At 48.4% G+C, this 46,379-nt stretch carries 40 protein-coding genes and 1 tRNA gene (1 of these 41 only partly in view); 9 read left to right on the forward strand and 32 right to left on the reverse strand.

Annotated elements, in window-relative coordinates; genetic code table 11:
• The 3 genes in view from KQY15_RS07030 to KQY15_RS07040 are tightly spaced (at most 38 nt apart) and all read right to left on the reverse strand, a layout consistent with a single transcriptional unit that may run on beyond the window.
• Positions 1-64 carry the start of an amidohydrolase family protein gene (locus KQY15_RS07030; protein WP_217668470.1) on the reverse strand. The gene continues 1,259 nt to the left of window position 1, outside the view, so 64 of the gene's 1,323 nt are visible here — the first part of the coding sequence; its start codon is at positions 62-64; its stop codon lies off the left edge, out of view.
• Positions 65-79: 15 nt separating this feature from the next.
• Positions 80-3,217: an amidohydrolase family protein gene (locus KQY15_RS07035; RefSeq protein ID WP_254795486.1), complete on the reverse strand. Its 3,138-nt coding sequence runs from the start codon at positions 3,215-3,217 to the stop codon at positions 80-82.
• A gap of 38 nt (positions 3,218-3,255) precedes the next feature.
• Positions 3,256-6,195 carry a bifunctional diguanylate cyclase/phosphodiesterase gene (locus tag KQY15_RS07040; protein WP_254795488.1) on the reverse strand — a complete coding sequence of 980 codons (2,940 nt, stop codon included), beginning with the start codon at positions 6,193-6,195 and terminating at the stop codon, positions 3,256-3,258.
• A gap of 147 nt (positions 6,196-6,342) precedes the next feature.
• Here KQY15_RS07040 and KQY15_RS07045 point away from each other — a divergent pair, with 147 nt between their 5' ends.
• Positions 6,343-6,795: a c-type cytochrome gene (locus KQY15_RS07045; protein WP_217668472.1), complete on the forward strand. Its 453-nt coding sequence runs from the start codon at positions 6,343-6,345 to the stop codon at positions 6,793-6,795.
• Between the two features lie 32 nt (positions 6,796-6,827).
• Here the strand turns inward: KQY15_RS07045 and KQY15_RS07050 are convergent, their stop codons facing one another.
• A complete protein-coding gene (locus KQY15_RS07050; RefSeq protein ID WP_217668473.1) occupies positions 6,828-7,478 on the reverse strand; it encodes a cytochrome b/b6 domain-containing protein in 651 nt (216 codons plus the stop codon).
• A gap of 52 nt (positions 7,479-7,530) precedes the next feature.
• Between KQY15_RS07050 and KQY15_RS07055 the strand changes: the two genes are divergently transcribed.
• Together KQY15_RS07055 and KQY15_RS07060 are read left to right on the forward strand one after the other, a co-directional pair.
• Complete coding sequence (locus KQY15_RS07055; protein WP_217668474.1) at positions 7,531-9,879, forward strand: penicillin acylase family protein; 2,349 nt, start codon at positions 7,531-7,533, stop codon at positions 9,877-9,879.
• A gap of 208 nt (positions 9,880-10,087) precedes the next feature.
• Positions 10,088-11,242: a chorismate mutase gene (locus KQY15_RS07060; RefSeq protein ID WP_217668475.1), complete on the forward strand. Its 1,155-nt coding sequence runs from the start codon at positions 10,088-10,090 to the stop codon at positions 11,240-11,242.
• A gap of 12 nt (positions 11,243-11,254) precedes the next feature.
• Here KQY15_RS07060 and KQY15_RS07065 read toward each other — a convergent pair whose 3' ends face one another.
• The 4 genes from KQY15_RS07065 to KQY15_RS07080 form a co-directional block, all read right to left on the reverse strand.
• A complete protein-coding gene (locus tag KQY15_RS07065) occupies positions 11,255-11,587 on the reverse strand; it encodes a hypothetical protein (RefSeq protein ID WP_217668476.1) in 333 nt (110 codons plus the stop codon).
• A 13-nt stretch (positions 11,588-11,600) separates the two neighbouring features.
• Positions 11,601-11,993: an SMU1112c/YaeR family gloxylase I-like metalloprotein gene (gene gloA2, locus KQY15_RS07070; protein ID WP_217668477.1), complete on the reverse strand. Its 393-nt coding sequence runs from the start codon at positions 11,991-11,993 to the stop codon at positions 11,601-11,603.
• A gap of 32 nt (positions 11,994-12,025) precedes the next feature.
• Positions 12,026-12,997 carry a tetratricopeptide repeat protein gene (locus KQY15_RS07075; RefSeq protein WP_217668478.1) on the reverse strand — a complete coding sequence of 324 codons (972 nt, stop codon included), beginning with the start codon at positions 12,995-12,997 and terminating at the stop codon, positions 12,026-12,028.
• A gap of 73 nt (positions 12,998-13,070) precedes the next feature.
• Complete coding sequence (locus KQY15_RS07080; protein ID WP_217668479.1) at positions 13,071-14,468, reverse strand: MBL fold metallo-hydrolase RNA specificity domain-containing protein; 1,398 nt, start codon at positions 14,466-14,468, stop codon at positions 13,071-13,073.
• Between the two features lie 115 nt (positions 14,469-14,583).
• Here KQY15_RS07080 and KQY15_RS07085 point away from each other — a divergent pair, with 115 nt between their 5' ends.
• On the forward strand, positions 14,584-15,477 hold the full coding sequence (locus KQY15_RS07085; RefSeq protein WP_217668480.1) for an LOG family protein: 894 nt from the start codon (positions 14,584-14,586) through the stop codon (positions 15,475-15,477).
• 24 nt (positions 15,478-15,501) lie between these two features.
• Here the strand turns inward: KQY15_RS07085 and tyrA are convergent, their stop codons facing one another.
• The 8 genes from tyrA to ffh form a co-directional block, all read right to left on the reverse strand.
• Positions 15,502-16,638, reverse strand: a complete 1,137-nt coding sequence (gene tyrA / locus KQY15_RS07090) for a bifunctional chorismate mutase/prephenate dehydrogenase (protein ID WP_217668481.1) — start codon at positions 16,636-16,638, stop codon at positions 15,502-15,504.
• 33 nt (positions 16,639-16,671) lie between these two features.
• A complete protein-coding gene (locus tag KQY15_RS07095; protein ID WP_217668482.1) occupies positions 16,672-17,730 on the reverse strand; it encodes a 3-deoxy-7-phosphoheptulonate synthase in 1,059 nt (352 codons plus the stop codon).
• A 239-nt stretch (positions 17,731-17,969) separates the two neighbouring features.
• On the reverse strand, positions 17,970-18,611 hold the full coding sequence (locus KQY15_RS07100) for a DNA-J related domain-containing protein (RefSeq protein ID WP_217668484.1): 642 nt from the start codon (positions 18,609-18,611) through the stop codon (positions 17,970-17,972).
• 38 nt (positions 18,612-18,649) lie between these two features.
• A complete protein-coding gene (gene rplS, locus KQY15_RS07105) occupies positions 18,650-19,009 on the reverse strand; it encodes a 50S ribosomal protein L19 (RefSeq protein WP_214000649.1) in 360 nt (119 codons plus the stop codon).
• A 22-nt stretch (positions 19,010-19,031) separates the two neighbouring features.
• On the reverse strand, positions 19,032-19,808 hold the full coding sequence (gene trmD, locus KQY15_RS07110; protein WP_217668485.1) for a tRNA (guanosine(37)-N1)-methyltransferase TrmD: 777 nt from the start codon (positions 19,806-19,808) through the stop codon (positions 19,032-19,034).
• The gene (rimM, locus tag KQY15_RS07115) at positions 19,808-20,344 is read right to left on the reverse strand and encodes a ribosome maturation factor RimM (protein ID WP_217668486.1); all 537 of its coding nucleotides are present in this window, start codon (positions 20,342-20,344) and stop codon (positions 19,808-19,810) included. Before rimM ends, trmD begins: the two co-directional genes overlap by 1 nt.
• Before the next feature lie 27 nt (positions 20,345-20,371).
• On the reverse strand, positions 20,372-20,623 hold the full coding sequence (rpsP, locus tag KQY15_RS07120; RefSeq protein ID WP_026349270.1) for a 30S ribosomal protein S16: 252 nt from the start codon (positions 20,621-20,623) through the stop codon (positions 20,372-20,374).
• A gap of 136 nt (positions 20,624-20,759) precedes the next feature.
• Positions 20,760-22,127, reverse strand: a complete 1,368-nt coding sequence (gene ffh / locus KQY15_RS07125; protein WP_217668487.1) for a signal recognition particle protein — start codon at positions 22,125-22,127, stop codon at positions 20,760-20,762.
• 183 nt (positions 22,128-22,310) lie between these two features.
• Here ffh and KQY15_RS07130 point away from each other — a divergent pair, with 183 nt between their 5' ends.
• On the forward strand, positions 22,311-23,117 hold the full coding sequence (locus tag KQY15_RS07130) for a cytochrome C assembly family protein (protein ID WP_254795490.1): 807 nt from the start codon (positions 22,311-22,313) through the stop codon (positions 23,115-23,117).
• An 80-nt stretch (positions 23,118-23,197) separates the two neighbouring features.
• Entirely contained in the window at positions 23,198-24,487 is a 1,290-nt protein-coding gene (locus tag KQY15_RS07135; RefSeq protein WP_217668488.1) for an HlyC/CorC family transporter, read from the forward strand.
• A gap of 72 nt (positions 24,488-24,559) precedes the next feature.
• On the opposite strand, the gene KQY15_RS07140 is transcribed toward KQY15_RS07135, so the two are convergent.
• The 6 genes from KQY15_RS07140 to rluD all read right to left on the reverse strand — a co-directional run bounded on the left by KQY15_RS07140 (position 24,560) and on the right by rluD (position 32,611).
• Entirely contained in the window at positions 24,560-25,198 is a 639-nt protein-coding gene (locus tag KQY15_RS07140; protein WP_217668489.1) for a transglycosylase SLT domain-containing protein, read from the reverse strand.
• A 141-nt stretch (positions 25,199-25,339) separates the two neighbouring features.
• Positions 25,340-26,926 carry a glutamate--cysteine ligase gene (gene gshA, locus KQY15_RS07145; RefSeq protein WP_217668490.1) on the reverse strand — a complete coding sequence of 529 codons (1,587 nt, stop codon included), beginning with the start codon at positions 26,924-26,926 and terminating at the stop codon, positions 25,340-25,342.
• 245 nt (positions 26,927-27,171) lie between these two features.
• Positions 27,172-28,008, reverse strand: a complete 837-nt coding sequence (pssA, locus tag KQY15_RS07150) for a CDP-diacylglycerol--serine O-phosphatidyltransferase (RefSeq protein ID WP_217668491.1) — start codon at positions 28,006-28,008, stop codon at positions 27,172-27,174.
• 206 nt (positions 28,009-28,214) lie between these two features.
• Positions 28,215-30,788: an ATP-dependent chaperone ClpB gene (gene clpB / locus KQY15_RS07155; protein ID WP_217668492.1), complete on the reverse strand. Its 2,574-nt coding sequence runs from the start codon at positions 30,786-30,788 to the stop codon at positions 28,215-28,217.
• Between the two features lie 124 nt (positions 30,789-30,912).
• On the reverse strand, positions 30,913-31,635 hold the full coding sequence (pgeF, locus tag KQY15_RS07160; protein ID WP_217668493.1) for a peptidoglycan editing factor PgeF: 723 nt from the start codon (positions 31,633-31,635) through the stop codon (positions 30,913-30,915).
• Between the two features lies 1 nt (position 31,636).
• Positions 31,637-32,611 carry a 23S rRNA pseudouridine(1911/1915/1917) synthase RluD gene (rluD, locus tag KQY15_RS07165; RefSeq protein ID WP_217668494.1) on the reverse strand — a complete coding sequence of 325 codons (975 nt, stop codon included), beginning with the start codon at positions 32,609-32,611 and terminating at the stop codon, positions 31,637-31,639.
• A 122-nt stretch (positions 32,612-32,733) separates the two neighbouring features.
• On the opposite strand from rluD, the gene KQY15_RS07170 reads away from it, so the two are divergent.
• The gene (locus tag KQY15_RS07170; protein ID WP_217668495.1) at positions 32,734-33,480 is read left to right on the forward strand and encodes an outer membrane protein assembly factor BamD; all 747 of its coding nucleotides are present in this window, start codon (positions 32,734-32,736) and stop codon (positions 33,478-33,480) included.
• A 50-nt stretch (positions 33,481-33,530) separates the two neighbouring features.
• On the opposite strand, the gene radA is transcribed toward KQY15_RS07170, so the two are convergent.
• Positions 33,531-34,889: a DNA repair protein RadA gene (gene radA / locus KQY15_RS07175; protein ID WP_217668496.1), complete on the reverse strand. Its 1,359-nt coding sequence runs from the start codon at positions 34,887-34,889 to the stop codon at positions 33,531-33,533.
• A gap of 118 nt (positions 34,890-35,007) precedes the next feature.
• Between radA and KQY15_RS07180 the strand changes: the two genes are divergently transcribed.
• Entirely contained in the window at positions 35,008-37,518 is a 2,511-nt protein-coding gene (locus tag KQY15_RS07180) for a PilZ domain-containing protein (RefSeq protein WP_217668497.1), read from the forward strand.
• 20 nt (positions 37,519-37,538) lie between these two features.
• Here KQY15_RS07180 and KQY15_RS07185 read toward each other — a convergent pair whose 3' ends face one another.
• Positions 37,539-38,438: an alpha/beta fold hydrolase gene (locus KQY15_RS07185; protein WP_217668498.1), complete on the reverse strand. Its 900-nt coding sequence runs from the start codon at positions 38,436-38,438 to the stop codon at positions 37,539-37,541.
• Positions 38,435-39,493, reverse strand: a complete 1,059-nt coding sequence (gene serB / locus KQY15_RS07190) for a phosphoserine phosphatase SerB (protein WP_217668499.1) — start codon at positions 39,491-39,493, stop codon at positions 38,435-38,437. Before serB ends, KQY15_RS07185 begins: the two co-directional genes overlap by 4 nt.
• An 80-nt stretch (positions 39,494-39,573) precedes the next feature.
• Between serB and KQY15_RS07195 the strand changes: the two genes are divergently transcribed.
• Positions 39,574-40,161: an AhpA/YtjB family protein gene (locus tag KQY15_RS07195; RefSeq protein ID WP_217668500.1), complete on the forward strand. Its 588-nt coding sequence runs from the start codon at positions 39,574-39,576 to the stop codon at positions 40,159-40,161.
• Here the strand turns inward: KQY15_RS07195 and KQY15_RS07200 are convergent.
• From KQY15_RS07200 to KQY15_RS07230, 7 genes are all read right to left on the reverse strand, one after another.
• Entirely contained in the window at positions 40,147-40,950 is an 804-nt protein-coding gene (locus KQY15_RS07200; RefSeq protein ID WP_217668501.1) for a TatD family hydrolase, read from the reverse strand. The two genes, KQY15_RS07195 and KQY15_RS07200, sit on opposite strands and share 15 nt — an antisense overlap.
• On the reverse strand, positions 40,941-41,582 hold the full coding sequence (gene pdxH / locus KQY15_RS07205) for a pyridoxamine 5'-phosphate oxidase (RefSeq protein WP_217668502.1): 642 nt from the start codon (positions 41,580-41,582) through the stop codon (positions 40,941-40,943). The genes KQY15_RS07200 and pdxH overlap by 10 nt, the downstream gene beginning before the upstream one ends.
• Positions 41,582-43,321: an arginine--tRNA ligase gene (gene argS / locus KQY15_RS07210; protein WP_217668503.1), complete on the reverse strand. Its 1,740-nt coding sequence runs from the start codon at positions 43,319-43,321 to the stop codon at positions 41,582-41,584. Before argS ends, pdxH begins: the two co-directional genes overlap by 1 nt.
• A 12-nt stretch (positions 43,322-43,333) precedes the next feature.
• Positions 43,334-44,920: a peptide chain release factor 3 gene (prfC, locus tag KQY15_RS07215; RefSeq protein ID WP_217668504.1), complete on the reverse strand. Its 1,587-nt coding sequence runs from the start codon at positions 44,918-44,920 to the stop codon at positions 43,334-43,336.
• A 102-nt stretch (positions 44,921-45,022) separates the two neighbouring features.
• Positions 45,023-45,475, reverse strand: coding sequence for a ribosomal protein S18-alanine N-acetyltransferase (rimI, locus tag KQY15_RS07220; RefSeq protein ID WP_254795491.1), 453 nt, complete (start codon positions 45,473-45,475; stop codon positions 45,023-45,025).
• A complete protein-coding gene (locus KQY15_RS07225; protein WP_217668505.1) occupies positions 45,462-45,809 on the reverse strand; it encodes a hypothetical protein in 348 nt (115 codons plus the stop codon). Before KQY15_RS07225 ends, rimI begins: the two co-directional genes overlap by 14 nt.
• Positions 45,810-45,821: 12 nt before the next feature.
• Positions 45,822-45,898 (reverse strand) — tRNA-Trp (locus KQY15_RS07230).
• Positions 45,899-46,379 lie beyond the last annotated feature (481 nt).

The raw sequence follows: 46,379 nt of genomic DNA on the forward strand, positions 1-46,379 counted from the left end.
GTGCCGATGCCAGTATCGAGGTTACAGCTGTTGCCAGCATAACTATTTTGCTTAATTTGTTCATCGCTAATGCTACTCCCTAGTGCTGCAGATACTGATGGTTTTGACTATGAGCATGGCCGGTATGATCTTCATGCCCGCCAAACCGCAGTTGCAACCAGTCGGCGTTATCTTCACAGTGCCAGATCGGATCGTCCTGCTTATACGCATTCTCGACGCCGTTACGGGCAGAATCACCCGCCGTCAGCACTTTCTGGATTAGCTGCTGCTTCTCGGTGTCCTGGGCAGCACGCAATGTTAGATCTTCCTTACGATCAAAATATCGGGCCCCGGCAATCCAGGTTTGTTGCACCTGGGCATATACTGATAACGGATGGCCATCCCAAAGCACCAGATCAGCTTGCTTGCCTTCAGCCAGCGACCCGACTTTGTCGTCAATTTTTAACTGTTTCGCCGGATTAATTGTTACCATCTTCAGGGCTTCATGTTCATCCATACCGCAATACATCGTCGATTTGGCAGCTTCCTGATTTAACCGGCGCAGCAAGCCTGGATCATCAGAGTTAACACTGACCAGCAGTCCCTGTTCATGCATCAGGCAGGTATTGGTTGGAATGGCATCATTTACTTCCATCTTAAAGCCCCACCAATCAGCAAAGGTAGAGACACTGGCACCATGCTTCTGCATTTCAGTCGCCACTTTGTAACCTTCCAGAATATGGGTAAACGTCTGAATGTTGAAACCCATTTCCTCAGCCACTTCAATCAGCATTAAAATCTCAGAGGCGACATAAGAGTGGGTATGGATGTGCCGCTTACCGTCAATAATTTCAACCAGGGTATCTAACTGATAATCACGCCGCGGCGCCTGAACCTTGTCTTGCTGACGTTTGGACAGCTTGTTGTAGGCCTGCCAGCTGGCCTGATACTCTTTCGCTGCCTGGAAATTGTCACGGATAAAGGTATCCACACCAATGCGGCTTTGCGGATAGCGGCTGGTAAACTCACTGCCCCAGTTTGATTGCTTAACGTTTTCACCCAGGGCAAACTTTATGCTGCCAGGGGCACCGGCAAACTTCATACCTTCAGCAGACTCCCCCCAGCGCAGGCTGATTATCTGCGCCTTGCCGCCGATTGGGTTAGCACTACCGTGCAGCAACTGTACCGTTGTTACGCCACCGGCCAGACCGCGGTAGATATTGATATCATCCGGATTAACCACATCACCAATATGCACTTCAGCCGTGTTGGCATGGCTGCCTTCATTCACACCCTGTTCTGTTGCAATATGAGAGTGCTCGTCAATAATACCCGGGGTAACATGGATATCCGTACCATCTATAACCATATAACCGCGCGGCGTGGTTAATTGCTGACCAATCCGGTTTATTTTACCGTCCCGGACAATAATGTCGGTGTTTTGCAGTACACCTTGCTCAGTTGCCGTCCAGAGCGTGGCATTTTTAATATGCAGGTTTTGCTGCTGTGGCAGTTCAGCCCGGCCAAAGGCCCGGTTCGGGTAAGTTTGCTTTGACAACATCGGCGCAGGCATTTTCCCGGCTTCCGGCGCGGCAGTTGGTGCTGCAGTCCGTTCGATGCTTACGGCCAGTTCAGTGCCATCAGCTTGCTGCCAGCGCCCTGCCAGAGTACTTCCTTGCAACACACCGCTAAATTGAGCTACCTCAGTAGCGCCGGTCAGCTTCTGCAAGGGAGCACTGAACTGCAGATTACTACCTTGCACCAGCAAATGCTTCAACTCCACTTTCTTGTCAGTATCGTCAGCGAGTTTTAGTTCGCCTTTTAATTTCGGCGCGTGGCCAGTTAACGTCAACTCAAAACTGTTGCCGGCAACGTTTAACGGATAATTACCGGCAAACTGCGGTGCTGTAAGAGGCGCAAACTCTTTTAGCTGGCCCCGTAACCAGGCTGCAACGATTTCACCGTCTGCAAATAAATCGCCACGGCTGACGACGATATCAGCCTGATAACCTCCGGCAATCTTACCCAGCTGCTGTTCAAGGCCCAGCATGCTGGCCGGCACAGTTGTCAGGGCCGCCAGCGCCTGTTGCTGGCTCAGGCCATGCTTAACAGCACTGCGCAGGTTGGGAATAAAATCTTCTTTTTTCTTCAGGCCATGACTGGTCAGGGCGAAACGTACTCCGGCTTCTGCCAGCACTGCCGGATTAGATGGCGCCCGCTCCCAGTGGCGTAAGTCAGCCAGGTTCACATCAAGTTGCTGGTCTGGCAGCGTCACGTCTGGTGCGGCGGGGAAATTCAGTGGCAACACCAGGGTACGGCCACTGTCTTTCACTTCGGTCAGCCGGTTGTATTCATGGCCTGAACCTAAAATAGCAGCATTACTGATATTAAATTCTGCCAGTAATTTATCGGCTCTTAATAACGCCCGCTCATCGCTGGTTTCAAACAGCACGCCCTGTTTGGGGGCATCCGCCACACCAGACAGTGCGGCATTATACTCGACACCGCCACTGACGAAGCGGAAATCCTGTTTGCTTTGGGCGGCCTGATACCAGTAGGCATCAGCAAATGTCTGACGGATCAGAGCAATACTGCCCATCAGTGATGATGGGTAGCTTTGTTTGGAACTGCCTTTACTGAACGACATAAAATGCTGACTGTCAGCTTTGAGGATAAGATCGTTCGGCAGGCCCCCGGCCAGCGATGCAACAAAGCCGGTACCACGAAAAATACCGTCATGGCGCGCAGCCTGTACCACGGTAAAACCTTGCTTTAAAAACTCATCTGCCGCTTTAGCATCGGGCTTAAACTTGTCTGCCCAGCGCTGCTCAGCATGAATAGCAGCATTAGCTGCATTACCACCAACCCGCTCATTTTCATATACGGGTTTACCGCCAAAACTAAATGCTTCGGCCTTGCCTGCTTCCGGCACACCATACTGGGTGTAGGGATCGATAAAACCAGGGTATAAATGGTAGCCAGTCAAATCAATGCTCTGGTAGCCAGCGGGTACCTTAATGTTGCTGCTGACAGATTCTATTTTACCGTCGCGGATTAATACCATTGCAGATGGCAGGGTTTTTCCCGGCTCGGTCACGACAGTAGCGTTAATCAGCGCAAGCAGATTTGGCGTTTTATCACGGATCCCAAGTTGCGGTGAGGTCTGGTCGGCAATACTACCTGTGCAAAAAGCACCAAGCAGAGCCATGCTGAACATGGACAAGCGAGCTGGTGTCATAACTGTTTCCTGATTTTAATATATGATTTTATTATATTTTAGCTGTTAACCGTGTAATTCAGCTGGCTAAGCTCCTGCTCAGGTAATGGCATGCTGTAAAAGTAGCCCTGTACTTCAAAGCATCCATTGTTACGCAGGAATTCTACCTGTTGGGCGGTTTCTACCCCTTCTGCCACCACACGCAGATTCATTTTCTGGGCCATGGCGATAATAGCAGCAACAATATCCATGTCGTTGCGATCCTCCGGGATATCTTTAACGAAAGACCGGTCTATTTTAAGTTCATCAACCGGAAAACGTTTCAGATAACTTAACGATGAATAGCCTGTACCAAAGTCGTCGATAGATAAAGAGACACCGAGGCGCTTTAACTGATTTAACTGGTTAATAGCCGCATCGGTGTCACCCATCAGCATACTTTCAGTAATTTCGAATATCACCGCCCGGGGCTTCACCCCGGTTCGCTTTAATACGCGCTCAACAATCAGCGGCAAATCCTGATCATTAAACTGCCGCACAGACAGGTTGATTGACAAACTGACATCATACCCACGGCTCTGCTGGCGGGCCAGAAAGCGACAGGCCTCCCAGATAATCCATTCGCCTATCTGGACAATCAGCCCGGTGCTTTCTGCTACCGGAATAAATTTTACCGGCGGCACCAATGTATTGTCCGGCCGCAGCCAGCGGATCAGGGTTTCGTAACCGGTGATGGTTTCAGTGCGAATATCCATTTTTGGTTGGAAATACAGTAAAAACTGGTTTTGACGGATCGCTTCGCGTAATTGATTTTCAATTTGCAGCCGTTCATTGGCAGCATCATTTAAGTCCTGACTGAAAAAATGGAAGGTATTTTTGCCACGCGCTTTGGCTTCATACATTGCCAGGTCAGCATGTTTCAGCAGCAGCTCTTCTTCTGACGCATCTTCCGGTGCCACAGTTATGCCAATACTGGCACTTATTGCCACATCATGATTACCTAACTTAACCGGCTCATGAAATGCCTGCTGCAGATTGGCGGCAATCGTTGAAGCCTGATGACGATCTTTTATGCCACTTAAAATAACGGCAAATTCATCGCCTCCTAAGCGGGCAATAGTATCTTCCTCCCTTAAGCGTGCAGTCAGACGCCTGGCGACTTCTTTTAGCAACTCATCGCCTGCGTCATGACCAAGGGTGTCATTAATCCGCTTAAACTCATCCAGATCAAAATACAGCAGCGCAAAGTTGTAATAGCCCCGATGCGACATAGCAATAGCTTTACGCAGCTGGTCGCGGAAATAACTGCGGTTGGCCAGTCCGGTTAAAATATCATAATATGCCAGGTGCTCCATTTGCTTCTGGCTTTGTTTAATAAATGAAATATCCTGCATGGCACAAACATAATTAAGTAAAGTACCAATGTCATCACGGATCGGCGCAACGGCAAGCGATACCCAGAATTGTTTAGCTGGTAATTTCTGGTGTTGCAGTAAAATATCACCCCGCCAATGCTGACGCTCATGCAACGTCTGAGTGATTTCAATACTCAGCTGCTCCATTTCATCTGCCAGCAACATATTAAGTGGCTGATCTACCACACTGCGCTCATCACAACCCAGTAGTTCCGTAAGAAACGGATTAAGATATTCAATATTTAAATGTGGATCAGTCAACAAAATACCCGAGCTGGAAAATGATACGGCTTTGCTTAATTTGCGTGCTGCCCGCTCTGCCTGCTCTTTCTCCGCTATCCGGGCATTTAAGCCGGTAACCAGTTGCGAAATTTCTGCAGACATACCGGTAAACGCCCGGTTTAACATGCCTATCTCATCTTTTTGGTTGTCTAGCTTTACTTGCTGAATATCGCCACGGCTAAGCTTTACCACGGCAGCAGATAACCGGTTTAAGCGCTTTAGTACAAACTGATAGCTAACCAGGTGCAGCAGCGCCGCCAGTGCGATAGCAACCGCAATAAATATGATAACCAGATGGCCGCGGAACTGACTTAATGATGCCATTACCGCGTCTTTGTCCTGATAAACGGCGACCTGCCAGTTTTGGTGCTTCAGGGCAGTTGCTGCAAACAAATATTTTTCGTTGTCCGTTGTACCAGTTTGATCGGCTACTGAGGGTTGTAACGCTTTTGCTATGTGCGGCCGCAGCGCGATATCACGAATTGCTTCGCCGGTTAAAAGTGTATTTGCGGCAACGGTTTTATTAGAATCAGCAGCCGGCGCGGTTATGATGTTACCGGCCGCATCGAATAACAAAGTCTGAGTATGGCGGCTCCAGTAACCAATACTGCTGATATTCCGGGTTACTTCACTTAATGGGATATCAGCAACACTGACTCCGATAAACTGCTCTTTAATATAAACCGGCACGACCACACTCATTACCCATTCCTGCCAGAGAGGATGATAATAGGCTGGTGTCCAGCGGGGCAGTTTGGCCGGATTATTCTGGGGTGTCGCTTCGCGGAAATAAACGTCAGCGGTTAAATCATGTTGCGGTGCCACTTGTTTTACCAAGTCAGCCGGAGCAACCCGGATAAACTGCTGATCAGTAACAAAATAAAAAGCAGAAAACTTTTGCAGCATTAAAGGCGATAATTGCTGCCACAACAGCTGACTGTGACTGAACAAGACAGAACTGTTGCCGATAAGATTGGCCGCCGGGATAACTGCCGCCGAGAAATTGTCCTGTTGAACTACCCGGTTATCGGAGTCAGGACGCGGAATATTATTGCGAGCTCGGGGTTGCTCCGCCAGGTAGCGGCTAATGACCTGACTGGCCAGGATAGCCGTTTTTTCTTTTTCATCCAGCTGCGCGTCCAGCTGACGGGCATAGTTCTTTGCAGTGCGCTGCACTGCGGCCAGTTGCTGTTCAGCAAGTGCCTGTTCCTGCAGCCAAAGTACCGCATAGGCAAACACCAACCCTGCCATTGTTATGGCAATAAACGCAACGACTGAGAATTTAAGTCCCAGTGAATTCATCCCTGTTGGTTTCGTGTTTACATCCTTCAATGAAGCGACCTTGCTATTGTTATAGTAAATTCAGTCTGGTACAACAGACACTAGCTTAGTGCTATTGTAGTTACCTTATCATTATTGCACGCAAAACCAACAAAAGAGAATGAACAAATGAAAAAAGCCCTGTTTGCCGGCGTTGCCGCTCTTGTTATTTCCGCACCATTAACGGCGGCTACTGCCTTTACTGATGCCGCTGACGCTGTTAAGTATCGACAAGCGGCATTTCAGCTTATCAGGCACAACATGGCGGACATTAACGAAATGATAAAAGGTGAGGTCCCCTTTGATGCCAAGCGGGTACAAAAACGCGCTGATGCATTAGTGATGGTAACGACTTTACCGTGGGAAGCGTTTCAGGTTGCCGGCACTGAGCAGGGCGGTGGAGATGCTAAAGCCGATATCTGGCAAAACCTGGCCGACTTTCTTGAGCGTGGCGAGAAACTGGCGGCTGATGCCAGCACTTTACAGGCGGCTGCCCAAACAGGCGACCAGAATGAATTACGCAAGGCGTTTGGCAACTTTGCCCGCAATTGCAAAGCCTGCCACGACAACTATAAAGAATAAGTCCACCCGGCTATAATGCCAGAGCGCTGCCGTTAAAGCAGCGCCAATAGCACCCGCCCCTGCCAGTAGTACATTAACAGCAATAATGCCGCCAGCATTAAGAAGAACCGCCAGCTGGAGCGTAACTCTGGCTGAGCCACACTATTTAGCTCAGCGTTACCGGTAATCATGGTTTTAATTACATTGTCATAACGCCAGCTGTGCCAAAGCGCAAAACCAATATGTACCGTTACCAAAATCAAAATAATATCGATATTAACGGTATGAACAGCAGAGGCAAGGTCTACCCAGCTCCCTGGCAATAAAGCCACCAGCGGGCCGTCATTCATATAACTGTTGTCAAAGGTGGCAAGGCCACTGACTATTTGCAGCATCAGCAACGCCAGTAAGGTAAATATCATATATGAAGACGCCGGATTATGGCCTGCCACAGGTTTTGTATTACGCAGGTAGCCTATCGCAGCTTTGGGTGAGGCAGCAAACTGACTGAACCTGGCGCTCTGGCTACCCCAGATGCCCCAGCCTATCCGGGCAATCAGCAGCGCTGCCAGGCTGTATGCCATTAATTGATGCAGTACAATGTAGCCCTCAGTACCGCTAAACCACAGACCGGCGACCAACAGCACCATTACCCAATGAAAAAACCGGACAGCACCATCCCATACTTTAATTTTTTGCGTCATCTGGTTTGCTCCTGCTATGCTGACTTTTTTGATTTTATGATAGCGGATCAAGATGATGAAAGGAATGAAATGGCTGCTGCTGATAAGCGTGCTGGTGGTTGTTGGAGCAACAGCAGTGGGTTATTTCTGGCTTCGGCTGAGCTTGCCGCAATATCAGGGCGAATACCCGGCGGCCGTTGCCAACCCCGTTAATCTTGATCGTGATGCAAGGGGCTACCTGAGCATTACCGCCGCAGATCGTCCTGATGCAGCCTATGGTATGGGATTTGCTCATGCTCAGGAGCGCTTTTTCCAGATGGATCTGGCCCGGCGAAGTGCGGCCGGCACCCTGGCTGAACTTTTTGGCGAACGGGCCCTGGCTACCGACATTGAAAGGCGGCGCCACCGCTTTGCCGAGCGCGCCGCATCAGCTCTGACAACATTCTCAGCGGATGATCTGCAACTACTGAGTGCATACAGCAGGGGGGTGAACGATGGCCTGGCATCGCTTAGTACTGCGCCTTTTGAATATACCTTACTGGGCAGCGAACCTGATCTTTGGCAGGAAACCGACTCTATACTGGTTATCTACAATATGTATCTGGAACTACAGGGAAAAATGGGCAGGGATGAGTACGCCATGACCATTTTACGCGAATCGATACCAGGCGACTGGTTCAGCTTTTTGCAACAACATAGCAGCGACTGGCAGGCTGCTATTGATGATTCACAAGTCACACCGGTAAGTTTACCGGATAGCCCGTATCCGGAACAATTGCGCACTGCTGGCTCATGCAGTTCATGCCCCCCTAAAGACAGCGCAGATTTAGGTAGCAACAACATGGCCGTAATGGGCCGGCTTACCAGCCATGGCCGTGCCATAGTAGCTAATGATATGCATTTAACAATCAGAGCGCCCGGCACTTGGTATAAGGTGCAACTGAACTGGCGCAATGGTAACGACTGGCAACAGGTAACGGGACTTAGCCTGGCTGGCGCACCGGCTATTGTAGTGGGCAGCAATGGTCATATTGCCTGGGGTTTTACTAACAGCACCGCAGACTGGCATGACTTAATTAAGCTGCAGTTATCTGAGGATGGCAAAACCTATTTGACAGCAGAAGGCTGGCAACCCCTGCAGCACTATTATGAAACAATAAAAGTTAAAGGGTCGAAAGATTACTCTTTGCAATTACAGGAAACGCAGTGGGGGCCCGTTATTAATTATGGTGATAGTACTTTTGCGCTGCGCTGGGTAGCCTATGACAGCAATGCCGTTAACTTTAATTTGCTTAGATTAGAAACCCGGCAAAATACCAGACAGGCGCTGGCGCTTGGCGCAATTACCGGGATTCCCACCCAGAATTTATTGGTCGCTGATAAAGAAGGCAATATTGGCTGGACGCCGCTGGGGCCACTGCCCGGACGGCAGGTTAATGACTGGGATACCGCCCAGGACTGGAGCGATGGTAGCAATTTCTGGTCCGCAAATCTGAGTGCTGAGAACTATCCGCAGATTTATAATCCTCCGTCAGGTGTGCTGTGGACAGCCAATGCCCGCAGTGTCGGTGGCGAAGCTTACCGCTTACTGGGTAACGGTGGCTATGATTTGGGCGCCCGCGGCCAGCAAATACGTGACAGTTTATTAAATCAGGGCCAGCTTGATGAACAGGCACTGCATCAAATTCAGCTCGATAACCGGGCACTGTTTTTACAGCGTTGGCAGCAACTACTATTGGACATTCTGACACCTGACGTGACTGCCGAACACCAGCTGACAGAGTACCGCTTACTACTCAGTCAAAGTGGCCGTTATGCCCAAAGTGATGATATTGGCTATACCCTGGTACAGCAATTCCGTCAGCAAACAATTGAATTTATGTTTGAGCCTTTATCTGTGTTGCTGGAACAGCACGGTAGCCGCAGCGCTTATTTAAAATACTCACTGGAAACGCCGGCCTGGGCAATGTTGCAGGCCCGCCGGCCGGATACCCTGCCACCGGGATTCACTGACTGGTCACAGCTATTGTTGCAAGCAGTACTTGTCAGCAAACAGCAACTGGAACAGCAACACGGCAGCCTGCACGACAGCCGCTGGGGTAAACAAAATCAGGCAAAAATCCGCCATCCGCTGAGCAGTGCAATTCCCATCATTGGTGACTGGTTAAATATGCCGGCTTCTGAGTTTGCCGGGGATCGCCATATGCCGCGGGTTCAACTGCCTTCCTTTGGTCAGTCGCAGCGAATGGTGGTCGCTCCCGGGCAGGAGCAGGATGGTATACTAACCATCCCTGCTGGCCAGTCGGGCCACCCGTTGTCACCATTTTACCGGGCTGATCATCAGTACTGGTTAAACGAAGTGGCACTGCCCTTTTTACCCGGTCCGAAAAAATATCAGTTAAGGTTAGTACCCGCTGCTTGACTTTGGCCATCCAGACGGATTATGGTGCTGGTTATGAAAACATTAAAACGCGCTCTCGGTTTTTTTAGCTTTACCACCCCTTAGGGGAGGTAGCTGGCCGTGCGTGCACAACTGGCAAGAAACCTCCCTTCAACGGGAGGTTTTTTTTTGCCTGAAAATTTTAGCTATTGATTACTTTGCTGCCAGCAGCCCGATAAAAGGAAACATCATGGAACTTGACGATATTCGCCAGGCTATTAGTAGTACCGATCAGCAATTGTTGCAATTGCTGGCAAAACGCCGCGAACTGGCGCTTAAAGTGGCTGAAGCAAAACTAAGCCAGAACAAACCCATTCGTGATCAAAAACGTGAGCAGGAGTTACTGGTTTCACTGATCACCCAGGGCAAAGCACTGGGCATCGATGCTCAATATGTTACGCGTATCTACCACGTAATTATTGAAGACTCGGTGCTGCAGCAACAAGCTAAGGTACAGGGACAACTAAACGGCGAAAATGGCCCCAGCGTGAGGGTCGCGTTCCTCGGCGGCCAGGGTTCATACAGCTACTGGGCGACCCAGAAGTATTTCACCCGCCGGGCGGAGCGGATTATTGAACTTGGTTGCGACAGTTTTAACGAGATCGTGCAGTCGGTAGAAACCGGTCATGCTGATTACGCGCTGTTACCGATTGAAAATACCTCTTCAGGCTCAATTAACGAGGTGTTCGATTTATTACAACATACCCGGCTATCCATTGTCGGTGAGCTTACCCACCCTATCGCCCACTGTTTACTGGGCGTGGCAGGCGCTGAGCTTAGCAAGGTGCGGCAGGTTTGTGCTCACCCTCAGGTTATTGCCCAGTGCAGCCAGTATCTGCTGGGGTTATCAAATGTCAAAATTGATTATTGCGACAGTTCATCTGCGGCCTTTACCAAAGTAAAAGCATTGCAAGACCCCACGGTGATCGCTATTGGCGGTGAGGAAGGTGGTCAGCTTTACGGCCTGCAAGTACTCGCCCGTGATTTAGCCAATCAGAAAGATAATGTCAGCCGCTTTATTGTAGTCGCCCGAAAACCCGTTGCCGTGGCCAAAGCGATACCCGCGAAAACCACCTTTATCATGTATACCGGCCAGCAACCGGGTGCATTAGTTGAAGCCTTACTGGTACTTAAACAACACGGTATCAGCATGGCGAAGCTGGAGTCACGGCCCATTCCGGGTAACCCATGGGAAGAAATGTTCTACGTGGATGTTTTTGCTAATCTGGCAGACTACGCCATGACCCGCGCACTGGAGGAGCTGAATAATATCACCAAATTCGTCAAGGTATTGGGTTGTTACCCCAGCGAAGATATTGAACCCACTCAGGTCAGCGCCAGCTAGCCGTTCGGCATGTCAGGTAGTAAGGCTGTATGTCGCCAGCGCGATGGCGGCAACAGATACAATAGTGCTGCCGATAACCAATAACTTATAAGTTGTGATCTGACGTTCAGCCTCTGCCGATGCTTGTTCTGCCAGTTCAATCACTTTTTGCAGTTGTTCAGCAAGCGTGTGCAATGACTGGGCATTTTTGGTAACTGCCTGCTGCAGCTCACTGATTTGCTGAGCCTGTACCGGATCGGTTTTGGTTTCAGCAGGCTTTGCAGTAAATGCCGGTATAGCGGTAGTGGCAATGGTGGTCAGATAAGGCCCGAGCACTTTAATAAGCGGAATAAGTTGTATTGCCATGTTATCTCCTATGCTATTGCTGATATAACTCTAAGGGCAGGCCATCCGGGTCCTGAAAAAAGGTAAATGCTTTACCGGTAAACTCGTCAGTTCGTACCGGTTCCACGCTGATACCATTCGCCGTTAAATAAGCAATATAATCGGCCAGGTTCGCTACGTTAAACGCCAGGTGGCGCAAGCCCTGCGCTTCTGGCTTGCTGGGTCGGGCCGGCGGGTTTGGGAAGCTGAACAATTCCAGTTGGCTACCATCGGCCAGTTGCAAGTCAAGCTTCCACGACTCACGCTCTGGCCGGTAGTTTTCCGCAATAATTTTTAACCCCAGTAATTTAGTGTAAAAAGCTTTACTGCGCGGATAATCACTGCAAATTATTGCCACATGGTGAATTCCGCCAAGCTTTGCAACCATTAGTTCAACTCCATCAATGTAGCCCTTGTATTTCAGAGTATTTTTTTAATCTCAGACTTCAGCTTATCATCGCGGGTCGTTGCCAGCAGTGGTGTTAAAAGCTCCTCTGCTTTTTGCTGCTGCTCCAGAGCAAGATAAAGCTGGCTTAACCGGAATTGCGCCCATTCATTAAAATCGGTCATGCTGCCATCGGCCAGAAACTCAGTCAGCGCATTAACGCCCTGCTGATAATCAGTTTTCCCAAGCACACTGGCCCGGCCGAGCTGATACAATGCCAGCAAGCGGTTACGCTGGCCTTCTTCGTCAGAAGCATCCTGCTTGCTGGCTTTAAGAAACTCTGCCATAGCTGCCGGATAGTCCCGACTTTGCGCCAGCTGAATACCCCGCATAAAGTATGGCTCCGGTCGGTTTTGCAACAGCTCACTGTTTGCGATGAACTGCTCTGCCGCTGTTTTATCCTCTTCGCTGAATAATATTTCCAGCTTTAATAGCTGGCCTTGCAGCGGGTTTTGCTGTTCCAGTCTGGCGGCAATAGCCAGTGCCTGTTCTTTGTCACCACCAGCAATACCAGGCGCCTGAGCATAAAATTTTCCCAACGCATTCAGATAACCAGTATCTGCTGGAGCCAGTGCAACCGCTTGTTCAAATGCCTTGCGACAGCGCTTGGCATACCCCAGAGCACTGAACATACTTGCTTGCTGGGCACTGTCACAGCTTGCCCGGCCAAACCAGAACTGATAACGGGCATTATCCGCTTCAATTTTTATCGCCCTGGCCAGCAACTCCTCAGCATTTTCGACCTGACCAAGCTCAAGTTCGCTGCGCCCTAAAGCTGCCAGCAACCAGGCATCTTTGGTCTTACGGTTTACTTTATCAGCTAAAAATTCTTTGGCTGCAGCAAAATCCTGTTGCTGCCACAGGTCTGATACGTGTTGTTGCAGATCTGCCGGCGCAGCATCTAGTCCAAAGCTAAGCAGCAAAGCAGTAAAAGTTAGTCGTTTCATGGCTGTCCTTAATTAACGTGTTTACAGCATTGTAACCGCTGACAGCCATTTGCCAATGGCCAATAATATCTGGTTACAACTTAATGCTGTCACCTTTAGCCGGGATCACTGCGTTAACACCGAAAGCTGCTAATTCCTGCTGCAACACCTGCTGAGCTTCAGGCTCGCCATGCACCAGATAAAACTGCGGTTGACCACCAATTGCTTTGGCCCAGGCTAATAGTTCACTCTGGCCGGCATGGGCGGAAAAACCACCAATGGTATGCACCTTTGCTTTGACCACAATGTCCTGACCAAACATTTTAACCCGCTTTTCACCATCAACCAGCCGCCGGCCTAAGGTGCCCCTGGCCTGAAAGCCAACAAAAATAAGATGATTGGTATTTTTCCATAAGTTATGTTTAAAGTGATGAACAATCCGGCCACCGTTACACATGCCACTGCCGGCAATAATAATAGCGCCATGCGTTACCCGGTTAATTGCCATTGAATCTTCAACTTTCGGGGTTAGCTTCAGCATAGGTAATAGTTGTTGCAAACTACGGCCGGCACCAATTTTGTCTAAATCAGCCTGATCAAGTGCATGCAAAAAATCGTTGTAAATATTGGTAATACTAATCGCCATCGGGCTATCCAGAAAAATTGCCCGCTGCTTTAACCGGCCCTGATGATGCAGTAAAGCCAGGTAATACAGCACTTCCTGGGAACGCCCAAGCGCAAAGGCCGGAATAAACACGTTGCCACCATCTTTGTAGGCCTGGTCCAGCGCACTGGCAAACTCTTCTATCGTGTTATCCAGCTCCTGATGGTTGCGGTTGCCGTAAGTACTTTCCAGCAGCACAATATCTGCCTGACCAATCTCAGTCGGATCATGCATCAGCACCGTTGCCGGGTTGCCTAAATCGCCCGAGAACACCAGTTTACGCATCGCCTGGTTACCTTTAAGCCATAACTGAATAATAGCCGAGCCCAGAATATGGCCGGCATCAGCGAACTCCAGCTCCAGCCCTGGCAGTGGCACAAATCGTTTTTTATATACCAGCGTTTGTACCAGTTCACTAACCCGCTCTGCATCGGCGACAGTCATCACCGGATCATGTTGTTTCTTGCCAGCGCGGGCCGCTTTTTTGTTCTGCCACTCTAAATCTTTCAGATACAAGCCGACGGAATCTTTCAACAATACCGGTAGTATTTCAGCGGTACCCGGCGTGCAGATAATTTTGCCTTTAAAGCCACGTGCAACCAGCAATGGCAGCAAACCACTGTGATCGATGTGTGCGTGGGAAAGTATAACCAGATCAATGTCTTTCGGTTTAAAGGCAAAGCGGAACTTATGCCACTCCCGTACCTGATCTGCCCCCTGCGTCATGCCGCAATCAAGCAGGATTTGTTGTTTATTATGCTCGATAAGATAGCAAGATCCGGTAACCTGACCGGCAGCACCTAAAAAGGTTAAATTGGCTACAGACATAGTCTTGTCCCTGTGATTAGCGAATTAAGTTTATATCGCATCCTGACTGCTAAAAGATTAGTCTATATCAAACATATTGTTAGTTTGCACTAAACACCACGTTGCAGGAGCCGGTATGTCAGACGCGCATAAGCTATATAAACGTCATTTCACCTCAGCTGAAGAATCACAAGCGGCGATTGCCAAACTGCAGGATCACGACTCCTACAAGCTGGCTTTTGCCGACAATGATTTTTTAATGCAGGACGATTTGCGCCATGTCCGGCTGCAGCTGGAATACCTGAAACCGCAATTGGTACTGGAGCAGCACGGCGTTGAAGCTACCATAGTGGTATTTGGCAGCGCTCGTTTTCTGGCACCTGAACAGGCCGATAAAAATCTACAGCGGGCCGAACAGAGTCTGGCAAAACATCCAGAGGACAAGGCGTTGCAACAGGCCGTTAAACTGGCAAAACGCGACCAGAAAAACAGTGGCTATTATCTTGCCTCGCAGCAATTTTCACAGCTGGTTACCGAACATAGTAATAAACACCAGGACAGCGCGCTAATGATTATCAGTGGCGGTGGCCCCGGCGTAATGGAAGCAGCCAACCGCGGCGCGATGGCAGCCGGTGGTGAAAGTATCGGCTTGAATATTGTACTGCCCAAAGAGCAGCACCCTAACCCTTATATTACCCCGCACTTTTGTTTTCAATTTCATTATTTTGCTATTCGTAAAATGCATTTTTTACAGCGCGCCCGGGCGTTAGTCGCCTTCCCCGGCGGTTTTGGCACTTTAGATGAGTTGTTTGAAACCTTAACTCTAATTCAAACCAAAAAAGCCGAACGGGTGCCGGTAATTCTGTACGATAAAGCGTTTTGGCAAAGACTGATTAACTTCGACATGCTGGCTGAAGAGGGCTTAATCAGCCCGCAGGATTTACAGCTGATTCAGTTTGCCGACACCCCGGAACATGCCTGGCAATTGATATACGACTACTATGACTTGGGGCAGACTCAGCCTGAGTAACCCCCCCAATTTCAGAGCAGTACGCTAACTGCGGCTATCAGCCGCTTTTTGCAGCAATTGTTTGCTCTCGTGTAAAAACTGCTCTGCCAGTTCGCCGAAAAATTGCTGGCCTTTGCCAAATTGGGCCATTAAGCCAGCTTTATCCTGCTTTTTTAATAACTGCAACAGCTCACTAAACCGCTGTTGATAACGCTCGAGCAAGGCGGTGACATCGGCTGATGACAGCATAATATCGGCATAAAGCTCAGCATTTTGGGCGAATAAGCGCCCTACCATGGCCAACTCTAACCGGTATATTGGCGAGCTTAGCTGTAACAGCTGAGCTAAATCGGCTTGCTCTTCCGCCAGGTGGCTGCCGTATACCAGGGATGAGAAGTGGCGCATTGCCTGAATAAGTTGCATTGCTTTGTCGTGCTCTGCGGCGCTCTGGCTGGCCAGTTCAGCCCCCCATACCCGCAGTTGCTGTAACAGCCACTGATACTTTGGCTCTGCCCTGCCATCACATACCACCACAACCTGTTTTACCAGATTGGTAATATCGGGACCAAACATCGGGTGCAAGCCAACCACCGGGCCCTTGTGCTTTGCCAGCATCGCGGCCAGAGGCTGCTGCTTAATACTGGTAATATCGGCCAGCACGCAATCATCCGGCAATGCCGGTAACTGGCTAATCACCTGCACAGTCAGGGTAATTGGCACCGCTATCAGCACCAGCGCAGCCTCAGCACATAATTCACCGGCAGCTGGCCAATCGGTCTGCTCCAGCACCACCACCTGATAACCAGAGCGTTGAAATAAACTGACAAAGCGCAGGCCCAGCGCGCCAGCACCACCAACAACCACGACTTTACCACCACCCGGCCGGCAACAGACGAAATGACTCTCCTGAGTGGCGTAAGACTCACGCATTATCCGGCGCAGCACATCCTCAACCAATTCAGGCGACACCTGCTGTGACAGTGCCTGCTCGCGCCGGGCAGATAGCAACAATTGTTCACGCTCGGGTACATATACCGGCAAAGCAAATTGCTGTTTTACTTTGCCAACCTGCGCAGTGACTTTCGCCCGGGCAGCCAGTAACTGCACCAGCTGGCTGTCGAGGCTATCAATCTGCTCGCGCAGCGGGGCCAGTTGCTGCTGGGCCTGCTGTTGTTTATCCATGCTGTTATTTATCCATGCTTTTATTCAAAGATGCTAGGCAGCTGCTACCAGGCTCTGCATTTGCTGGTGCAAACTGGCCAGTAGCTGCGCAGTAGTTTCCCAGTCAATACAGGCATCGGTTACCGACATGCCGTAGTGTTCTGCCTTACCATTGGTTAAATTCTGGCGACCACCAAACAAATGGCTTTCCAGCATAATGCCAATGATAGCCTCGGTGCCTGCCAGTCGCTGCGATAACACCGCTTCAGCAACTGCCGGCTGGCGGTTATGATCTTTATTCGAGTTACCATGGCTGCAATCCACTACGATACCGTGTGGTAAATTCAGTTTATCCAGCTCTGCCAGTGCCGCGTTAATGCTGTCAGCATCGTAATTAGGCTTAACGCCACCGCGCAAAATAATATGGCCATCGGGGTTGCCGGCGGTTTGCACCAGGCTAACTTCGCCGCGCTGATTAATACCAATAAAACTGTGGCCGCTGGCGGCAGACTGCAAACCATTTAACGCCACATTTAAATTGCCATCGGTGCCATTTTTAAAGCCAACGGGCATTGACAGGCCACTTGCCATTTCCCGGTGGGTTTGCGACTCAACCGTGCGGGCACCTATTGCTGCCCAGCTAATCAAGTCAGATAAATATTGCGGGCTGATTGGATCCAGCGCCTCAGTTGCGGTAGGTAGTTCCATTTCCACCATTTTTAATAACAGCTCCCGGCCCCAGGTTAAACCGGTTTCCAGATCAAACGAGTCATCCAGGTGCGGGTCGTTAATAAATCCTTTCCAGCCTACTGTAGTGCGGGGCTTTTCAAAATATACCCGCATAACAATGTACAAACTATCGATGTACTGTTGCTGCAAGGCTTTTAACTTGGTGGCGTATTCAATGGCTGCCACCGGATCATGAATAGAACAGGGCCCGGTAACCACTAGCAGCCGCTTGTCTCTGCCATGCACTATATTGGCAATATCAGCCCGGGCACGGGCGACAAAGTCAGCCCCCTGCTCTGACAATGGCAGAGCTTTTTTCATTACTGCAGGTGGGCTTAGTGGCTTGGTTGCCACTATTCTTAAATCATCGACGATCTGGCTCATGCTAACTCCATAAAAATACCAATGTGCTGGCGTTTAAGCATAGATAAAAACGACGGAAAGACTGGTCTGACGCTTTGATGTAAACTTTTATATACAGCACGTAATTAATTAGATACGAAAAGTGCATACTAAAGATCTTGGCAGGCAGCGTCAACCCGCTAGAAGTCAATAAACACGAGAAATTTTAGAATTTGAGATATAAAAATTAATGTAAACTTATATATACAACGAAGGATGTATTATGGGAGCTGTTGCAATAGCTGCTGATATGCCTGTTGGATTTGCCTGAATTTTTCAGCATTACCCGTTGACCGATCGGGATGGAGTAACAAAGCCTGACTGCGGTAGGCTCTTTTTAAGTCAGTCAGGGTAAAACCAGGCTGCAGCTTAAGCAGATGCTGCGCCTGTTGCGCCGATAGCTGAGCAGGATCCACCTGACCTTTACTGTAATGCTGCCAGAACTGGGTCAGATACTCATCCAGCAATTGCTCGCTCATGGCGTAAAAGTTTTGCCAGTTTGTGTAGTATTCACGCCGGCTGCTATTGTCTTTACTCACATTAAGGGCTGTGGGACAAGCTGATGCGGCGCTAACGAAGCGTACTTTTGCCAGGCCAATATCAAGCAAGCCTTCACCCGTGGCAAGCCACTCTGTTTGCAGCCGATACAACAAATGGTACAACACAAAGTGTTGCTGAAAACGTTGTAAATCGGGACTTATTTCAGTTTCCGTACTCAGCTTAAGCCCCAGGCAGGACATTAAGTACTGTTCAGTCAGACTGTGGTCTTTGGAATCAGATAAAGCAGAGAGGATCAGGCTGGCCAGCTGGTTTTTCAGCAGCTGCAGTACAGGCTCGGTAAGTGGCGGTTGACAATCTGTCATAAGAAAAAGGCCGGCATAAGCCGGCCTTAAAGGTTTGCTTAGTTAAGCTTTTCGCGGATACGCGCTGATTTACCTGAACGATCGCGTAAGTAGTAAAGCTTAGCACGGCGAACCGCACCACGACGTTTAACGGTGATGCTGTCTACCAGCGGGCTGTGCGTCTGGAATACACGCTCAACACCTTCGCCATTAGAAATTTTACGGACGGTGAAGGCTGAATGCAGGCCGCGGTTACGCTTAGCGATAACTACGCCTTCAAACGCCTGCAGACGGCTTTTGTCGCCTTCTGTTACTTTTACCTGAACCACAACAGTGTCGCCCGGCGCGAACGCTGGAACGTCTTGCTTTAACTGTTCATCTTCAAGCATCTTGATGATGTTTTGGCTAACTTTGCTCATAACAATCTCACTTTACCTGGAATTAACTATCTTGCTGCTGCAACGCCTGGTGTTCCTGTTGAAACTCGGCCAGTAATTTGCGTTGCTCCTTAGTCAGAGCCAGGGGTTTTAATATATCTGGCCGTCTTAACCAGGTCCTTCCCAGGGCCTGCTTCAAACGCCAGCGTCTGATTTCTTCGTGGTTACCGCTCAGCAAAACTGACGGCACCTGTTTATTGGCTAACACCTCAGGCCGGGTATAATGCGGACAATCCAGCAAGCCTTCAGAAAATGAATCCTGCACTGCGGATAAGTCGTGCCCCAGTACACCAGGTACTAAGCGAGATACTGCATCAATCAGTGTCATCGCCGGCAACTCGCCTCCACTTAACACGTAATCACCCACTGACCATTCTTCGTCAATTTCGCTTTCAATTACGCGTTCATCAATGCCTTCGTAACGGCCAGCTACTAATAGTAGCTTATCGTGCGTGGCCAGCTCAGTCACACCTTGTTGATCTAACTTACGGCCTTGCGGCGATAAGTAAATGGTGTGAACCTTACCCCCTGCGGCTTGTTTTGCCGCCCGAATTGCTTCGGTCAAGGGTTGAACCATCATTAACATGCCCGGACCACCACCATAAGGCCGGTCATCAACAGTACGATGCTTGTCCGTGGTAAAATCCCGCGGGTTAAAGCACTGTAACCGCATAATGCCCTGCTTTACTGCCCGGCCGGTTACTCCGTATTGCGTTATTGCATCAAACATCTCTGGAAATAACGTTACTACGCCAAGCCAGAGTTTAGTGTTTTGCTGCATTAAAACGCCGGGTCCCAGTCAACAATAATCCGCTTTTCAGCCAGGTTGACGCTTTTTACCACTGTATCGGTTAAAAACGGCAACAAACGCTCTTTTTTACCAAATGCATCTGTCCGGTTGGCTTTAACAACAATAACGTCATTCGAGCCCGTTTCCATCATGTCCGAGACTTCACCTAAGTGATAACCCGCTTCATTTACTACTGCCAGACCCATAAGATCTTTCCAGTAGTATTCGCCATCTTCTAATAAAGGCAGCGTTTGCGCAGTTACCGCTATTTCAGCATTAACATAACGCTGGGCAATATCACGGTCACTAATGCCGTCCAGCTTCGCTATCAGGCCATTACTATGGCGCTTCCAGCTTGAAACCTGCACCGGTTGCCAGTTACCCTGCAATTTAATTTGCCAGGGTGTGTAGTCAAAAATCCCTTCCGGGATATCGGTGTAAGCAACTACCTTAAGCCAGCCATTAATGCCGTAAACGGCACCGAACCTACCAAGGACAACTAAGTCTTTGTCGTCTTTGTCACTCAAGGTTACTACTCCACACCAAGTTGCTAATTAAGCAGCTGCTTTCTTAGCGGTTTTTACCAGGTTTGCAACGCGGTCACTTAATGCAGCACCTTGTGCTACCCAGTGATCAACACGTTCCAGGTCCAGACGCAGTTTCTCTTCAGTACCGCCAGCGATTGGGTTAAAGAAACCCACGCGCTCAATAAAGCGGCCGTCACGAGCAAAACGGCTGTCCGCTACCACAACTTGGTAAAATGGACGCTTTTTCGCGCCACCACGTTGTAAACGAATAGTTACCATACCGTCCTCTAAAAATAATCGTTCAGGTTTTAAAAAATAATAAAGCCCCCCAGTCAGACTGAAGGGCTGCTGCATTGTACGGATTTTTGCTGCAAATGCAAGCCATTTCAGGCTTTGCAGCCGTTCTGTGAAACGTTTAGCGTGGTGGCAACATCCCCGGGGGCAGTTTGCCGCCCATGCCCCGCATCATTTTCATTAAGCCGCCTTTACCGGACATTTGTTTCATCATTTTCTGCATCTGCATAAACTGCTTCAGCAACTTATTAATGTCCTGCACCTGACAGCCAGAACCGGCAGCAATTCGTTTCTTACGTGAGCCTTTGATTAAATCCGGATAATTGCGCTCTTTCGGAGTCATTGAATTAATGATTGCTTCCATCCGGATAAACTGCTTGTCATCCAACTGACCAGCAGCACCGGCCGGCAGGTTTTTCATACCGGGCAGCTTATCCATCATTGACATCATGCCACCCATGCCACGCATCTGTACCAGCTGGTCCCGAAAGTCTTCCAATGAAAAGCCTTTACCTTTCATCATCTTCTGGGCCATTTTCGCCGCTTTGTCTTTATCGACTTTCTGTTCCAGATCCTCGATTAAACTCAGCACATCGCCCATACCAAGAATGCGCGAGGCTATCCGATCCGGGTGGAACGGCTCCAGACCATCAGTTTTTTCACCGGTACCCAGAAACTTAATAGGTTTACCGGTAATATGGCGGATAGATAACGCCGCACCACCACGGGCATCACCGTCGACCTTGGTTAAAATAACCCCGGTAAGTGGCAATGCTTCATTAAAGGCTTTAGCGGTATTGGCGGCATCCTGGCCGGTCATGGCATCAACCACAAACAAGGTTTCAATTGGTTTAACCGCTGCATGTAATGCTTTAATTTCGTTCATCATGTCATCGTCGACATGTAATCGACCGGCGGTGTCGACCAGCAGCACATCAAAAATACGGGTGCGGGCATGGGCAATGGCGGCGTTAACAATGGCCACCGGCTGCTGACTTAAATCGCTTGGGAAAAACTCTACTCCAACATCTGCAGCCAGCGTTTCCAGCTGCTTAATTGCAGCCGGCCGGTAAATATCTGCTGATACCACCAGGACTTTTTTCTTTTTCCGTTCTTTTAAAAACTTTGCCAGCTTCGCTACCGAGGTGGTTTTACCGGCCCCCTGTAAACCTGCCATCAACACGACTGCCGGTGGTTGAGTATTCAGCGCCAGCTCTTCATTGGCCTCGCCCATCGCCTCTTCCAGGGCTTTACGGACAATTTTCAGAAACTCCTGGCCGGGAGTCAGACTTTTACTAACCTCAAGCCCTACCGAGCGCTCTTTAACATTGGCGACAAAGTCCCGCACAACCGGCAAGGCAACGTCGGCTTCCAGCAATGCCATTCGCACTTCACGCAGGGTGTCTTTAATATTGTCTTCAGTCAGCCGGCCGCGGCCACTGATATTTTTTAAGGTTCTGCTTAACCTATCGGACAGGTTCTCAAACATTTTTATTATCCGTATTCATTTATTGCGCCGATTATAACGCAGCATGCCGGTTACGTCAGCCGCTTATCACGTGCTAAAGTTGTCATAACCCATTATCAGAGATAACTGCCAGCTATAACTACTGGGCATTAGTAAACAGTTACCATACAATAGCTAACCAACTGAATAACAGGATTGTTAATAATGACCGGACTGCTTCCTATCTTCGCATTTGCGGCGTATCTGCTGGCGACAGGCTCAGTGTTAATGCGGTTATTTCACCCTAAAGGTCCTCATTTTAAATTAATGTTCAGCGCCGGCATCCTTGGTCTGGTATTGCATATGCTGGCCCTGACCCAAACCCTGTTTACCCCGGCTGGCCAGAATTTCAGTTTAATTAATGTCAGCTCACTGGTGTGCTGGCTGGTGACAGTGGCCGTTACCGTCACTGCGCTTCGGACTCCCACTGTATTGCTATTACCTGTGGTCTACGGTTTTGCCGCACTAATGCAAATTGCCACCTTATTAGTGCCTCAGGATTTGCAATTGCAGCACTTTGAACAAAATATCAGCCTGCTGGTACACATTACCCTGGCCTTTCTGGCTTATGTGGTTTTAACCATGGCAACGCTATATTCATTTCAGGTGAGTTACATCAGCTCCAGGCTTAAGCAAAAAGATTTCACGCCAGTCAGCCAGTATCTGCCACCGCTAATGCAGGCAGAAGCCATTCAGTTCAGGCTGCTGATGGCCGGTACGGTGTTACTGGGTCTTGCTCTGGCTATAGGCGTGGTATTTATTGAAAATTGGCTGGCAAAAGCCAATCTGCACAAAACCATACTCAGTGCGCTGGCTTTTCTGGTTTTTGTCAGTCTGTGCTGGGGCCATGCCAGGAAAGGCTGGCGTGGCCGCACCGCCATAACGTTAACGGTCATTGGCACCTGCTTGTTAACTCTGGGCTATTTTGGCAGCCGCTTTGTTAAAGAGGTAATAATTGACCGTCTGGGTTAATTTGTTGGTTTTTAATAGCGTCTGGCGCTGAAGTACTGTTAAGATGCAAATTGATGTTTGGCAATAAAGGTATTTAGCTCTTGGACGACATATCGACTAGTACGCTGTTTATAATATTAGGCGTGCTTATTGTGCTTTCCGCTTATTTTTCAGGCTCTGAGACAGGCATGATGTCTGTTAACCCTTACCGCCTAAAACATCTTACTAACGAAAAAAACAAGGCAGCTCTCCGGGTTAGTCGTTTATTAAAACGGCCAGACCGCCTGATTGGTTTGATCCTGATTGGCAATAACCTGGTTAACATCTTCGCGTCAACGGTAGCAACAATTATCGGTGTCAGGTTATATGGCGATTATGGCCTTGCCATTGCACCAATCGCCCTGACTGTGATTATTTTAATTTTCGCAGAAGTCACACCGAAAACGCTGGCAGCGTTACATCCTGAAAAAGTAGCACTACCAACCTCTGCAGTACTATCAGTATTACTAAAGATTTTTTACCCTTTCGTCTGGGCACTGAATAAAGTAACTAACGGCCTGCTTAACTTGCTGGGTGTCAGCCCGGAGAAACACCAGGGTAACAGTTTAAGTGCCGAAGAGCTGCGCACCGTAGTTTATGAGGCCGGGGCGCTGATCCCGGAGCAGCATCAGAATATGCTGGTGGGCGTATTGGATCTGGAAAATGCCACTGTTGAAGACATTATGATCCCGCGCAATGAAATTGTGGGTATCGATATCAACGACGACTGGAAAGACATTGAGCGGCAGCTGGCTAACTTTCAGTACAGTCGTATTTTACTGTTCAGAGATAACATAGACGATGCGATTGGCTTCGTTCATCCGCGTGAGCTGATGCGTTTATTGATTAAAGAACAACTGACCAAAGCATCCCTGCTGCGCGCCGCCAGCGAAATCTATTTTATTCCGGAAGGTACGCCACTTAACACCCAGCTGTTAAAGTTTCAGGGCGCTAAAGATCGGATAGGCCTGGTAGTCGATGAATATGGTGATATCCAGGGGTTAGTAACCCTGGCAGATATTTTAGAAGAGGTGGTAGGCGAATTTACTACTGATATCGCTGAAGACACTAACGAGGATATCGTCGCCCAGCCAGATGGTACCCTGCTTATTGATGGCAGTATTAACCTGCGTGATTTAAACCGGGAAATGAAAATGAACCTGCCAACAGATGGTCCCAAGACCCTGAACGGCTTAATTCTGGAATATTTGGAAGAAATACCTCAGGGCAGGCTTAGTGTAAAACTTAAAGGCTACCCAATGGAAATTGTAGATGTACAGGATAATATGATTAAAAGTGTCCGGCTGTTAGTTAACCCGAAAAAGGCAACTGCAAAAAAGCCAGCACAGTAAAATTGTACCCGTTAATGTCAAAGCCTGTTGTTATCTGAAAAACCCGTTAGCATCCGGCAAACAATGGCGACATTACTCAAAAAACAGCCGCCACAGCCAACCCCGCTGTAAATCTTTCTCACACTTTCTTAGCTGGGCACTGTATATCTTTGCCCGATCATCAACCCGGCGTGCTACGGTCAAAAGCCAGGCTTTATTTTTATAGCTGCCACGCCGGTAGCCTCCCCATCCTTCGTGATAATTAAGATACTGGTTATAGCCATCCCATTTCGACACTTTGTTCAGGCGATAGGTTTTATCCATGTACCACCCTATAAAATCGATAGCATCAGCAAAATCGTTGCGACTGGCCCAGAACCGATCAGCTTCTGTTACATACTCATCCCAGGTAACCGTTTTAGCCTGTGAATAGCCATAAGCTGAACTGGCACGGCCGTAGGGAATAAACCCAAGAAACCAGCGCATTGGGGGCCGGGCATTATGTTTGAAACTGCTTTCCTGGTACATAATGCTCATTGGAATCGCTATTGGCATGCCCCAATTATCGCTGGCGGCAGCGGCGGCTTTGTACCAGGAACGGTTTTCCCGGAATATTTCACAAATATCAGAGGTATTCTGAGGAGGAGGTGTGCTGCAGCCGGCAAGTGTTACCGCTAATGCCACTGCAACTGTTTTTTTCACAAATTTATCACTGAACTGAACTTTCTTCATCACGTTGATTCTAACAGCTTGAATGGATGCAAACCAAGTTTTTGTTTTTCCCTGGATTCTCCTTTTGACGGCTGCCTTATGGCAGCCGCTTTTTTTGCTGTTACCTTTGCTGTTGGCAGCTAACACCTTTAACACTTGCAGCTAACTGCATTCAGGTACTTCTGCAAAATACCCGGCAATATAGTCATCAAAACTCATGCTATCGGCCGCTTCAATTTGCTGTTGCTTAGCCACAGACTCCGTTACGGCTGCAGCAAAATCTTCTGCAGTGTAGTGCTGGTAATCTTCATTTAGTAGCTGCTCGCGATACTGCTCTGCTTTTGCCAACATAAAGAGGCCATTGTCCTGCTGGGTCGATAACAATTGATTTAACAGCTTACCTGAAAAGGTTTGAGCAGGATCCAGCAAACATAAATAATACTGCTTTAATGCCGCCTGATACCCGGTACTCTGATAGGCCTCGTCCAGCCAGTTTGCAATTGGCATCATATCGGCAAATATCTGTTCAGCCCAATCGAGCATTAACCGGTTAGAACCATCCTGAACTAATTCAAGATTAATCCGCCGGCCGTCGGTGACAACCTTTCGCAGATTCTGTTCAGTGACGGTTTGTTGCTCATCTGACAACGGCGGGCTGTCGTGCAATAAACAATAAAGCAAAAAAATGTCCAGCAAGCGCATTTGCTCTGCATTAATACCCACCGGGCTAAACGGGTTAACATCCAGCGCCCTTACTTCAATATACTCAACGCCACGTTTTGCCAGCGCACAAGTAGGCCGCTCACCAGACTCAGTCGTTCTTTTCGGCCGGATAGTCGAATAAAATTCATTTTCGATCTGTAGCACATTGCCATTTAGTTGCTGATACTCACCATCTTTTTTAACTCCTATATTCCGATACTCTGCTGATGGCTGACTTACTGCATTGTGCAACCCAGCAATGTACTCCGGTAAGCTATTATAAGTGATACTCAGGCTGGACTGTGCGCTGTTGGTGTATCCCAAATCGCTCATTCGCAATGATGTGGCATAGGGTAGATATAAGGTACCGCTGCCCAACTGTTGAAACTGATAACGTGAGCTGCGACCGGCCAGAAACGATTTACACATTGCCGGGGAAGCGCCAAACAAGTACACAATTAGCCAGGCATGGCGTTTATAATTACGAATAAGGGCCAGATATTGCTCTGAAATAAAATCCTGAAGCGGGCTACTGTCCGCAAGCTGCTTCTGATAAAGCCGCCAAAAACTTTGAGGTAACGAAAAATTATAATGCACGCCACTAATAGCCTGCATCATACTACCATAACGATTGTGCAAACCTTTACGGTACAGCGTTTTCATTCTGCCAACATTAGAACTGCCATATTGCGCTAATGGTATTGTGGTGCTCTCGTCAATAAAGCACGGCATACTCGCAGGCCAAAGGCCTTCGTTTGTCAGATGCTTTACCGTGTATCGATGAATATCGGACAGCTGCGCCAGCGTGGTGTCAATACTGTCGCTGGCAGGTGTTATAAACTCGAGCAGCGACTCTGAAAAGTCCGTAGTAATCCAGGGGTGAGTTAATGCCGCTCCCAAACTGGCTGGATGCGGTGATAGCGCCAGGCTACCATTGTTATTAATTCGCAGGGTTTCGCGCTCAATACCCCGTTTTATCCCAACTATAGCATCTTTATTTTCATTGGACGCCAGCGCATGCAGACGGTGTTGCAGGATATCAGCCAAGTGCGACCCTTACTTTTAAATTGTGCCATCCAACATGGGGTGGCGATCTTAAAATCTCAAGCTTGCCTGCTAATTTAACGTGCCAAAGTAAATTCAACAATCTCTTTGTCTCCACAGTGCGCTCAAAAGCTGGATGGGAGCAATGTTATTAATGGCTTAAATAAATGTGTTTGCTGAAATATAAATGCCGTTACTATTTAAAGTAACGGCATTTATAGTGAAAAATTATCAGTCAGAAAACAATGCTACGGCCGGGGTTCATTGTCCGGCTCGTCAACTTTGACTGCGTCATTCCGTTCTTGTAACTCATCAGCAAAATCTGCGTCATTGGTATCCCCCACCACATGTTCTAACTTTAGCTTACGCACACTACGAATAGTGGTAACGGGCCCGGAACAGGCATAAATAAAGAAAATACCGAACAACATTTCTGCCGGGCGGGCAGCGATAACCACAAAAACCAGCACCACACACAAGATTGCCAGAAACGATACCCTATCGCGCCAGTTAACATCTTTAAATGAATGGTAGCGGAAATTGCTTACCATCAGTAAGCCAGTAACAATGGTTAATAAGCCAACCAGATAACCAATGTTGTCACCGTCAACCTCATAAATAGAGCCGGTCCAAACCATACCCGCAATAATGGCCGCCGCAGCCGGGCTGGCCAACCCCTGAAAAAAACGACCGTCAGTAACACTTAAATTTGCATTAAAGCGCGCCAGGCGCAGCGCGGCACATGCCACAAAAATAAATGCAGCAAGCCAGCCAAATTTGCCTAAATCTGCCAGCCCCCAATTATAAGCTACCAATGATGGCGCAACCCCAAATGACAACATATCCGACATACTGTCGTACTGGGCGCCGAATTCACTTTGGGTATTGGTCAGCCGGGCAACCCGGCCATCGAGGCCGTCGAAAACCATTGCCACAAAAATAGCAACCGCTGCAGCTTCAAAATGGCCATTCATTGAAGAGACAATAGCGAAAAACCCGGCGAACAGCCCCCCTGTCGTCAGAAGATTTGGCAGCAGGTAAATGCCCTTGCGCGGGCTGGTATCAGTATTTTTTGAATCTGTCATAAAAGATCTGTTTTGATTAGCAATGATTAGATTATAAGGGACTTACCTTAACATGGATAGGCAAAGGACTAAACTTGCTGTACTTTCAACTCAGAAGCCATTGGTAGCCTTTGATGCCGGCTTTAGATATGACGGTCTGAAAAGTCCAGGCACCAGACAACACTTAGTTCGCCTGATGCCTGCAACTTACTGACGTAACCTATCGGCTAGCTGCTAATGACAAATTGCCCGCCATCATGATCAACTTTAATTGTCGCCCCCGGCAGTATAGTCCCCTGTAATAACGTCTGGGCCAACGGGTTTTCCAGATGTTGCTGAATCGCCCGTTTTAACGGTCTGGCGCCGAATAATGGATCAAAGCCCACCGCTGCCAGTTGTTCCAGAGCCGCTTCAGTAACCTCAAGTTCAAACTGGCGATCCTGCAACCGCTTTTCCAGCCTGCCCAGCTGAATTCGGGCAATTTTCTTAATCTGGCCAGTACCCAGCGGGTGAAACACAACCGCCTCATCTAACCGGTTTAGAAACTCTGGCCGGAACTGCTTACTCAGCACGCCCATCAGCATGTCTTTCATTTGCTGATAGCTGTACTCCTGATAGTGTTCCTGAATTAAATCAGAACCCAGATTGGACGTCATAATAATTACACTGTTTTTAAAGTCGACTGTGCGGCCCTGGCCATCGGTTAACCGGCCATCATCCAGCACCTGCAGCAAAATATTAAACACATCCGGATGCGCTTTCTCTACCTCATCCAGCAGGATCACCGAGTAAGGTTTGCGGCGCACCGCCTCTGTTAAATAACCGCCCTCTTCATAACCGACATAGCCCGGCGGCGCGCCCACCAGCCTGGATACCGCATGTTTTTCCATAAACTCAGACATATCAATCCGCACCATGGCGTCCGGGCTGTCGAATAAAAACTGTGCCAGTGACTTGGTTAGTTCGGTTTTACCTACCCCGGTCGGGCCCAGAAACAAAAAAGAACCAATAGGTTTGTTCGGATCGGCCAGGCCAGCCCGCGACCGGCGTATCGCATTAGCAACTGCCGCTACCGCCTCATGCTGCCCCACTACAGTAGCATGCAACGCATCTTCCATTCGTAACAGCTTGTCACGCTCACCTTCCAGCATTTTACTGACCGGAATGCCGGTGGCTTTTGACAACACATCAGCAATTTCCTGCTCAGTAACTTTATGCCGAAGTAGCGTCATCTCCTGCATTTCTGCCTGACTAGCCAGATCAAGCCGTTTTTCCAGCTCAGGAATACGGCCATACTGCAGCTCGGACATCCGTTGTAAGTCGCTAACCCTGCGGGCCACTTCCAGATCCAGCCGGGCCTGCTCCAACTCAGCTTTAATATTCTGAGTGCCTTGCAGTGCTGCCTTTTCTGACTCCCAGACTTCGTCCAGCTCGTTATAATTCTGGTCTAACTCCTGAATTTGCTCCTGAATAATCTCCCGGCGCTTTTTACTGCCGTCATCTGACTCTTTTGCCAGCGCATTATCTTCCAGTTTCAGCTGAATAATCCGTCGTTCCAGCCGATCAAGCTCTTCCGGTTTTGAATCCATCTGCATCCGGATACTGGACGCGGCTTCATCAATTAAATCTATCGCTTTATCCGGTAACTGCCGATCGCTGACATAGCGATGTGACAAGGTGGCGGCGGCCACAATGGCCGGGTCGGTAATCTCAACCGCGTGATGCAACTCATAACGCTCTTTTAAACCACGCAAAATAGCGATGGTGTCTTCTACGCTAGGCTCTTCCACCAGAACTTTCTGAAAGCGACGCTCCAGTGCAGCATCTTTTTCAATATATTTACGGTATTCATCTAATGTAGTTGCCCCCAGACAATGCAGCTCACCGCGGGCAAGAGCAGGCTTTAGCATGTTGCCGGCATCCATTGCGCCTTCCGCCTTGCCCGCTCCAACCATGGTATGAATTTCGTCAATAAATAAAATGACCTGGCCTTCTTCTTTGGCCAGTTCATTTAACACAGCTTTTAACCGCTCTTCAAATTCGCCCCGGTATTTGGCACCTGCCAGCAGCGACCCCATATCAAGTGACAACACCCGCTTGTTTTTCAGGCCTTCAGGTACTTCCTTGTTAATTATCCGCAGCGCCAGCCCTTCAACAATGGCGGTTTTACCAACACCGGGTTCACCAATCAGTACCGGGTTATTTTTGGTGCGCCGCTGCAATACCTGGATACAGCGGCGGATTTCTTCATCCCGGCCGATGACCGGGTCAAGTTTGCCGGCTTCAGCGCGGGCGGTCAGATCGATAGTATACTTGGTGAGTGCCTGGCGGCTGTCTTCAGCATTCGGGTCATCCACTTTCTGACCATCCCTGATGTCGTCAATAGCAGCGTTTACCTTCTCTTTTGTTACCCCCAGCAACCGCAGAATGTTGCCAAGTTCAGTTTTATCCTCTGTAGCCGCCAGCACAAACAGTTCACTGGAAATAAACTGATCTTTACGCTTCTGGGCAAACTTATCGCATTGCTGCAATAGCTGGGCAGTAGCCGTCGACAACTGCAGATTGGTACCTTCACCCTCCACCCGCGGTAAGCGTTCAATGGCTTTACTGACTTTTGCCCGTAGCTCATTAAAATTAATGGCAAGTTTATTCAGCAGATCCCGAACAGTGCCACCTTCCTGATTTAACAGGGAAAACATCAGATGAACAGGTTCAATAAACTGCTGATCACGGCCCAGTGCCAACGACTGCGCGTCGGCAATGGCTTCCTGAAATTTACTGGTAAATTTGTCTAAACGCATGCTTAGCTCCACATCATGTAACCTTGATGTGTAGTAAGATTGGGTGATACTGAGCAAATATCAAGCAACAAACGTCAAAAATTTGACTTGGATCAGAAAAAAGCCGTGTTTGATGCTAACGGGCTTATTCCAGCCAGATAGCGGCGGCCATCCTGCCCGTCAGGCCATCGCGCCGGTAAGAGAAAAAATCAGCTGGTTGCTGATAAGTGCAATACTGGCCACCATAAACCATGGTTAGCCCTGAATGGGCCAGGCGTTGTCGGGCCAGTAAGTATAAATCGGCCAGCCATTTATCCTGCTTGCCTGCAATAAAAGCACTGGCAGCCTGCGGATCCTGCTGAATAAACGCAGCACGTACTTCTGCACCAACTTCAAATACCGGCTGGCTGATTGCTGGCCCAAGCCAGGCCATGCACCCCGATGGCTTGCTGAATAAGCGCATTGTGTTTTCGATCACGCCATCGCACAGGCCACGCCAGCCAGCATGCACTGCAGCGATTTCAGTTCCGGCTTCATTGCAAATCAGCACAGGCAAACAGTCGGCTGTCATCACTGTGCAAACTAAGCCGGGTTGGTTACTGAAGCTGGCATCGGCATCACAGCCCGGATGCATTTCTGAAACCAGCGTGATGCAATCAGTACTATGGGTTTGATTTAGCCAGACAGGCGGGCCCGGCATTTTTGCCCAATTCTGAAAAAGCTGACGGTTGCGGCTGACAGCAAGAGCGTTGTCTCCGACATGAGCCCCCAGATTCAAACTTTGATACTGCCCGGTGGAGCAACCGCCGCTGCGGGTTGAGCAGACAGCTTTAACATTATGTGGTGCCGGCCAGTCGGGGGTTAGCATTTCAGGCTTCGTCCATACCATGCAATTGAGTGTCAGCCCGAAGTGCGGCATTAAGCTCCACCAGATCATCGGGCAATGGCGCATGCCATTCCAGAATTTCGCTGGTTATCGGGTGCGCCAGACGCAGCATAGCGGCATGCAAAGCCTGACGTTTAAAGTTGCGTAACATTACCAGCAAACTCTCCGCTGCTTTACGCGGCGGCCGTGGCCTACCGCCATAAACCGGGTCGCCAACCAGCGAATGGTTGATAAATGCCATATGCACCCTGATTTGATGAGTACGGCCCGTTTCCAGCCGTAATCTTAAACGGGTGTGCCCCCGGTATTTTTCCATTACCCGGTAATGCGTAACGGCCGGTTTACCACCGTCAATAACGGCCATCTGGGTGCGCTTGGTCTGATGACGGCCTATCGGCTGATTAACAAAACCACCTCCGGTCATTTTGCCGTAACAGATAGCTTCATATTCCCGGGTAATCTCCCGCGCCTGCATCGCTTCCACCAGATGAGTCTGCGCTGGAATAGTCTTGGCAACAACCATCAGACCAGTGGTGTCTTTATCCAGTCGATGGATGATGCCGGCACGGGGCACCTGAGCAATTGCAGGGCAATGATGCAACAGCGCATTAAGCAAGGTACCATCGGCATTGCCCGCACCAGGGTGTACAACCAGGCCAGCAGGTTTATTTATTACCAGAATATGTTCATCTTCATGCAGAATATCAAGTGCTATCGGCTCTGCATCAAAACGCTGTTCTTCTGTAATATCTGCAACAATATCAACCTGCTCACCACCCACCACTTTAAACTTTGGCAAATTCTGGATGTTGTTATCCAACTGCACAGCATCGGCCAGGATCCATTCTTTTATACGGGAACGCGAATAATCCGGGAACATTTCGGCTAAAGCCTGATCTAAGCGCTTACCATAAAAGTGGTCAGGGACGATTTGTGAAAGTTTTATCTGTTTTGTCATGACGGAAGCAGTTATCCTGTGTGCAACCCCAACTTATCTGGGGTAGAATCGCAATAGCGGTTATTTTAGCGATTTTACACCCGACTAGACAGCCATTTAGCCAAGTAGTTACGGATTTTTACATGAAAGCGAATTTTTTACTGATAGTTGTTGTATCTTTAGTGTTAAGCGCCTGTGCCGGCAAGCCTTCTCAGCCTGAACCAAGTACCCAAACCGCCCAGGCAATGTATCAGCAGGCAAAGGAAGTACTGGACAATGGCTTATACAACAGGGCTGTTGAGTTATTGCAGGCAGTTGAATCGCGTTATCCGTTTGGCCCGCTGGCACGGCAAGTGCAGCTTGATTTAATTTTTGCTTACTACAAAAGCGGCAATTTGCCGCAGGCACTGGCCAGTATCGACCGTTTCATCCGGCTGAACCCTAACCAGCCTGATTTAGACTACGTCTACTACATGCGTGGCTTGGCAAACCTGAAGGCCGATGAAAACAGTTTTCAGGAGTTTTTTGGGATTGATCGTGCCGACCGCGATCTTAGCAGTACCCGTCAGGCCTTCGACGATTTCAAAATTCTGGTTACCAGCTACCCTAACAGTAAATACAGTACTGAAGCCAAAAAACGAATGGTACAGATTAAAGACACTCTGGCCCGCCATGAATTGTTGATTGCAGATTATTATATGCGCCGTGGTGCTTATCTGGCAGCAGCTAACCGGGGTAAATACGTAGTAGAGTACTATCGTGACTCGCCTTATGTAGAGCAAGCCCTGGAAGTGATGGTTGAAAGTTATGAAAAGCTTGGTCTGGACAAGCTTAAAACGGACACCTACAAGGTGTTAAAACATAATTTCCCGGCAAACAATCGTTTCTGATAAAAAAACCCGGTTAACACCGGGTTTTTTTATGGCTTATTATTTAAAAACTAAATAGCTTCAAGTGCTTCCGCTAATTTCGATACTGCCACAACTTCCATACCGTTAATTTGCTCTTTTGGTTTATTCGCCATTGGCACAATAGCCCGTTTAAAGCCATGTTTGGCCGCTTCTTTTAAGCGCTCAATCCCGCTTGGTACCGGTCTGATCTCCCCGGCCAGCCCCACTTCGCCAAATACCACTAAATCGTTCGGCAGCGGTTTATCCCGAAAACTTGATACCAATGCCAGCAAAGTAGCTAAATCAGCGCTGGTTTCGTTAACTTTAACGCCGCCAACCACATTTACAAACACATCCTGGTCGGCCATCTGAATACCGGCATGGCGATGCATTACAGCAAGCAGCATCGAGATCCTGTTCTGCTCCATCCCCAGGGTAACCCGCCGCGGATTATTAAGGGGCGAGTGGTCAACCAGGCCCTGAATTTCAACTAACAAGGGCCTGGTGCCCTCCCACAGCACCATAACAATGCTGCCAGACTGATCCTCTTTGCCCCGGGTCAAAAATATTGCCGAGGGGTTTTTCACCTCTTTCATGCCCTGGCCAGTCATGGCAAATACGCCCAGCTCATTAACCGGACCAAAACGGTTTTTATTGCCGCGTAATGTGCGATAACGGCTATCTGTATCGCCCTCCAGCATTACAGAGCAGTCAATACAATGCTCCAGCACTTTCGGCCCGGCCAGCGAGCCGTCTTTAGTGACATGGCCTACCATAATTATTGCGATGTTATGTTGTTTAGCAAAACGGGTAAGATATGCAGCACTTTCTCTTACCTGCGACACACTGCCTGGTGCTGACTGGATATCAGCCAGATGCATAACCTGGATAGAGTCAATAACCATAATCCGGGGTTTTTCCTGCTGTGCCAGCAAACAAACAGTTTCAACATTGGTTTCTGCCAGCATGTTTAACTTGCCGCTGGGCAGCCCCAGCCGTTGGGCCCGCATAGCCACCTGTTGTAATGATTCCTCGCCGGTAACATACAGAGCACTTCCGTGCTCGGCTAAGCCACACATTAATTGCAGTAACAGGGTACTTTTACCAGCGCCTGGCGCGCCACCAATTAAAATGGCAGAGCCGGGCACAATGCCACCGCCAAGTACCCGGTCAAACTCAGTAAAACCAGAGCTGAAGCGGGGCACATCCTGCAAATCCACTTCATCCAGCCGCATTACCCTGGCCTGAGCAGCGCCGGCATAGCCCTGACGGGTACCTGCGGTTTTTGTCACCCCCAACCGGACTTCTGTAATGCTGTTCCAGGCACCACACTCGGTGCACTGCCCTTGCCAGCGCATAAAGTCAGCACCACACTCATTACAAACGTAAGCCGTTTTTGCTTTTGCCATCAACAGGTATCCTAATTTGAAAGAAAGGCACAGATATTGCTTTTCAATTTATAACCACGTAGCGTACTACGATTATAACCAGAAGACGCCTGAATTTTGGCATCCGAATCACGAAACTATGACCACTGAAGACCTGAAAGACTATGTTGGCATAATTGAGCGCATGAAAAGCCTGATGAACTCTACTGAATTCGATAAAGTTTTCAGTCTGATGACGTCAGATTTGCCAAAATCTAAACAATTTCTTCTGAAAATGGAATTAAAGCGTATGGCTCAGCCATGCGATTACTTCATTGACCTGCGCGGCCATGTTGATGGCGAGGTGCGCCCTTATGTATTTCGCGAAAAAACCCACTATATGGACGACAAAGCCATTCAGATTTTTGAAAATGGCCTGAAACAATATGGCGGTTATACCTTAGGTGTATTCGAAGAAGTCATGAATGCCGACAATAACTTTCGGGTAATGCATAAAAAGGAAACCGCACAACGGGTTAAATCGGTGCTACAGAGCAGTGATTCAGCCGACGATAGCCCTGCTCCAGCGCAAAACGAGCAAAGTACGGCAAAGCTGGTAACCTTTGGTCACTACGTCAACCGAACAGAAGAACGAATGAATTTTGGCATCGATGTCGACGTTCAGGTCAATGACAGCCGCTTTGTCGCCACCACCAGTGACTTATCTATTTCAGGTTGTAAGTTAAAGATCCCAAAAGGCAGAACCGCAGAACCCGGTGCTACCGTCACCATCAATTTTACCGGCCTGGAGCAAGAGTTTACGCTTGATATTCCCGCTGGTGTGCAATACACGCTGGTCGATGTCGAGCAGCTGGATAAAGTTAATTACTGGCGTCTGAAAAAGCTGCCGACTGAGCAGGATCAGGGGTTCAGTAATTTTCTCCAAAAGTTTATTCATGGCAATAAACGCCGCTATAAAGTTAATTTAGATAACACCACTGACGCCGTAACCACCAAAGGTTACGAGCAGTTTTACCTGCCAAGACTCAATAGTCTGCCTGTATATCTGGCGGTTAATGATGGCGCCGTCAGTCCACGTTTTGCGCTGACAACTGACTACAATAAATCTGTATGGCATTACTTTCTGGATGAGCAGCAACGCCCGGTACTGATAACCTTGCTGGCGGTTAAGCGATTAAAATCGCTGTTAGCTCAGGCTGGTCCGGAGCGTTCTACCATCCTTTACTGCTTTACCCACGCAGCCAAAGGCAAGCTTTATTATTACTCGGCGACAGCCGAAGAATTAGCAGCCGCGCCGCAGCTTCGGGATACGTTTTTCGGCTTTGGGGCGGCTAAACCAAGCTGGCGGGTCTTTCATCTGAATTTGATTAAAACCGCGGCCCAGCACGCCAATGAAACATTTTCCCTGCCGGGCGCACCTGTAAAAGCAGAGGCTGCGCCGGATAAAGCCGGTTTAACGCCGCTGGTACAAGGTGTAATAAAAAACCTGCGTTATATTGCCTGCCTTACTGACATTAGCGCGACTAACGCTGCAAACTACCAGCAGTATCGCTATAACCCGGCCCATTTAAGTCAGCTTAATCAGTTTGGTCATCGCAAACTACCACAGGTGCCGCCCTGCGAAGCTATTCCGGTGCAATACATTAATTTGCGGGCTGAATCGAGGTACTTGTACAAAACCACAGTGCAATTACGCCATAACGATCAACTGGTAGCGGGTTTCAGCCGCGACTTCTCTACCGGCGGCCTGCAAATAGAGACTAACGAACCGGTGCGTTACAGTAAGGGTGACATCATCCAACTGGATTTGGTCGATCTGCAGAAAATCACCACTAAACACCAGCTAAGCCAATTACCTTATGAAGTCATGGCAGTCAGTAAAAGTCATACCATTATGAATCTGCGCGCCCTGCCTACCGACGACGGCCATACTGCAAAGCAATTTTTTCAGCAACTGATTCAGAATAACCGGGCTAAGCTTACCCTGGCAGAAGAAACGCCGAAATACCCCGGGCTGTCCGAAGCATTACGCACTATGTACTTAAAGGCATTAAATAATTTTGCGTTCTATCTGCATAGAAAAGGCATCCGTTACGAGTTAAATGTTATCGCTCAGGGCGCAACACCAAACGCACTTCATACTTTGCTGATGCAGTACAGTAATCCCGGGCCGCTTGACCTTGAGCTGTTACTGAAAAACAGTACAGCCAACCTGCAATTTGCGCAGCAATTGAAAACCATGAAACGGTTTGACCCGCCAAAAAGCTACGAGCTTTATATTAAGGCCCCCCGCAATCCTGCGGCCCCGGGGGCAAAACTGGAAAGTTATTACGATTATGAATTTGATGATGCAGAAAAAAAGCAGGCGTTTATTACCAGCGCCCTGCATGAAGCAACCTTGTTTGCATTTCGTTTATTTCTGTCTCGTACCGGACGACCTGACACCGATTATATTGCCAGAGAAATAAGCTATATCAGTGTTTACGCAATTCACCGGGCGAAAACCCTGGAAGAAGAGCTATGGAGTGTCGCCGGTGTCGGTGATGCCGTTGATATAAGTAAAGAACTGGCCTGGCGCTACCGCTGCTTTGACCAGGTTGAAGACACCCCGCGACGCCTGCAGCAATTGTCGCAGAATAGCAAAAAATAGCGACATTCAGGCTACGCCGATTATTCTGCTAGCTCATTTAACCATTGTTTAAGTTGGGCAAAGTGATCCTGTTTAGCACAAGGATGGGTTAGCATCGAGATGTGATCATAATCCTGCATAAACCCCTGAGCCCGGCCCAGCAAGGTATATTTACCATCTTGCTGGGCTGTTTCTTTAATAAAATACTGCACATCAAGCGGGTGACCAAGTACCGTATCGTTAACCGCAGCAAAATGCCAGCTTGGCGGCCAGACAACTTGCTGACTGGCCGCAGCATAATCAAAACCATCGGTCAGATCTGCAAAAGGGGCGCCCTTTATCCAGTTGATGGTGTCCGCTAAAAACCTGGTAGGCTCATTGTCAGCGCCAAACCGCCATTGTTTTGCCGGGATATATCCATATTTTTTACCCAGCCACGGTGCTAAGCGGTTCCAGAGTAAGTCTATTTTAATTTTCCGCTCAAAACTGCGGACACTGATAACCCTTTTTGTACCAAAATATACTTTGGCCCTCACCTTATCGATTAAACCCGGAAAGCGTGATAGCGATGCGGCTAACAACACACCTCCCCAGGAGTGAGCGACAATCGTCAATGGTTGCTGGTGCTGCTGATAAACAAATTCAATTAAGGCTGGAATATCACGGGTAATAACGTCATGCTGGCTTTGGTTAAAGCCGGTGCTAAGCGACGGCTGTGATAAGCCCCTGCCAGCAAAGTCCGCGCAGTAGCCAATAAAGCCGTGGTCTGCCAGATAGCAGGCTAAGCCTTTACCCGACTGACTGTAAAATATTCGGCCGTTTTCAATAGCGCCATGCAGAAACAGCACCGGATTTAACACACCCTGTAGCGGTATTAATCGACGCAGATGAAGCTGATACTGCTGTAAATCAACGTATACTGAGCTTTGCTGATGCTTCATGCAGGGTCCAGCAAATAAAGTAACTGCAGCAATGACCCCTGGTTTATTCTGGCCGACACTGCAGCCTGTACTTTCGGTTTAGCATGAAACGCCACGCCAAGCGCCGCCGTCTTTAACATTGGTAAATCATTTGCTCCATCTCCAATAGCAACGGTCTGCTCTGCAGCAATAGCGTACTGTTCGGCCAGCTGAGCAACGGCTCTTGCTTTAGCATCAGCATCAACAATTGCACCAACAACCTTGCCGGTTAGTACGCCGTTTTCAATTTCCAGAACATTTGCGTAAGTGGCGGTAAGCCCCAGACGCTGTTGCAATGCTTCGGTAAAGTAAGTGAAACCTCCCGAGGCGATAGCAACATGCCAACGTTGTTGTTGCAAATGCTTTACCAGCTCAGTTAAACCCGGCATTAACGGTAACGACGCCAACACCTGTTGTAATACGGTTTGCGATGCGCCTTGTAAAGCTGCTACCCGTTCGGTCAGACTGGCAGCAAAATCCAGCTCACCATTCATTGCCCGCGCAGTAATATCCGCAACCTGCTTCCCTACCCCCGCAAGCGCAGCTATCTCATCAATACATTCAATACTAATCGCTGTCGAGTCCATGTCCATAACTAATAAGCCGGGCTCGGACAACCTGACAGGCCGCTGCAGATATACCAGTTCAATCTGCTGTTCCGAAGCAAAAACGTATAACTGCTGTTGCTGCTCAGCAGAAAGGCCGGAACTAAGCTCGATTAACAAAGCTACAGGTAATTGTGGATGGGGCTGCAACAGTGAAGCCCTTACCCCGGTGTCTGTGGGTAAAAACTGGCAAAGCATGTAAAGCAACGAACCATCAATCGGTTTGCCAAACAGCCGAATTGTGTTACTGCTAAGCTTCGACGTCGTGCCGCACTCTGGCGTCGTATCAGCAAATAATTGAGCTGGCGCTGTGTCTTGCAGCAGCAGTTGCCTGCCATCTGCCTGTAACCAGAGCGCTGACTGCTGAGTTAGTAAGGCTGAGATATCGGCAGCTGATAGCTGGCTTGGACTGACGGAAATTGAGAACGACAATGGGGTAACCTATACTTGAAGTTAATACCATGGCATGCTTAGCGCATCCGGGCCAGCAGCAGCTATTTGTTTAAAAAAATATGCAGAACAATATCGCAATACCAAGCACCACTTCAAGTTTTATTAAGCTGCTTCAGTTAGCTATTGCAGTAGCGGGTATTTGGTTTGTATTACATAGCTGGGTAATAACCAACCAACAGGGCCGGGCGATTTTACAAGGCCAGGCTGAACAACTGATGCGGGAAAACTTAATCACCTTATCGCAGGCCGCAGCATATCTGATTGAAAACGACCAACTTGATGGCCTTGAGCAACTGACCCGAAATATTGCTGCCAGCCCATTTTTGTATGATGTAGTATTTTACGACAGTAACGGTGTGCGTATCAGCTGGTCGGAAGCCAGTGCTGCCGCCAGAGTCATGTACGGTAAATTTGCCAGCCAGCATCTGGTACCTTTGGTTCAGGAAATCCGCAGTGAACAGCAGTTGCTTGGCTATATTAAAATAAGCCTGCAGCCAGATACCAAACTCAATCCCAGTTTCGCCCGCTGGCAGCAATTAATGCAGCATCTTTTATTGCTGTTGTTAGTAACAGGGCTTATTGGTTATCTGCTGCGGCGCAGTTTCTCACGCTTGTCACGACAAAGTGTCAGGTTATCCAAGCCGTAGCACCTGCACAGTGTTTTGCCATAGTGTCGATGCAATCGACGCCGCCTGCTCAGTGCGTAGCAAACAAAACTCTTCGAAAATGACGCTAAGTTTAGCCGGCGTATTAACTTCTCCCTGACAACCTGCAATTGGCATTGCCGGCGCATCAGTTTCCAGTACAAAGCTGGATAATGGCAGTTTTTGTACCGTATTTCTGGTTTTCTGCGCCCGCTGATAAGTGATGGTACCACCAATACCCAGCTTAAAACCCAGATCCAGAAATGCCTTTGCCTGCTGCTGACTGCCGGAGAACGCATGCAAGATACCACCTTCAGAAAACTGCTGACGTTTCAGCTCAGCCAGAATTTGCGCCTGGCTTTTACGATGATGCATAATCAATGGCTTTTTATACTGTTTAGCCACAGTGATTTGCGCCTCGAATAACTGTTGCTGGATATCAAATGTATCTTCCGGCAGTGCAAAATCAAGACCTATCTCACCTACCGCACAGACTTCGGCGCTGTGTAGTTGCAGCATTTTATTCAGTAGCTCTGTATCAGAAAGCTGATGCTTTATCGCCCACCATGGATGAATACCAAGCGCAATATGCCATGCAGGCTGGCTGGCGCGCGATTCAAGTAACGGCCGCCAGGCGGCTTTTTCAACCGCAGGAATTAATAAAGCAGCGATGCCAACCTGCTGCGCCTGTTGCCAGTGTAGTGCCTGCACAGTTGCAAGTTCAGGTAAATTCAGATGACAGTGGCTGTCAAACAACGGGTAAGTGCCAGCCACTTGACTGCTCAGGGACATAGCCTTTCAATATGCCATGATTGATAAGCATCATCTTTACTGTACATAAAACGATCATGCAGCCGGTGTTCGCCGCCCTGCCAGAACTCTATTTTATGTGGCCGCACTAAAAAACCACCCCAGAATGAGGGTAGTGGCACTTCACCATGCTGAAATTTATGTTTAATTTCAGCAAACTTCTGCAGTAATGCCTGACGGGTAGAAACCGGCCGACTCTGCTCTGACGCCCAGGCAGCCAACTGGCTTTCTTTTGGCCTGGACATAAAGTATTTCATTACCCTAGAGCTTGCGAGCCGCTCGGCAGTACCATAAACAATGACCTGCCGCTCCAGCGGATGCCAGGGAAAGTGCAGGCATACCTTCGGGTTAGCTTCTAACTCTGTCGCCTTACGACTGCCTAGGTTAGTATAAAAAGTAAAACCATCCTGACTCACGTCTTTTAACAGCACCAGCCGTTGCGACGGCTGGCCTTGATTGTCGACAGTCGCTACGCACATTGCCGTTGGATCCGGCAGTTCAGCAGCAATGGCATCTTTTAACCATAACTCGAACTGGGCTATCGGATCCGGCTTTAGCTTATCTTCATCCAGTTTATCTCTGGTATAGCTGCGGCGAATATCGTCAATTTTCATTACATACGCTCCATTACCTCAATACCGAGTAAGTTTAAACCTTGCTGCAGTACTTTAGATGCCAAAATACTCAGCATTAAACGGCTGTTGCGCAATTCTGGTTCTACGTCATCTTTTAAAATCGGACAGGCTTCGTAGAAGCTCATATACAAACTGGCCAGTTCATATAAATAGTTACACAGCAAATTGGGCTGGGCATCTTTTATAACCATTTGTATCGTTTCTTCCAGCCGGAGTAACTTAACTGCCAGTTGTTTTTCCTGGACTGAGCCCAGCATAATCTGCGCGCTGAAATCGTCTGCAACTTCTGCTTTTCGCAATATACTGCGAACCCGGGTATAGGCGTATTGCAAATATGGCGCTGTAGCGCCTTCAAAGCTAAGCATAGCATCCCAGCTGAAAATATAATCACTGGTACGATTTTTTGAAAGGTCAGCAAATTTAACTGCACCAATGCCTACTTTATTGGCAATGTCAGTCACTTCTGCGGCTGTCAGATCAGTGACTTTCTCCTGCAGAACGGCTTTAGCACGGACAACCGCTTCTTCCAATAAGTCAGCCAGTTTAACAGTGCCGCCTGTCCGGGTTTTAAAAGGTTTACCATCTTCACCCATCATGGTGCCAAAGGGGCAGTGATCATAAGCTGTACTATCACGTAAGTAGCCTGCTTTGCGTGCCACCAACTCCACCTGTTTAAAATGCAGAGCCTGGCGTGCATCGGTAAATATAATAATCCGATCAGCTGATAATTCATGACTGCGATACTGACACGCGGCCAAATCAGTAGTTGAGTATAAAAAGCCACCACCGGTTTTCTGGACAATAAAGGGGGATGGGTTACCTTCTTTGTCAGCAAGCTCGCTTAAAAAAACCACCAGCGCGCCCATACTCTCTACAGCCAGTTTCTGTTGCTTTAAGTCGTCCACAATGCCATGCAACATGCTGTTATAGGCACTTTCAGGCTTAATATCAGCATGCTTCAGGGTAACATTCAGCTTCTGATACACTTCGTCACTGTGCTTTATTGAGGTATCGATAAACAGTTGCCACAGCTTTTGACAGTGGCTATCACCACTTTGCAGTTTCACCACATACTCGCGCGATTTATCGGCAAAACCGGCTTCATCGTCAAAGCGTTTTTTCGCTTCGCGGTAAAAGTCTTCCAGATCAGCCAGAGCGACCTGCTCCAGATCAATCCCTGCGGCCAACTTATCTTCTAAGTGCGCAATCAGCATGCCAAACTGGGTACCCCAGTCACCCATATGGTTCTGACGGATAACTTTATCGCCCCAGAACTCCAGCGTGCGGACAACTGCATCGCCAATAATGGTTGAGCGTAAATGACCAACGTGCATCTCTTTGGCTAAGTTAGGCGCCGAATAATCAACCACTACCGTTTGCGGATGGTGGTTAATACTTACCCCAAGACGTGCGTCTTCAGCTGCCAGCATCAACTGCTGCGCCAGCCAGTCGGCTTTTAGCGATACATTGATAAAACCAGGGCCGGCGATCTCAACCTTTTCGGCAATGTCACTAACATCTAATAATGTTAGCAACTTACCGGCTAACTCTCGGGGGTTAGTTTTTAGTAACTTTGCCGCACTCATAGCGCCGTTAATCTGATACTCACCAAATTCAGGCCGGGTGCTCTGGGTAACGGCCGGATTAGTGCCTTCCGGTAAACCTAACGCAGTAAAGGCCGCTAAAGTTCTGTCGTTAAGAAGTTGCTTAATATTCATATCACCAGCCTGTTAATGTTCACGGGTTTTCTGGAAGGAGATTTTCGGGTAACGCTCTGTTGCCAGATTCAGGTTAACCATGGTAGGCGCAATATAAGTCAGGTTATCACCACCATCGAGAGCCAGGTTAGCACTGGCTTTATTCTGAAACTCCTGCAAGGCTTTACCATCATCGCTATATACCCAGCGAGCGGTTGCAACGTTAACACTCTCATAGATTGCATCGACGTTGTATTCCGACTTTAACCGACTGACAACAACATCAAACTGCAGCACACCCACCGCGCCAACAATTAAGTCATTGGTATCAAGAGGTCGGAATACCTGCACTGCGCCTTCTTCAGACAATTGCACCAGGCCTTTGAGTAACTGCTTTTGCTTTAACGGGTCGCGCAAGCGAATGCGGCGGAATAGCTCAGGCGCAAAGTTTGGAATACCGGTAAACTGCATATCTTCACCGGTAGTGAAAGTATCGCCAATCTTAATAGTGCCGTGGTTATGCAGACCGATAATATCACCAGGGTATGCTTCATCGAGATGCTCCCTGTCACCAGCCAGGAATGTCAGCGCTTGTGGGATCAACACATCTTTACCAATCCGCACATGCCGTACTTTCATACCTTTTTCATATTTACCTGACACAATTCGTAAAAAAGCAACACGGTCACGGTGTTTCGGATCCATATTGGCCTGAATTTTAAATACAAAACCACTAAAGCCGCGTTCAGCTGGCTCTACCTGACGGCTGTTAGTCTGACGACACTGCGGTTTTGGCGCCCACTCGGTCAGGCCATCCAGCATATGGTCAACACCAAAGTTACCCAGGGCCGTACCAAAAAACACCGGTGTTAATTCGCCTTTTAAAAATAGTGCCTGATCAAATTCATTGCTGGCGCCTTGTACCAGCTCCATCTCGTCGCGCAATTGTGCAGCGTAATAGCCTATCCGCTTATCAAGCTCAGGGTTATTCAGACCTTTGATAATATCTAAGTCCTGAATAGTGTGCCCCATACCTGATTTATACAAAATAACTTCGTCACGCAGGATATGATAAACACCTTTAAACTCTTTACCTGAACCAATTGGCCAGGTAATCGGAGCACAGGCAATTTTTAACACGCTTTCTACTTCATCAAGCAAATCTATCGGGTCGCGGATATCCCGATCCATTTTGTTCATAAAAGTAACAATAGGTGTATCGCGCAGCCGGGTCACTTCCATTAGTTTAATGGTGCGATCTTCAACACCTTTGGCACCGTCAATAACCATTAAACATGAATCAACTGCGGTTAAGGTACGGTAAGTATCTTCCGAAAAGTCTTCGTGTCCAGGGGTATCAAGCAGGTTTACCAGACAGTCATTATAGGGAAACTGCATTACCGAAGTGGTTACCGAAATACCACGCTCTTTCTCCATTTCCATCCAGTCAGAGGTTGCAAACTGGCCGGACTTTTTACCTTTAACGGTACCTGCTTTTTGGATCAAATGTCCGAACAGCAATACTTTTTCGGTAATAGTGGTTTTACCGGCATCGGGGTGAGAGATGATAGCGAAAGTACGTCTGCTGTCTATTTCATGCAGAAATTTATCTTTAGTCATGGTATCCAATATCAATTAATAACCAGCGCGCTGGCTGGCAAAGCAACGAAAAATAATTGTCGGGGATTATAGCAGCATCACTGCCGCTGGCACAGCGTGGGTTTAATTAGAAAACCGTAGTGGCAGACACATCATTAACGCATCTTCTTTGCCGCTGGTACTACTGTAATAGTTCGGCCGGACGCCCGCTTCAATAAAACCAAACTTACTGTATAAATGAATTGCGGAATGATTAGATGCTCTGACTTCTAACCAGGCTTCTGTTGCATCACGCAGCTCAGACTGGCTGATAAAATGAGCCAATAATTTACCACCCAGCCCCTTACCTTGTTGATCACGGCTAACACAAATATTAAAAAGCTGGCTTTCAACAGTAATAAACTGACCAAAGTAAAAACCAAGCAATTGCTCATTATCGAAAATACCAAAATTAAAATACTGACTACCGAAACAGGATTTAAATACCCCTTCCGTCCAGGGGTAAGGATTGGCCGCTGTTTCTATTGTCAGCAAATCCGGTATATCAACGATAGATAGTGGTTTAATCAGCATCATCGGCTAATTGTTGTTGCAACAAAGCCCAGAGTTGCTTCTTAGCTTTCGGGTTTTGTAGTGAGGTAAGCACCGGGGTAATAAGCAGGTTACCATTTTCGGCAACCGCGCAGTCGCTACCAGCAGGATCGAGTAACCAGTCACTGATCAGCGTTTCTGATAACAGCTTTCTGATATCTCTGCTTAATATTGTGTCTTCAGGCTGAAGTAATTTCGCATGCTCAGAAGTTAAGTCATTATGCTGTGCGATGGATTCTGGAGTAAAAACAGAACGACTCTGCAAAGGCTTAATATTAAGCTGACGTAGTAACTGAGCCTGGCTTGCTGATATTTTCATAATAAAAAGAAGTGGCAGGGGCAGAGGGATTCGAACCCCCAACCATCGGTTTTGGAGACCGCTGTTCTACCAATTGGAACTATGCCCCTAGCGTTGGAGGCGCCATTATACAAAAGCCTGTTTAAAGGTAAAGCTAAAAAACGCTTCAGGTAGTTCAAATGCATATAAAACGTACATAGCAGAAGAGGTTTAGTTAATTTAGCATAAATAACAGCTAAACAAATCTCCCTCAGTCCCTCTTTTGCAAAGGGGGAAGCCAAAGAGCACTCCGATATAGTATGGCGACAAAAACTTAGTAATAAGTTCGGAGCTTGAGAGTAGCATGGCGATCTAAAATTTGAATGTATTTGCGAAGCTCAAAGCCAGCATGGCGACAAATTCGTCAGGAACGAATTTAGACTGCCGCAGGCAGGTCGCGAAGCGATGCTGACCAGGGAGGGGTCAGCACAATGCCACACCCCAAAGGGGCTGTGGCTGGCGTGCGTGAGGAGTACACCCGCGCAGCGGATAAAGCAAAAAACCCACTCGACTGAGTGGGCTCTTTGGCTTTATTGGGAGCCTGGCGGTGTA

It is taken from the genome of Arsukibacterium indicum (assembly GCF_019100565.1).
GTDB lineage: Bacteria > Pseudomonadota > Gammaproteobacteria > Enterobacterales > Alteromonadaceae > Alishewanella > Alishewanella indicum.

Coding starts and splice junctions, on each gene's coding strand:
- KQY15_RS07035 (WP_254795486.1), bottom strand. CDS start 3,217: ATGACACCAGCTCGCTTGTCCATGTTCAGCATGGCTCTGCTTGGTGCT.
- KQY15_RS07040 (WP_254795488.1), bottom strand. CDS start 6,195: ATGAATTCACTGGGACTTAAATTCTCAGTCGTTGCGTTTATTGCCATA.
- KQY15_RS07045 (WP_217668472.1), top strand. CDS start 6,343: ATGAAAAAAGCCCTGTTTGCCGGCGTTGCCGCTCTTGTTATTTCCGCA.
- KQY15_RS07050 (WP_217668473.1), bottom strand. CDS start 7,478: ATGACGCAAAAAATTAAAGTATGGGATGGTGCTGTCCGGTTTTTTCAT.
- KQY15_RS07055 (WP_217668474.1), top strand. CDS start 7,531: ATGATGAAAGGAATGAAATGGCTGCTGCTGATAAGCGTGCTGGTGGTT.
- KQY15_RS07060 (WP_217668475.1), top strand. CDS start 10,088: ATGGAACTTGACGATATTCGCCAGGCTATTAGTAGTACCGATCAGCAA.
- KQY15_RS07065 (WP_217668476.1), bottom strand. CDS start 11,587: ATGGCAATACAACTTATTCCGCTTATTAAAGTGCTCGGGCCTTATCTG.
- gloA2 (WP_217668477.1), bottom strand. CDS start 11,993: ATGGTTGCAAAGCTTGGCGGAATTCACCATGTGGCAATAATTTGCAGT.
- KQY15_RS07075 (WP_217668478.1), bottom strand. CDS start 12,997: ATGAAACGACTAACTTTTACTGCTTTGCTGCTTAGCTTTGGACTAGAT.
- KQY15_RS07080 (WP_217668479.1), bottom strand. CDS start 14,468: ATGTCTGTAGCCAATTTAACCTTTTTAGGTGCTGCCGGTCAGGTTACC.
- KQY15_RS07085 (WP_217668480.1), top strand. CDS start 14,584: ATGTCAGACGCGCATAAGCTATATAAACGTCATTTCACCTCAGCTGAA.
- tyrA (WP_217668481.1), bottom strand. CDS start 16,638: ATGGATAAACAACAGCAGGCCCAGCAGCAACTGGCCCCGCTGCGCGAG.
- KQY15_RS07095 (WP_217668482.1), bottom strand. CDS start 17,730: ATGAGCCAGATCGTCGATGATTTAAGAATAGTGGCAACCAAGCCACTA.
- KQY15_RS07100 (WP_217668484.1), bottom strand. CDS start 18,611: ATGACAGATTGTCAACCGCCACTTACCGAGCCTGTACTGCAGCTGCTG.
- rplS (WP_214000649.1), bottom strand. CDS start 19,009: ATGAGCAAAGTTAGCCAAAACATCATCAAGATGCTTGAAGATGAACAG.
- trmD (WP_217668485.1), bottom strand. CDS start 19,808: ATGCAGCAAAACACTAAACTCTGGCTTGGCGTAGTAACGTTATTTCCA.
- rpsP (WP_026349270.1), bottom strand. CDS start 20,623: ATGGTAACTATTCGTTTACAACGTGGTGGCGCGAAAAAGCGTCCATTT.
- ffh (WP_217668487.1), bottom strand. CDS start 22,127: ATGTTTGAGAACCTGTCCGATAGGTTAAGCAGAACCTTAAAAAATATC.
- KQY15_RS07130 (WP_254795490.1), top strand. CDS start 22,311: ATGACCGGACTGCTTCCTATCTTCGCATTTGCGGCGTATCTGCTGGCG.
- KQY15_RS07140 (WP_217668489.1), bottom strand. CDS start 25,198: ATGAAGAAAGTTCAGTTCAGTGATAAATTTGTGAAAAAAACAGTTGCA.
- pssA (WP_217668491.1), bottom strand. CDS start 28,008: ATGACAGATTCAAAAAATACTGATACCAGCCCGCGCAAGGGCATTTAC.
- clpB (WP_217668492.1), bottom strand. CDS start 30,788: ATGCGTTTAGACAAATTTACCAGTAAATTTCAGGAAGCCATTGCCGAC.
- pgeF (WP_217668493.1), bottom strand. CDS start 31,635: ATGCTAACCCCCGACTGGCCGGCACCACATAATGTTAAAGCTGTCTGC.
- rluD (WP_217668494.1), bottom strand. CDS start 32,611: ATGACAAAACAGATAAAACTTTCACAAATCGTCCCTGACCACTTTTAT.
- KQY15_RS07170 (WP_217668495.1), top strand. CDS start 32,734: ATGAAAGCGAATTTTTTACTGATAGTTGTTGTATCTTTAGTGTTAAGC.
- radA (WP_217668496.1), bottom strand. CDS start 34,889: ATGGCAAAAGCAAAAACGGCTTACGTTTGTAATGAGTGTGGTGCTGAC.
- KQY15_RS07180 (WP_217668497.1), top strand. CDS start 35,008: ATGACCACTGAAGACCTGAAAGACTATGTTGGCATAATTGAGCGCATG.
- KQY15_RS07185 (WP_217668498.1), bottom strand. CDS start 38,438: ATGAAGCATCAGCAAAGCTCAGTATACGTTGATTTACAGCAGTATCAG.
- KQY15_RS07195 (WP_217668500.1), top strand. CDS start 39,574: ATGCAGAACAATATCGCAATACCAAGCACCACTTCAAGTTTTATTAAG.
- KQY15_RS07200 (WP_217668501.1), bottom strand. CDS start 40,950: ATGTCCCTGAGCAGTCAAGTGGCTGGCACTTACCCGTTGTTTGACAGC.
- pdxH (WP_217668502.1), bottom strand. CDS start 41,582: ATGAAAATTGACGATATTCGCCGCAGCTATACCAGAGATAAACTGGAT.
- argS (WP_217668503.1), bottom strand. CDS start 43,321: ATGAATATTAAGCAACTTCTTAACGACAGAACTTTAGCGGCCTTTACT.
- prfC (WP_217668504.1), bottom strand. CDS start 44,920: ATGACTAAAGATAAATTTCTGCATGAAATAGACAGCAGACGTACTTTC.
- rimI (WP_254795491.1), bottom strand. CDS start 45,475: ATGATGCTGATTAAACCACTATCTATCGTTGATATACCGGATTTGCTG.
- KQY15_RS07225 (WP_217668505.1), bottom strand. CDS start 45,809: ATGAAAATATCAGCAAGCCAGGCTCAGTTACTACGTCAGCTTAATATT.